Origin of the sequence: Paraburkholderia sp. 22099, from assembly GCF_052045835.1 — a bacterium.
Lineage (GTDB): Bacteria > Pseudomonadota > Gammaproteobacteria > Burkholderiales > Burkholderiaceae > Paraburkholderia > Paraburkholderia terricola.
Window position 1 is genome coordinate 1 of sequence record NZ_JBQEPU010000033.1, and the last position, 57,671, is coordinate 57,671.

The following is a 57,671-nucleotide window of genomic DNA, read 5'->3' on the forward strand; positions in this document are numbered from 1 at the left end:
ACCAGCAGTCAGAGTAAATATCGAAACCCCCGCGTCGCTGCGCTCCGAACGTCCAGCTTCGCGCGAAACCGCTGTCCACCTTCACGCGAAACGCGTGTCCAGCTTCCACGAATTACGCACCCTAGATAGTGCATTTCCTTCAAATGGATCGCAAGTTGGGCAAGCAACTGGCGGCCGATGCCCTGGCGCTTGAAGTCGGGATCGACATAAAGGGACTTGATTTCGCCGCGACCGTCGAATATCGATTCTGAAGGTCGGCCAGCGGCTCCGATGCCAACACTCGACGACGATATCCATTCGTTCTTGATCCCCAGTGCATGTCGACCTTCGTCACGGGCGCCTCGTTGACTCCCTCGAAAATCTTCGAAAAACTCCTGTATCTTGAAGCCTGGTATTCTTTATCGAAAATTACCTTCCCATTTTTCGATACATAGAGTTCACCCGGCGAGACCGAGGACACGACATACGTGTACGGCTCCTTCGAGAACTTCAAATGCAGGCCACGAATACTTCCTTCAGAGACGTCGGTGATCTTGACCGTCCTGGCTGGCGGAACATTCTCGGGCGGAAATACGAAGGCATCGTTCTTGCTGCCGTATCGGTATTGCACGAAGCCCGATTAGGGTTGGGTATTGTCCTTTGCGCAGACGGAAACGGCCTTCCCGTTCGAGCGACAAAAAAGCAACCGTGAAAATCCCTGCCGTAGGTATCACTTCGATTCCCCTATTGTTAATCGAGGCGAAATTATTTCGCCGGTCAACGATGTCGTAATCGACCAGAAAGTCCAGATTCTCTTCGCTGGGCAAGCCACCTGAATTGTGCTGCTGCCATTCGGTGAAGTTTTGGTACTGGGTTCGGCCCGTAATCTGAATCAAGCGCTTCTCCCGCGGCATTTCCATTCATCCCCGCTTGCGGTGCTTCCATTGCCATTTCTATTCGCATAGCCCAGTGCCCGGGGTCAAACTATTGCCGCGACCGTTCAAATGCACGGTGCGGTATTCGATCTCGCTTATCGTCGTTTTGCATTTTGGAAACATATTCGCTGTATTGAGTTCGGGCCGGCGCTTGCTGGCCACTCTCCCACAGCGCGTCGGCGAGATTGAGCTTGGCGACTACTCTGCCCGGGTACATCAACACGATCTTCTGCAGCAACGGTATCGCATCGCTCGCTCTTCCGCGTTGTGCAAGAAAGAAACCTAGATCATTGGCCAATTGCACATCGATCTTTCCAACGTACCCCGCGATTTCCAGCGGCAAATAGAATGGCATTTGTGTCAGATACCTGTCCAGTCGCGCTTTGTCCTTCTCCGCGTCTTTCAATGCGGCTAGCTCTCCGTCGATGTCCTTCTTCACGTCTTCTGTCGATTCGTAACTGTACGATCCATCGCTACCGATCTTTGGACAATTCATTACCCGGGCGACTTCCCGCGAGCCCGCATAGTCACCGGATGGAACGTCGGACTTTTCTCCCGTGATCTGGCGGATGAGACACCAATCCTGAACGCGCGTATTCCATTCATAGACGTGCACGAACACTTCCCCGCCCCGGCTCGGGCACGAGCCGTCTATCGCTACCTGCGCCGTTCCGCGGACGCTATACATGCTCATTGCACTGCACTCGTCGAAGGGTCGCTGACGATAGCGGGAGCGTGTGTGCGTATTCGCATTCTCGAACGTGATGGCGAGCCCATTCTCGTCCGACGCGTATTCGAACGTCCCCGTGTTCTCCACTACGATGGTGCCGGTAGCAGCAAATGCCGACATGGCATACAAAATGGCTGCAGCGCCAAACGCTACTCGCGGCCAGAATATCCTGAACATGCAGATAGTTATGCTTCGGTAGACACCATGTTTTGTGATGAAACCAATCTGGACGGCGGATGGCACCCGCAGATACACAGATCATTACTGAGCGCGGCATGCCGTCCATCAGGTGCGGTCATCATCTGGCGGGGGCCGTCGCATTGGACCTTACCCATCATGTTGCAGATCGGACACATCACACTATCACTTCGCGTGCAACGTCCCGCCCGCTCAGCTGAATTGTGCTTGGCGAAGCCTCGACTGTGCCATTAGCTGTCGTTTTGTCGCCATTCAAAATCAGATATCGTTTCAAGGCTTCTCCTTATCATTTTTATAAAAGGCGATTTGCAGCAACCTGTTCAGGATTGTTGCTCGAATACCCCGCGCGCTCGAAAGTAGCTGAAAGGCTCAGCGTTAGCTAGGAAATCGACTTTCGAATTATGAATATAATGAGCGAAGAAGTTGACAACACTATCGGGCGCATTCTCCATCCAGGCATCGAGCCGCCATTGTTCGGGCTTGAACGCATAAAAAAAGACCCGTTCCTCCGCGGTCCCGCGATTGGTCACGACGATATCGCGATGGGTTTTCAATGCCTCAGCATAAGCCGTTGCCTCGATATCAATCGTCCCCCACATCGCGTGCTTGATGGAACTATCGTTGAACGATTCCTGACCGACGACCGGCTGCTTTCTGCGCGATAGCGTTCCGTTGCTTTCGTAGTATGCCTTCATATGGCACTTCATGTCGGCCTCCACGGATGTTCCCGGCGGACTGGCTGCGCTCATGTAATCTTGATAGTTCTTCTGTGTTTCTGGCTTAACGGTAAAGCGGTCAGCGATGGGAGCGAGGGTACTCTTGATTTCCGCGAGCGACAACAAGCGAACACCGCTCTTTAGAGCTTCCTGGTGCATATCGGTCATAGGAATCCGGGCATAATTTCCATCTAGATTCTGCTCATTCGGCCCATACCCGCCGCCAATATCGGAATGCACACCTGGATAAACCTTTTCAGTCCAACCTGCCTTGTATCGCCCGCCTTCACGAATCAAATCCACCGGAAAAGAGTAGCGGAGTTCATTGGCTGCGACGAAATGAACGCATCGCTCTACACAGGTGGGGATACGCAGGTCACGTTGCTCCAAGGGAAGCGTGAGGTTGTGCGCTGGCAGACCGAACGAAGCAACCGTGTCGAATACACCCAGGAACGTGAAGCGTACCGGGAAACCATTCAATGTCAGCGAACCGTCTCCCTGTTTCTTGCATTGTCCAACCAACAAGTTCACGAACGCACGTGAGAGAGCCGCTCCTCGAGAGAAGCCGATCACCGATATATTGATGACCTTGATAAGGCGATGTGCCCCAAGCGCCTTGTTCAGGTCATTCAGGCTTGCATTTCTGTTCTTCTCGACATACTGCTTGACTTCCCCTCCCATCTTCTTGGCGTTGTTAACCAGAGCCTGGCGTAACGCCTGATTCATGCGATCTTCGCCACCAATCAGTCGGCGATCGCCTCCTGCGCCGAACGCACCGCCCAAGACGGTGTCCTCAAGCCAAACACCAGATTTGTCGACCCAAGACACTTCGCCGTTGAACGGTGTGCCGACGCCGCTGACATAGAAGCTATAAATACCTTTACCCGGGGCATTTATCGACGCGTCGAACAATCTTGCGACATTGCTCCATCGTTGTCCTGCCGCGTCGGCGTCCCGGTTATTTCCAGTACCGTCAAAGAAGAACGCGAGGTGAACCACATCGGAGCAATCTTGTTTCGCCGTTGGCGGAGTTTTTGGAACGTCACGCGTCGCGGCCGCTATGATCTGCATCAACGAAGGCGGCTGGGGAAGCGAACTCATTGCTTCTTTTCCTCCGGTTCCGGCCGTTCGTCGGCATATTCTTTGGATGCCTCGGCAATGGCCGTTGCGTTCGGGTACACATGAAGGGTAAGGACTTTGGAGCCGCCCGGCAATTCCTGCAGAACGGCAGTTGCGTGAATTCTTTCGCCCAATCTTGGAGCGCCTTCCGGGCCTCCCAGTGAATATTCGATTGATATTGGGCCCGGCTTGACCTTCACACAGCAGACAATTTTTCCTCCAGCGTTGCCTGGTTCATACGCCATGAACGCACCGCCTGCATATTGACCGTTGACGGCAACATCGTAAATCGCACGGGGCCAGTAGTTGTAAACCGCGACATCGAGATTCATGGGCCTCTCCGAGCAGGCAGTAAGTGGCAATACGCACAGCAGACCGACGAACAGGCGGCGGACTAGAGTGTTGACTGTCGCTTCAGTTTTGAACTTCATTCTTATTGTCTCTGGTGTTTCGGCCGATTTCAACAATTCGAAGAGTCAACGTCATTCGTTCGCCGTGGCAAGTGAGATCACGAATGCGTCACTTCAACCGTCGGGATGTTCGGCGGAAAATTCTTCATGAGATCATCAAAGGTCAATACCTTGGTCTTGACCTGTTCGAGCAAAACGGCAACTTCCGGAAGGGTGTTGAATGCGTCTCCGTAGGCAAGCGCGACACAGCAATAATTGACGAGATCGCCGGTACCTTCCAGCCCATATTGCCGGGCATTCAGAATCTGCGAGCGTACGAATGCGTATTGCGCCGAATCTGGTATGCGAAGCAACAGGCCCGGCATGTTGAGCCGGATGTAATACAGGATGCCATCCGGCACACTGGCTTCAACCAGTTCGTCAACCTGATTCTGATCGAATTGCATCGGCGGCTGTATTAACGCCGAGGCATCTTCTATTGAATTTGCATCCCAGTCTATGGACTGCAGATGCCCGGCTCGATCCCAGTACCACCATTCGAGAACGGGAGCGAGGAACGCCTGCTTTTGTTCGGCCGTCAACACTGATCCGCGAACATGCTGCGTGCCGTCTCCCCGGGCTCCGCTCAATACGGCGAGAATGCTCGGGTCCCAGAACGCAAGTGCCATGACCGTCCGATCCGGCAGCACGACATCGACGAACGCGCTCAAATGCGCAGCCATCGCCGCTAGCGGCATCGTGGATATGAGCAGCGTTGCACACGGTACATTAGCGGCGTGCTGATCCAGCCACGCACCCGCGTGAAGATAATTCGCCGCATCGATTCGTATCAGATGCGGCGCGACTGCTCTTACATCGGCCCCACCGTCCAGCAGGCACACGGCGTTTGCAGATTCGAAGAGCAGTGCGTTCGGCAGGGATTTGTCCTGGGCCGGATCGGCCAGCACATACGCGTGTGCGTGTTGCGACAGTGCCGCCGCGAGTACGGTTACTGCTGTCATCTCTTCATGATCCTTTCTTGTTCACGAAAGCCGCCCGTGTGGCTGCTCGCTGTCGAAGGCATTCCGCGCAGGTCGATTGCGGTGCCTTTTGCGCACGCGTTTTCCCCTGAGCCTGGTTCACAACGATGTGAACACGCGCGCCTGACGGGAATCCTGCGTTGGGCACAGTTGCTACAAAAGGCACGTCATACTCCCTTCGTGATAAGCGCGGAGCGGGCCGCAGCACGTTTTAACAGGCACTCGACGCAAATGGACTGCGGCAATCCAGGCAACGGATAAGGCAAGTTTGTGGGGCCAGCAAAGAAATGCTGAGCGCCCTTGATATCGATCTTCCCCGGAGCATGAATCTCGATGTTGCCATCCTTGAGGCGGATATAGGCGCCGCCTGAGGTCAACAGTATTCCCTGTTTCGCCGCCGCCTCAATCGTTTCGGTTGCAGAAAGCAATTTCAGCGTTTTCTGTGCGATCAGTTCGATGTTGTCGTTGTGCGCCTGAATCTCCACCTTTCCTTTGGCTGCAAACAGCTTCATTCCGGCGTTCTGGACGAAGAAGCTCAGCTTCTGCGCGACGCTTGCGATCAACGACTTGCCCGTTGCGAGGTGCGTGCTCTGTCCGCTCACGAGGTTGGTCTGTGCATCGCTCGCGATGTGCACGGACTGCTGCGTGGACAGGGCGATGCCCGAAGGGCTGCCGAACAGCATGAGCGGTTCTCCGAACGCATTTGCGCTTCCTGTTCCACCGCCCGCGGTGTTCCCGCCTGACGATGAACCCGACACGCTGTTCCGTGTCGCGTCGGTGAATGCCTTCAGCGAGTCGTAGCCGTCCCTGAGACTTTCCGCCTGGTGCGTGGTGCTGGCGTCGGACATCGATTCCAGCACGCTTTCGGCATTCACCAGTTGCGAGGTGGTTTGCCGTGCATCGAGCGGCTGGCTGGTTGCCGGATAGGTCGTGACATACAGACCCTGACCGGCACGCACTGCACCGTAAGCGTCGGACTTCAGATCGAAGCCGCTGCCGAGGTATGGTCCACGTGAGTTGCCGCTCTGGTCGATCAGGTAACCCAGATGCAAATGCGCATTGGTGCTCGTCGAATAGAGATGAACGCGGTTCTGGCCCGTCGAGTCATCCATCACCATCTGGTTGTAGCCGCTGCCCTGATATTCCTTCGACCTGTAGCCAGAGAGCAGCCCGTTGGAATGCCAGTGCGGTTGTGTCGCGCCGTTATAGACGCGGCCCGTGACCAGCGGCCTGTCGCAATCGCCGTCAACCCAGCTGATCAACACTTCTTCGCCGATACGTGGCACATGCACGCCACCGTATCCGCCACCGGTATCGGACATGGCAACCCGCACCCAGCAGGATGCTGTTTCGTCGCCGTCATTGAGCCGGTCCCAATGAAAGCGGACCTTGATGCGATTGAGCTGGTCGGTATAGACCTCTTCGTTAGCCGGACCGACGACAATTGCCGACTGCAGATGCATCTTCGGCTTGTGATGTTCAAACGGACTACGGTACGGCACGATCTTGCGTTGCGCCTCGATTTCAACGAGGAAGAAGCCTTCGCTGCCATCGGCGTGTCTGACCTTCAATCCCTCTTCAGAGGCGTGACTCGCTCTGACCGTCGCAAGGTCGCCCTTCAGGCTATGCGGGAAATCGGCGGCCCGACTGGACACCGGCAGATTGTTTTCAATAAACCATGCGGCCTCGATAACGGCGAATTGCCGGTTCTGCCCGCTATCCGTGGCGTGACCGGGGTGGTCATCCAGTTCAAACCAGCGACCGGCATCCGTACCTCGCACACCGCCGGAACCGTAAAAACGCTTCGCCCGCGATTCCCACTCTTCCATGCGGATTTTTGAAAGGGTATCGCCCCGGTCCTGGCTACCGTACGTGTAAGCGCCCGTGTACTCATAGACCTCGGCTTGCTGGGGCAGGTTTCCCTGCGTGGGAAGTGTCGGGATGTTTGTGCCTTTCGGGTTGGCTGACGAAGCCGGTGCCTTGTAATCAAACGTGCGCGTCGTAAGTGTTGTGCTTTGAAGTGTTCGTGTGCCCGACCATTGAACCAGTGCATCGGTTTCGCTATTCGTGCCCGCGCGATAGAACCCGACGGTCCGGGGCGAAAGCGGCTCGAATGTATCGAGGTTGTCTGTGACGACAAGGGTATGCGATTTGCCGTCGCCGGCTTGTTCGAAGTAGCCGAACAGGCCTTCGCTTTCCATCAGCCGGTGGACGAAATTCCAGTCGTCCTCGTATTGCATGCAGAACGAACGCGGAGGCAGGGGCCTGCTCAACGCAAACCGGAATGCCCCCTGGGCCTGCGGGTGCATGTTGAATACATCAGTCAGGATTTCATCGGCCGGTTTGTCCTGCCAGATCCGCGCATCCTTGCGAAAGCGCAGAAAGTGCATCCACGATGCAAAGCCGATCTGATAGCTCGTGAGGCCAGTATCCGACCCGAGACGGCGGACGGTGTGAACATAGCCGTGATGAGGCAGATAGAACCTGTCAGTCTGCTGGACCCAGAGCGTGACAGGCTGGGCGATCAGCGTTTTGAGTTCGATCGTTGCAGATGTGGAAACGACGTCAACGGTGAATTCGAAATGGCGGCCGATTCGCGAATGACCGACAACCCGCTCGGGCACGAGAACATTATTTCCCAGCGCAGTATCCAGCTTCAGCAGGCGATCACTCTGGATGAGTCCGCCAGTGATTGCCCCGATCATGTCCTGCGCACCCATACTGCCTCTTCTTTCTTGTTGGCTGACTGAGCGACCGCGCTCTGCGCGATTTTACGAAAGTTCAGATGAATCGGCCAGCTATTCAACTTTGGTAAATGTGAGGCGGCGTGGGCTTTTGAATTGAATATGCGCATGGCATATCTGTAAATTTTGTCAACCGGTCATCGAGGTATCCTTTCGGGTTTGCAAAACGATGCCCGGCGTTGAACGGCGTCAGCCGTATTCACTTCGAAAATAGTTTTCGCCCGCTAAATCCAATGTAATAGGAGTGTCATCGAACATCACAATGCAACCTTGGATGGTCCTTTCGCGAAGCTGGTAAGCGCGGCCAACTACGAGTTTTGAGTTTGTCTGATTGCGAGTCGGGAAGGGCAAAGAACTGCATGCGAAAACCGAGTACTTTTGCGTTTTCACACGTCCACGGCCGGTCGCCGCCCTTCATCGATCGACGGCAAGCGACCCGATGGCCCCGATCGCCTCCGTATCACCTATCAACAAACCGCCGACGACTCAGCCGCGCGTCGAATCAAACCACCAACCACCCTCACCCCCGCACCCACCCCATTCGCAATTGCCCCGCTCCAACAGCACTCCGCGACCTCACCCCCGAGGACCCGTCTCCGCCAATGAACCCATCCCCTCACGCTCGATCCACGATCGAAACAGCACAACCAGTTCATCGCCGGACTTCCCATCCGGAACATAAGTGCAATAGCTTCGGGACGGCAGACGAGGACCGGAGAACGGCGCGACAAGCCGGCCAGCCGCTAGATCGTCGGATACCAGCGCAGTCGGTCCCATTGCAACGCCTATCCCCTCGATGGCGGCCTGCAAGGTCAGATAGAAGTGATCGAAGGTCAGCGTGGCCGCCGGCCGCAGTTCAGGAATCCCCGCCCGCGTTAGCCAGTCCGGCCAGAGTCGCGGCAGACTCGACGTGTGCAGCAACGTATGCTGCCGCATATCGTCCGGCACCCGAAGCGGCAGTCGATGCAAGAGCGCCGGACTACAAACCGGCAGCCTTTCCTCAGCGAGGAAGAGTCGCATCGAGTAGCCATAGAACGTGTCCGGGCCGCCCCGGATGACGATGTCAAAGGTCTCGGCCAGGCTCTCCACCGACTCGTTCGACGTCTCCACTTTGACATCCACGTCGCAATACTCGGCGCGGAATTGCGCCAGTCTCGGCACCAGCCAGCGCAACGTAAATGTCGCAGGCGCATTCACCGACAGTGTCCGCGAGACGGTTTCCGGAAAACCATATCTTGAGGTCGCCTGCGAGAGCTGCTCGAACAGAGGACCGACTTCCGCGAGGTAGGCCTTTGCCGCTGGCGTCAGCAACACGCGCCGGTTGTGCCGTTCGAATAACGATGCGCCGAGCCACGCCTCGAGCAGCCGCACGTGCTGGCTCACCGCACCATGCGTGACGTGCAATTCCGCGGCGGCTTCCTTGAAGCTGCCGAGCCGGCCAGCGGCCTCGAAGGCGCGCAGTGCGTTGAGTGGAGGCAATGCCCGCTTCATTCGAAATAGTTTCTCTAACTCGAAAGCACAATTTATCTGGTTTGCCGGTCGGCAACAAGATAGATATTCTTCTTGCAACACAGTTTCCCCGGGGCTCGCATGCTCAGTTACACCGGCGGTCTCGTCCTTCTCGCCGCCCTGCTCCACGCGAGCTGGAACGCGATGCTGCATGGCAACGAAGACCGGTTCCTGTCCATGACATGGATGAGCATCGCCATCGCAGCGGTCTCCACGCTGGTGATCCTGTTCACGCCATTGCCGGCCAGCGCGGCCTGGCCGTACATCGTCGCATCGGGGATCGTGCATATCGTCTACAACGTGACCCTCGTGCGGTCGTACCGCCGCAACGACCTGGCACAAGCGTATCCGATCGCGCGCGGCTCATCGCCGCTGCTCGTTACGCTCGGCGCGGCGCTCTTCGCGCATGAGGTGATTCGCCCCTCGCAGGTACTTGGCATCTTGATGATATCGGGCGGCATCATCGCGATCGCGCTGGAGCGGTTTCATGTATCGCGAGCAGGTTTGCGGGCCGCGCTGACGACCGGCGCGACGATCGCCGTCTACACCGTGATCGACAGCATCGGCGTACGCTTGTCCGGTGGCGAGGCGCTCGCCTACACCGCATGGATGTTCCTGTTCTATTGGCTGATGCCGCTACTGTTCGTCGCGCTGCGTGGGGTCACGGCGCTGTGGCCGCCGGTACGGTCCGCGCCAGTGGCGATCGGCTCATCGCTCGTCGGCGGCCTGGTGTCCATCGCGGCGTACGGCATCGTGATATGGGCGCTGCAGTCGGGCGCGACGGGAACGGTATCGGCGTTGCGCGAGACCAGCGTGGTATTCGCGGTGCTGATCGGGCGAGTGTTTTTACGTGAAGCGGTAAGTGCAAAGCGCTGGATCGCTTGCATGATCGTCGCGACCGGGGCGGTTTGTCTCGGGCTTTGACATGAGCTCAAGCGCGGCCTCCGTGTCGAGCGCACGAACCATCACGATCGCTCGACACTGACAAGGAATTTGCAAACATGTAGGAGATGAAACGTCGCCCTAACCTGTCGTTCCCGCATACGCGGCTTTCAGCGCCGCAACGTCGAACTTCACCATGGTCAACATGACGTCGGCAACACGCTTGGCCTTGACCGGATCGGCATCAGCCATCATCTGAATAAGATCGTTGGGCACGATCTGCCACGAAACGCCGAAGCGGTCTTTCAGCCAGCCGCACTCCTCGGGCGCACCGCCGCCCTCTAGAAGCGCGTTCCAATAGCGATCGAGTTCCGCCTGATCGTTGCAGTTGACCATAAGCGATATCGCGTGATTGAACGGGTCGAGTCGCCCGGCGCTCATGGCGATGAAAGGCTGCCCAAAGAGAACGAACTCGACAACCTTCGTCGAGCCGGCGCTCGGCACCCCGGTGACTCGAACGACGCGCGAATCCGGAAAGATATTCGCATAGAAAGCAGCGGCCTCCTCGGCTTCGTTGGCGTACCAGAGAAAAGGCGTGATCTTCTGAATTGTCATCGCAAATCTCCTGTCAGTTTCCACTGGATGTGGAGGCGAGCCGCACGCCCGTAACGCATACGACAATCTCCTCCGTTTATGCGGGTTCCTTCAATATCGGCCCCGACGGTGGTCGACGCATCTTCGCCCGCAATTGTCGCGATTGTATTCCCGAACCGCTCCGACGAGGAGCCGCGCTCAACGCCGCAAGAACCACGACCGCGGAGATCGTCAGTTTTCCGACGATACCGTCGTGACGGTTTCACGCGCATCCCAGCCGCCGCCGAGCGACCGGTACAACGCCACGGCCGCGAGCGCATGCTCGCGCCTCGCCTGATTCAACGATTCCGCGTCGCGCAGATACGCCTCTTGCGCCGCGAGCACGTCGAGGAAACTCGATGCCCCGCCCTTGTACAGTTCACTCGACAAACGCAGCGCCTGGTTCGATGCATCGAGCGCGCCGCCAAGACGCTCCACCTGTACCGCGCCGTTCACCAGATCGCTGCGGTTGTCCTCGATCTCCTTGAGCGCTTGCAACATGGTCTGCTGCAAGCCGAGTTGCGATTCGCGCATGCGGCTTTCGCTCGCGTCGATGTTCGCGGTAATGCGGCCCGCGTTGAAGATCGGACTCGTCGCGTTCAATGCGGCGCTAAAAAGATTGTCGGTGAGCGTCGGCAAGCCGAGATAGGACGACGCCAACAAGCCGTCGGCAAGATTGAGCCTGAACTGCGGATAGCGCTGCGCTTTCGACACGCCCACTTCCGCCGCGCGCTGTTCGACCGCGGCATACGCATTGCGAACGTCGGGGCGCTGCAGGAGTGCTTCGGACGGCAACACCTGCGGCACGCCTTGCGAGGGCATCGGAATATCGCGAGCATCGGCGAGCGTCAAACCATCCACGCTCTCGGGCGTGCGCCCCGAATACACCGCGATCAAACTCAATTGATGCTGCACCGTCGATTGCATACGCGGAATCTGCGCCTGCAAATCCTTTAGCTGGTTCTGCGCACGCGCGACGTCGAGTTGCGTCGACAAGCCGTATCGCAGACGCTGCTGCGTGAGCTTCAACGCGCGGGCACGGATCTGCTCATTCTCGCTGAGAATCCGCAGTTGCGATTGTGCCCAACGCAGATCGACATATGCCGCGGCCGTGTTGGCCGCGAGCGCGAGGCGCAACTGGTTCAAGGCGGACTGACGTCCCGACACCTGCGCCTGCGCCGCGAGCACCGCGAGACGTTCGCCGCCGAATACATCCGGCGTCCAGCTCGCCGCCAAACCGAAGCCGGCCTGGCGTACATAACCGAGCGGCGGCGGCGTGTTCTGGCGCGAATCGGAAGCGCTCGCGCTTGCGTTCAACTCCGGCATCAACGCCGCGCGATTCTGCGTCACGAGGTTCTGCGCCTGCTTCACGCGCTCCGCTGCCGCCTGCACGTCGAGGTTGCCGGTCAATACGGATTCGACCAGTTGATGCAGGACGGGGTCGCCGAATTGCGTCCACCATGTGTCGGCGCTCACGCTGTCTTGCGGCGCATCGACGCTCCACGCGGCCGGAGCGACGGTTTCAACCGTTTTCGGCAAATCCGCGTGCGTTTCCGGTTGCACCGCGCACGCCGCGAGCGTCAGCAGCGCGGCGCTCGCCAGTACCTTGATGATGATCGGTTTCATGTTCAATTCCTCAATGGGCATCGGGCGGCGGCGCACTATGGCCGAACGGCCGCGAGAACAGCACGCTCAGCAAACCGACCGCGAAACATAGCGACACGGCGAGAAACGTGTCGGAGAACGTCAGCACGAGCGCCTCGCGCATCAGCAGCGAATGCAACTCGCTGAGCCCCGCGTTGGCCGCATTCAGCACGTTTCCGCCAACCGCCGCGAAATGCGCGCTCTGCTGCCGCAAGATCGATTCGACCAGCGGGCGGCCCGCGTTCAAATGTTCATCGAGCCGCTCGTAATGCAGATTCAAGCGGTCATTGAGCATCGTGCTGCTCACCGCGATGCCGATGGCGCCGCCGAGATTGCGCATCAAATTGAACAGGCCGCTCGCCGAGCGAAGCCGCGACGGCGGCAACGAGCCGAGCGCCATCGTCACGATGGGCGCGATGCTGAACTGCTGACCGATGCCGCGCAGCGCCTGCGGGATCAGCAGTTCCTGCCAGCCCCATTGATTGGTCAACGGCACGTAGAGATAACAGCCGGCGCCGAACAGCACGAGGCCGAACACCATCAGCAGGCGCATGTCGACAACCCGCGCCAGCGCCGAATACACGGCCAGCGCGATCAACTGGAAACAACCGACCGACAGCAACGCCAGGCCGATCTGCAACGAATCGAAGCCACGCACGCGCGACAAGAACAACGGGGTGAGGAACACCGTGCAGAAGATGCCAATGCCCGTGATGAACGACAGCAAACTGCCGATACCGAAGTTGCGCACCGCCAACGCACGCAAATCGACGATCGGCTCTTTCGCGGTGAACGCATGCACGAGGAACAAGAAGCCGCAAATGGCCGACACCCACGTGCATAGAATGATGACGTCGTCGCCGAACCAGTTCTTGCGCGGACCCTCTTCGAGCACATATTCGAGGCAGCCGAGAAAGCCGGACATCAGCAGGATGCCGAGGTAGTCGCCCTTTTTCAGCAGCGACAGATCGACGTTGTCGACGTGAACGTATTTCGGCACCATCAGCGTGACGGCCACGCCCGGCACGAGGTTCAGATAGAACAGCCAATGCCACGACCATTGCGACGTGATCCAGCCGCCTATCACCGGCCCGATGGTCGGCGCGAGCGAGGCCAGCGCACCGATGGTGGTGGCCGCGATCAGCCGCTGTTTGCCGGGGAACAACACGAACGCCGTGGTGAACACGGTCGGGATCATCGCGGCCCCGAGCGCGCCTTGCAAGCCGCGAAACACGATCATCGAGTTGATGTCCCATGCGAGGCCGCACAGCATGCTGGTGATCGTGAAGCCGAGTGCGGAAAAGGCGAACAGCCAGCGCGTCGAGAACACGCGCGTGAGCCAGCCGGACATCGGAATCACGAGAATCTCGGCAATCAGATACGACGTCTGCACCCACGAGAGTTCGTCCTGACTCGCGGACAATCCGCCGCCGATGTCCTTGAGGGACGACGCGACGATCTGGATATCGAGCGTCGCCATGAAAAAGCCGAGACACATGAGCGCGAACGCGAAAACCTTGGTGCGCATCGGCTGGTCGGCGGGATTGGCGAGGGGTTGAGTCATGATCGCTTTATCCGCGTGCCGGCGCGTCGACATGTACTTTCACCGTTGCCGAGAGGCCGGGCCGCAGCACGCCCTGCACGTTGCGGGGCACGTCGAGGCGGATGCGAACCGGCACGCGCTGCACGATCTTCGTGAAGTTGCCGGTGGCGTTTTCGGCGGGCAGCACGCTGAAGGTCGCGCCGGTGGCCGGCGCAAGGCTCTCCACCACGCCGCGGATCCGCTGGCTCGACGCGTCCAGAGCGACGTCGACGCGGTCGCCAACGTGCATCTTCTTCAGTTGGTCTTCCTTGAAGTTGGCGTCGATCCACAGTCCGCTCGCGGGCACGATCGTCAAGAGCGACACGCCCGTGTTCGCCAGCAGGCCGACGCGCGCCGTGCGGTTGCCGACATAACCGTCGATCGGCGAGCGGATCGTCGTGTACTCCACGTTCAATGCCGCGACGCGCTGTGCCGCCTGCGCGGTGGCGATGCGCGCCTCGGCGTCGCCGATCTGCGCGTCGAGCACGGCAATCTGACGCTGCGCCGCGATCAGCGCCGCGCCGCTGCGATCGACCGCGGCATGCGCCTTCGTCAGATCGGCCTCGGCCCGCTCGACCACCTGGCTCGACACCGCGTCGTCCTTCACCAGTTCGCGATAGCGCGTGCGATCGGCGGCGCTGCGCGTCAGTTCGGCGCCCGAGGCTCGAACCTCGGCGGCCTGCTGGTTGATCGTCGCGAGTTGCAAGGATTTCTTCGCCTGCAATTCGGTGACCGCCGCTTGCGCGCCGCGCACTTCCGCGCTGGCTTGCGCGAGGCGGGCGTCGTAATCGCGCGCGTCGAGCCGGATCAGCACCTGGTTTGCGTGGACGAACTGATTGTCACGCACGAGTACATCGGTGACGAATCCGTTCACCTTCGGCGCCATCACGGTGACATCGCCGCCCACATAGGCGTCGTCGGTGGTTTCCACGAAGCGGCCGACGAAGAACCAGTACGACGCGGCCAGTGCCAGCACGGCAAGCACCGAGATGATCGCGAGAAGCATCCAGGGTCTGCGCCGCGCCGATGTGGCCGAAGGCGCCGCACCGGACGGCGCGATAGTCGAAGGGGTAGTGGACATGATGTCGGTGTGTGCGTATGCACTCGTTGCGTTAAAAAAAACGGCGCGTTGGATTGCGCCGACCATGCGTTAGCTGATACGAAGCTTCAGACTGAATCTCGAATGATTGCAAACAGTTCACTGCGCAATGCCGCCGCGCGCTGCACGCCGAAACGGTGCTCGAATTCGGCTTGCGCGGCATGCCAATGCTGACGTCCGGCTTGCAACAGTTCTTCGCCTGCACTGGTGAGCGAAATGGACAGTGTGCGCACATCCGCGCCGAGCGCCTCGCTCGCTATCAGGCCATTGCGCCGCAGCGGCTGAATCGTGCGAACGAGCGTAGTGCGCTGCATGCACATGGTGTCGGCCAATTGCTTCATCGTCATCGGACCGGCGCGCTTCAGGCGCCCCAGCAGCGAAAACTGCGTGATAGTGAGTCCGACATTCGCCAGATGGCGGTCGTAAAGCTGCGATACGTGACGTGCGGCCTGACGGATCGCAAAGCAGTCGTCGTCGAATGGCCCTTCCATTGCGCGCTTCCTTCATTCAAAGTGCGTATGCACAGACACGGACGCAACGATGCTCGTCAAAGCGAACACGCGTGCGTTGTTAACCGGTAATGCCGAACAATTCGGCGCGCAGCACCTTGGCGCGCCCGCGCCCGAACCTGGATTCGAATTCGTCCTGCGCGGCGCGCCATGCAATGGCGGCCTGATCGAAGGTGGCTTCGCCCTTCTCCGTCAAGCTGAACAGGTAAGTGCGGCCGTCATGCTCCGCCGATTCGGCAGCGACGAGGCCGTCGCGCTGCAACGGCTTCATGGCGCGGACCAGCGTGGTGCGCTCCATCACCATCGAGTCCGCCAGATCCGCGATGGGCAGGTTCGGCTTGCGCGCGAGCTTGGCGAGAATCGTGAACTGCGCGGCCGTCAGCCCGATCGGGCGAAGATGGCGCTCATACATTTGCGTGACGCGCCGGGCCGCCTGGCGCAGCGCGAAACAGTTGCATTCGTCGTAAGAGAGGGGGCGGTTCATGATCGGCAGTGTAGGTGTGCATACGCACAGCGTCAAGTTCAATTGCAGCACTGCAGTGTTGCAAAAACGGCAAGCGGCGCTTTTTTGGCGAACATGCGCGGGCACGCGAGCGAATCCGCAGCGGCGGACAAGCGGCTTGCCGAACCGAAATGAAGTATGGCGAGGGGCTAAAGCGCGAGAACGGTCACGCCCACTTCCACCCGATGCGCGCCGCCGCCGAGAATCATCCCGCGCAGCAAGGACACGTCGCTGTAGTCGCGGCCGATCGCGAGCGTCACGTGATCTCTATCCGCGAGCACGTCGTTGGTGGGGTCGAGATCGATCCAGCCGCTCTCGGGACAATGCACCGACACCCACGCATGCGACGCATCCGCGCCGATCAAACGCGGCTGCCCCGGCGGCGGATCGTTGCGCAGATAACCGCTCACATAGCGCGCCGGCAAACCGAGCGAACGCAGGCAGCCGATCATCACCTGCGCGAAATCCTGGCACACGCCGCTCTTCAATTCGAAGGCGCGCTCGGCCGGCGTGTCGAACATCGTCGCCGAAGGTTTGTATGCGAAGTCTTCGTGAATCCGGTGCATCAGATCGATCGCCCCCGCGGCGATCGGCGTGCCAGGCGCAAAGCTCGGCAACGCATACGCGCGCAGCGACGGCCGCGGCACGATATTCGGCGACGCGAAGCAGAACTCGACCTCGGGCCGGAACTGCCCGCCCACGCGAAAGCGCAGCGCGTCGGCCACGTCTTCCCAAGGCGGCGTCGCATCGGGATCGAGATCGGTCCAGCGCGGCATGAGCGCCACCGTCGTTTCGCTGACGAGTTGCAGCCGCTCGTGCGGCGCATCGAGCGCGAAGTACAGCACGTCGTTGCCGAACGCGTCGATCCGGCTATGCAGATACGACGGTTCCGGCTCGATGCGTTCCTCGTGCGAGACCACGCGTTGCCAGGCGCACGCGATCGGCCGGATGGTCGCGAGATGCTGTGCCGTTTCCACATACGTGGAGTAATGGTAGGTCGTGCGATGCGAGACGGACAGCACGGTCGGCGTGTGCTTCATGACCACACCTGCGACGCCACCGTACTCGCGTGACTGAAATAGCGCGCGCTGATCTCATGCGCGGCGGCGCCGACAAAACCGCCGATCTGATCGCACATCGCAATCAGCTCGACGTAGGCGCCGTTTTCATCGGTTGCGCACAGCGCTTCGAGCGTCGGCAGCGACGCGGCGTGCGGCATCAGTTCCGCGAACGGACGATGCCGCACGCTGCCCGCCGCCACCGCGATCTCATCGAGCTTCTTGCGCAAACGCTCATAGACGCCGTAGATACCGCGCGGATTGGTCGGCTCGATCACCAGCAGATCCAGCAGGGCCGGCACTTCGAAACGGCCTGGATAAAGCGAGCGATACGTCAGCGTGCAGTCGAAGAATTGCAGCAGCAGATCGAAACCGGCGGGCGTCGCGAGCTGCCCCTTATCGGCGACCACGCGGAGAAACGACGTCATCGCCGACACGCGTTCGATATGCCGCCCGACGAACAGCAAACGCCAGGCTTCGTCGCGCGTCATGCGGTCGCCTTGCGCGCCGCTGATCGCCGACAACTGCACCGAGAGATGTTCGAGCGCGTTCATCAGCGTCACGCGGTCGTAACGATCGTAGCGTTCGCCGCGGCCATTCAGGCCGCCGTTGCCCTGTCCGTTGCCGGAGCCGTTGCTAGACCCATTGCCATTGCCCTGCGACGCGCCGCCGCTGAAACCAGGCGCCGGCATCAGCATGTGCAACGCATCGCGAAAGTCGTTGCGCGCCGCGAGAATCGTGCGCCAATGATCGTTCGACAAGCGCCCGCGCACTTCACCATTCGAGCGCGCCTGGCACTGCAGGTTCTGCCCGATGCTCGACGCGCCGGTGCTCTCGCTCAGATTCGCGACCAGCGCGCGCTCGAAAGCTTGCGGCGAATGCGGCGAAAACATGTCGCCGGACTGCACGAGCCCGCAGTAATTCGCGAGCTCGACGAGCGTGGGGAACATCGCGTCGGCGTCGTTGCCTTCCAGCGAGCCGAGAATCAGCCGCAACAGCCGCACGTTGTTTTCGGCGCGCTCGCCATAACGCCCGGCCCAGTAGAGGTTTTCCGCCGCGCGGCTCGACACGGTGCGATGCTTGCGCGCGAGATCGGCGGGCTGCATCGGCGAAGGCAGCAGCGTGAAGGTCGAGGTCGGCTGGCTCGAGAGCACCCACGTATCGACACTGCTGCCGCCGTATTGCATCGAGACCGTCGGCTGGCGCTCGGCGGCCATGCGCGTGAAGCCGCCCGGCATCACATGCCAGCCGCCGTTCACATCGGCGATCGCATAGACGCGCAACACCGACGGACGGCGGCCAATGGTGCCTTCCTCGTAACGCGGCGTGCAGGAGAAACGTTGCGACTGCTGGATCGTGTAGTTGTCGGGCATGGCTTCGATACGTTCGCGCCACGTCGAAAGCCGTTGCCTGCCGTGCTCGATGCCGGGCGGCGCGTCGCGCGCGGCGAGCGGCCACGTCGGCACGATCAACGCTTCGTCCAGGCGCGCGAACGCGTGTTCGCGCGCCGCCTCTTCGCCGCACCACCAGGTCGCCACGCTCGGAAGCAGTAGATCCTCATCGAGCAGCACTTCGGCGATGCCCGGCAGAAACCCGTGCAAGGCCGGCGATTCGACAAAGCCCGAGCCCGGCACGTTGGAGACGATCACGTTGCCCGCGCGCATCACCTGCAACAAGCCGGGCACGCCGATGCTCGAATCGGCGCGCAGTTCGACCGGGTCGCAGAACGCATCGTCCAGACGGCGCAGCACGACGTGCACGCGTTCGAGACCGGCGAGCGTCTTCAGATAAAGCATGTCGTCGCGTACCGTGAGGTCCTTGCCCTCGACCAGCGTGACGCCCAGATAACGCGCGAGAAACACGTGCTCGAAGTAAGTTTCGCTGAACGGCCCCGGCGTGAGCAAGGCGATATGCGCCGACGTCTCGGCGCCGTCATGATCGTGCCGCATCGTGGCCTGGGCCGCCTGCGCGAGCGTCGCGATCAGTTGCGAATAGGTCGGCGCGAGGCGGCTCACGCGCATCGCGCGAAACGGATCGGCGAACAACGCCGACACGATCAGCCGGTTTTCGAGCGCGTAGCCGAGCCCGGAGGGCGCTTCGGTGCGATGCGCCATCACGGTCCAGTCGCCGCCGGGCATGCGCGCGAGATCGACCGCCACCACTTGCAGGAATTGCCCGCCGGGCGGCGCATAGCCCTTCACCGAGCGCAGATAGCCAGGATGACCGAACACCAGCGCGGGCGGCAACTGCCCGCGCTCGAGCAAGGTCTGTGGCCCATAGATATCGGCGACGATCGCATTGAGCAGATGCGCGCGCTGCGTCACGCCGCGCTCGATATGCGCCCACTCGGCCTCGCTGATCAGGAACGGCAGCAGATCGAGCGCCCACGGCCGCGGCTCGCCGTTGTCCGCGTAGACGTTGTAGCTGATGTCGTTATCGCGGATCTGCTGCGCGATGGACGCGCAGTGATCGTCGAGCCGCGCGATGCCGTCTTCGCCCAGCCGCTCGAAGAACTGCCGCCACGGTTCGCGCAAGGCGCCCGACGCGTCGCGCAACTCGTCCCAGTGTCCTTCGTGGGCCGGCAACAGCCGCAGCAAGGACGAAGCGTCCGCGCGCGCCGCGGACGTTTCGAAGGGAAAAGTCGATTGAAAGGCCAAGGTCGTGTCGTTCTTTAGTGTGCCGCGGCGTGCTGGATATGCCGCGGCGTGTCAGTCTACCAGGTTACCAATAGCGCAGGTCCAGCGTGAACGGAAACTCGAGGCTGCGCTGCGGCGTATCGACCGCGAGCGGCCCCGGCGTATGCCCCGATGCGAAGAACCGCGCACGCCGCCGGCTTTCCGCCTCGTAAGCGTTGACCGGGAAGGTCTGGTAGTTGCGCCCGCCCGGATGAGCGACATGATACTGGCATCCGCCGACCGAGCGGCCGCTCCATGTATCGACCAGGTCGAACGTGAGCGGCGCATCCACGCCGATGGTCGGATGCAGCGCCGATGGCTGCGACCACGCGCGAAAGCGCACCCCGGCCACATATTCGCTGACGCGCCCAGTGGGTTGCAACGGAACCGGCACGCCGTTGACCGTCAGCACATGGCGGTTATCGTTCAAACCGAGCGCGCGCACCTCGAGCCGCTCAACGGACGAATCCACGTAACGCACCGTGCCGCCCGGCGAACCCTCCTCGCCCATCACGTGCCAGGGTTCGAGCGCGTTGCGGATCGTCAGCGAGACGCCGTTTACCGTCGCCTCGCCCACCAGCGGGAAGCGGAATTCGAAGTGCGGCGCGAACCAGCCGCTGTCGAACGCGAAGCCCGCGCGGTTCAGTTCGTCGAGCACGTCGTCGAAATCCATCTTCACGAAGGTGCCGAGCATGAAGCGGTCGTGCAGTTCGGTGCCCCAGCGCGTGAGCCGCTGCGTGTACGGCGTGTGCCAGAAGCGCGCCACCAGCGCGCGCAGCAGCAACTGCTGCACGAGACTCATGCGCGCGTGCGGCGGCATTTCGAAGCCGCGCAATTCGAGCAGGCCGAGGCGCCCGGTCGGGCCATCGGGCGAATAGAGCTTGTCGATGCAGAACTCGCTGCGGTGCGTGTTGCCCGTCACGTCGATCAGAATGTTGCGCAACGAGCGGTCGATCATCCACGCCGGCAGGTTCGCGCTGTCGCGGCCGCCGAGCAGATCGATCTGCCGCTGCAATTCGCGGAACGCGACTTCCAGTTCATACACCTGGTCGTTGCGGGCTTCGTCGATACGCGGCGCCTGGCTGGTCGGCCCGATGAAGAGCCCCGAGAACAGATACGACAGCGAAGGATGGTTGTGCCAGTACGCGATCAGGCTCGCGAGCAGATCGGGACGGCGCAGGAACGGACTGTCCGCGGGCGTCGCGCCGCCGAGCACGAAGTGATTGCCGCCGCCGGTTCCGGTATGGCGGCCGTCGGTCATGAACTTCTCGCTGCTCAGATAGCTCTCGGCGGCGGATTGGTACAGGTACTCGGTGTGATCGACCAGTTGCTCCCAGTTCGAAGCCGGATGAATGTTCACCTCGATCACGCCGGGGTCCGGCGTCACCTGCAGCACCTTCAGACGCGCATCGCGCGGCGGCGGATAGCCTTCGATCACCACCTGCATCCGCAACTCGGCCGCCGTGGCCTCGATCGCGGCGAGCAGTTCGAGGTAATCGTCCAGTTCGGTGAGCGGCGGCATGAACACATGCAGGAGCGTGCGGCCGCTGCCGAACGTCTCGGCTTCGGCCTTCGGTCCGGCGGCACGTTTGGGATCGCGCGCCTCGACGCAGATCGCCGTGCGAACCGTGTCCTTCGACGATTCGCCGCGCGCGGGCGGCTGCGGGATTGCCGCGTCGGCGTCGGCTGCATGGCCCAGCGCGCCGCTGCCCGCCATGCCGCTCAACAACTCCGCCGCCGATGACGACAACCCCGCCACGCGCCGCGCGTCGGCGGTGGTCATCTTGCGGGAGTCGCCGTCGAACTGCATGCGCAGCTGCGCGGCCGAACGCAACGGCACCGGCGGCGCAAACGGATCGTGCGCGTGCTGATACGGATAGTCGGTTTTCGACACCCACGGCAGCGAGTCGAGCGGCAGCCGATAACCCATCGGCGAGTCGCCGGGAATCAGGAACATGTGCTCGTCGCGCAGAAACCAGCGGCCGGTGACCCATCGGGGCGGCTCGTGCGGCACATCGCGCTCGCGCGCGAGCGGCAGGACATAACCGGTCGCGCCGCCCAGGCCCGCATCGAACACGCGCCGCAGACGCACGCGCTCCAGTTCGTCGTCGAGTCGCGCGTCGAGCGGATCGACGTTGACCGGCAAGCGGCGCTCGCGCCACAGGTAGTACCAGACGTCCTCGAAACCGGCGTGGATGCAGTCCTTGTCGAGCTCCAGCTTCGCGGCCAGGTGCGCGAGGAAGCGTTTCGCGTCGTCGGCGGTGTAGGTGCCGGGCTCGCGTTCGTCGGCGAACAGCGTGGCGTCTTGCCAGCACGGCTCGCCGTCGGCGCGCCAGTACAGCGACATCGCCCAGCGCGGCAACTGCTCGCCCGGATACCACTTGCCCTGGCCGGTATGCAGAAAGCCGTTCGCGCCGTAGCGCGAGCGCAGCTTCTCCATCAGCGTGACCGCGTAGCTGCGCTTGGTCGGGCCGAGCGCGTCGGTGTTCCATTCGGCGGCGTCGCGGTCGCGCACCGAGACGAAGGTCGGCTCGCCGCCCATCGTCAGGCGCACGTCCATTTCGGCGAGGCGTTCGTCGACCTGCGCGCCCATCTTCAGCACGTCGCTCCACACGTCCTCGCTGAACGGTTTGGTGACGCGCGGCGTCTCCAGCACGCGTTCGATCGACATGGTGTGCTCGAACTCGACCTCGGACTCGTCGACCGCGCCGGAGATCGGCGCGGCGCTGCCGGGCTCGGGCGTGCAGGCGACGGGAATGTGCCCTTCGCCGGCGAGCAGGCCGGAAGTGGGATCGAGCCCGATCCAGCCCGCGCCCGGCAGATATACCTCGCACCACGCGTGCAGGTCGGTGAAGTCGACTTCGGTGCCGCTCGGGCCGTCGATGGATTTGACGTCCGGCGCGAGTTGCAGCAAATAGCCGGACACGAAGCGCGCCGCCAGCCCCAGTTGCCTGAGCGTCTCGACCAGCAGCCAGCCGGAATCGCGGCACGACCCCGCCGCGCTCACCAGCGTCTCCTCGGGCGTCTGCACGCCGGGCTCCATGCGGATCAGGTAGCGAATCTCGCGTTGCAGCCGCTGGTTCAGCGCGACGAGGAAGTCGGCGGTGCCTGCCGGCGTGCGGTCGATGCTCGCGACGAATTCCCTGAAGCGCGGCGTCATCGCGCGCTTGACGCGGTACGGCGCGAGTTCGAGCGCGAGGTCGGGCGAATAGTCGAAGGGAAACTGCTCGGCCGATGGTTCCAGAAAGAAATCGAACGGGTTATAGACGGCCATCTCGGCGACCAGGTCCACGGTCACCTTGAATTCGCGCGTTTTCTCGGGAAAGACGAGCCGCGCCTGATAGTTGGCGAACGCGTCCTGCTGCCAGTTGATAAAGTGCTCGGCCGGCTCGACCCGCATCGAATAAGACAGAATGGGGGTCCGGCAATGCGGCGCAGGCCTCAGACGCACGACCTGGGGCGACAGCGAAACCAGCCTGTCGTAGCGGTAATGTGTGACATGATTCAACGCGACGCGTATGGACACACGGACTCCTGGACGAAGGATGGCAGCCCGCCAAAAAGCAAGCTTCATGCCGTTTGTGGAACAAGCGCGAAAAACCGCGCGAACCGTCTGCTTTGCTCCGGATGACAGCCTGCTGCAAAGTTTGCTGCGTGCGCCGATCGTCCGGTCGATCGAACAGCGCGTCTTTCCACTGCCTTTTACAAGGCGGCGCACCAAAGCGGCGCAGCGCCGATGCACGATCATGCACGTAATGTGCGTTAAAGCAGTGACCTGTGGCAAATGCGGTACGACGATTGCGACGCTCGAGAAGCGCCGCGGCCGCCGCGCGCCGCCCGCGGCCGAAGCACGCCATGCTCACCATGACCGCCACTCACTACTCGGGCTCGACCCATGAAAACCTTCCACTGCAACCGCTGCTCGCATCTCGTCTTCTACGAAAACGTTCGCTGCGAACGTTGCGAGGCGTTGCTGGGCTACGTGCCTGAACTGGCCGAGATCAGCGCGTTCGAGGACGCCAGCGAGGGACGCTGGCGCAGCCTGCATCCGGGCGCCGAAGGTGCGTTGTTCCGCCAGTGCCACAACTACGCCGTCGAAAACGTCTGCAACTGGATGATCCCCGCCGACTCGCCGGACACGCTGTGCCGCGCCTGTCAGCTAACCCGCACGATTCCGAATCTGAGCGCGCCGGAAAACCGGCTGTACTGGTATCGCCTGGAGGTGGCCAAGCGGCGTCTGCTTTACACGCTGGCCGCGCTCGGCCTCGACGTCAAATCGCGCGAGACCGATCCCGAACGCGGGCTCGCCTTCGAATTCCTCGAGGACAGCGACGACGGTTCGCGCGTGATGACCGGCCACGACAACGGCCTGATCACGCTGAACATCGCCGAAGCCGACGATGCCTACCGCGAGAAAATCCGCAGCGCGATGGGCGAGCCTTACCGGACGCTGCTCGGCCACTTCCGTCACGAGACGGGCCATTACTACTTCAGCCAGCTCGTGGAGAACAACCCGCGCTGGATCGAGCCGTATCGCAAGCTGTTCGGCGACGAGCGCGCCGATTACGGCGAGTCGCTCACCGCCTACTATCGCGACGGCGCGCCGGCCGAATGGCAGGCGTCGTACATCAGCGCGTATGCCACGATGCATCCCTGGGAAGACTGGGCGGAGACGTGGGCGCATTACATGCTGATCGTCGACGTGCTCGACACCGCGACGTCATACGGTGTCGCGTTGCTGCCCGACGACCCGAGCGAACCGACCCTGACCGACCGCACGCCGGTGGAAGACGCGAGCTTCGATAATCTGATGAAGCGCTGGTTTCCGCTCACGTATGCGTTGAACAGCCTAAACCGCAGCCTCGGCATGCCGGATGGCTACCCGTTCACGCTGGCCGCGCCGGTGGTGGGAAAGCTGCGCTTCGTGCATCGGGTGATCGCGGAGGCCGGCGACAAGTCGCAGCCGCGCGAAGCGGCGGCCCCGCCGACGAAGGCCACGCCGCCGTCAGCGCCGCGGCGCGTCGCGCGGACCGGCGCGGGACGCAAGGCGGCTGCGCCGTCCGCGACGCAAACTGCTGCGCAGCCGGTGGCGCAGGCTGTGGTGCGGACGGATGTGCAGACGGTCGCGCCGCATGCGCCGTTGCCGTTGCCATTGCCTTCGGCAAAGCAGCCGGCAACGCCGCTGTCGAACGCGGAACCGGTCGCGCCGACGATCGTGGTGCAGGCAGCGGACCGAGCGGTAGTGTCGGAAGCCTCCGCAATGGCGGCACCGCCGTTGCAATCGGAAGACGCAGCCGCCGTCAAGGGAACACGGCCCAAGCGGACAGCGCGGCGCAGCTAGGCTAAAGGGACGCCTTCATGCGAAGCCTTTCATGCGAAACGAAAGCGCCGACATGAATCGTTTCGCCCAATAAAAATGCCGCGGACAACTCGGAGTTATCCGCGGCATCGGCTTACCTTCTTCGTGATGTCGACGCGATCGAACGCGCGGGCGCCGGCTACTTTTTCTGCTGATCGAGGAGCGACTTGAGCTCCGCAACATTTTCCTCGACGCGCTTCGCGATCACCGCATACGACTCGGCTTGCGTCTGATAGGCGGCTTGCGCGAGTTGCTGCATGTCGGCGAGCGACTTGTGCAGACTCTGCTGGATCAACTCCGCCGCTTTCGGCGACGGCGCGCCGCCGGCGGACAACTGCCCCGTCAGCGACTGCAATTCGCTCAGCGTGGTGCGCAACATGTCGGCCTGTTTCTGCGCGAGCGACTGCATGCCCTGGAAGGCCGTCTGATTCGCCTGAACCAGTGCTTCCACGTCCTTGCGTCGCGCTTCCATGATGGCGGGTACGTCGAAGCCGGGGAGCTTGAACTGCTCCAGCATTTTGGTGAAATCGCCAAACGGATTGGCGGCGTCAGGTCGGTCCATGCGAAATCCTCCTTCACGGTTGAGTACTCGCCCGCGGTGCATCGCCGCGATGTGCTTCTCTCACGCATGCACCGATGGCCTCGTGTGCGCCGCGCGGCCCGTCAACGCTCGAACGTTGTGGGGTCGGACGGCACATTGCTTCAATCATGCGCCATCCAGGATGATTGCGCCAGCGGGCGCACCCTGGCCTCGATGCCGCGCGCTTCACGGCATGCGCGGTTGCGGTTGCGGTTGCGGTTGCGGTTGCGGTTGCGGTTGCGGTTGCGGTTGCGGTTGCGGTTGCGGTTGCGGTTGCGGTTGCGCGCATGCAAGGTTCGGTAAGCGATCGGCGCCGCTTTGGTAACCCGGCAAACCGGCACGTCGCTTATCGTTGCTCCCATGCCGACGCACTGTTGCGTCGACGCTGTCCAGAGGGAGCGACATCATGAACAAGAGATTTGCGAGCGCGGCACTGGCCGCCCTGTTGACCGTGTCGGCGACGGCCGCGCTTGCCGAGGAAGCCTCACCGCCGCCAGCCATGTTCACCCCTGCGCATGGCAAGACGGAGCGCGGCGACGGCCCGCCGCATGGACCGATGGGTTCGATGATGGGACCGATCGGTCCTGGCTTCGCGGTGATCAACGACCTGGAGCAGTTGCGCCGCCTGTATGCCATGACCGGCCGCGAAGCCGACATCATCGCGGTGTATCACGAGGTGTTGAACAAGACGCAAGATCCGATGCTGCGTCACTTCGTGTACGACTCGCTGGCTCGCGAGCAGTTGAAGCCCGCCAATCCTGACCAGGCGATCGCGACGCTGCGCACCAGTCTCGCGGAAGATCTCGCCGCGGCGAACAAGCTGCCGCGCGGCATGCCGCCAGCGATGCAGCCGCCGGCTCAATCGCAGTGAGAAAACATGCGCGATGAGTTCGCGCCGGAACCGTGCCGCAGCCTGTTTGCGTCGGCGCGCGTCCACGGCAACGCCTTGAAACGAGCCAGGCGCAAACTGGAAGCGCTCCCGCCAACACGCTGCGCAGCCCGTTCGGCGCGCAGCGTTAGCTGTCCCACATAGCCGCTTCACTGCCCACTTTTCATCTTCCGTCAGGTGATTGACGATGAAAGCACTTTAACGTTAGTGCCTGGGTGAAGAAGAATGCGCTACCCACTGAACATGGCCGTTGCCGCCGCCCTACTCATCTTCGTTCTTGGCTGCATCATCAAGCTCGCCCTGAAGTGATGCCCGGAGCCGCTTGCGCGATGACATCGCGCGAAATAATTGTTGAATGGAGTTCGACGAGCGGCTCACTCATACTTCGTTTCCCTGCCGGCGCGTGCAAAACAGAACGCATGAGATCAAGGGTGTTTCACGTGCGAATGAACTCGCCGACGATCAACGATCCCACGGTTGCCCGATCATCGAAAGCGTCATTCGAAGGCCTTCGACGGAGCATCGTGAGCGGTTGTGAAGCGCGGTGGGTTGAGTGATGGGTTTCAGCGGTGGGTTTCAGCGGTGGGTTTGGGCGGTGGGTCTAAGCGGCTGGTCCCCAGCGATAGTTTTAAGCGGTAAAAGCGCGCGGCGCAGTGAAGCGAACCTCACTGCGCCGCGCGCTTTTTTGCGCTCTCGTATCCTCGGGGCGAACCTATATCGCGCTCCGCTTATTAGCGAACGACAGCGCCGGAGCCATGAACGGGCATCCCATCCGGCCGCGTGCAGTCACGCCCCGGCAAGCGATTTGCGCTCCGGCTTACGCCACCGCGTATCGTTCGAGCCAATGCGCGTACGGCGCCGGCAGTGTCCACGAAGGCCGTTCGATGCCGAGCTTGCGCGCCGCGTGATACGGCCAGTGCGGGTCGGCCAGATGCGCGCGGCCGACCATCACCAGATCCAGTTGCCCGTTCTTCACCGAGCGGTCCGCGAGTTCCGGCGTATCGATACCCCACGCCGACGACACCGGAATCCCGGCCTCGCGGCGCACGCGCTCGGCGATCGGCGCGAGGAACGCCGGCGCCCACGGAATCGCCGCGCCCGGCGTGGAGAAGCCGACGCTCACGCTCAACATGTCCAGCCCTTCGCGCCGGAAATTCCTCGCCAGTTCGATCGACTCCGCCAGCGTTTCCTCATCGCGTCCGTCGTACTCGATCACGCCGAAGCGCGCGGTCAGCGGCAGATGTTCCGGCCACACCTTGCGCACCGCCGCCAGCGTTTCCAGCAGAAAGCGGCTGCGGTTTTCGAGGCTGCCGCCGTAGGCGTCGTCGCGTTGATTCGAGTGCGTCGAGAAGAAGCTCTGGCCCAGATAGCCGTGCGCGAAGTGCAGTTCGAGCCATTCGAAGCCCGCGTCGCGCGCGCGCCGTGCGGCGGCGACGAAGTCTTCGCGAACCCGGGCGACGTCGTCGAGCGTCATCGCCTTCGGCACCTTGGGCAGATTGCCGCCGAACGCGATCGCCGACGGCGCGATGGTCTGCCAGCCGCGGCTGTCGCCCTCGGCGATATGGTCGTCGCCCTCCCACGGACGATTGGCGCTGGCTTTGCGGCCCGCGTGACCGATCTGGATGCCCGGCACCGCGCCCGCCGCCTTGATGGACGCGACCACGGGCGCGAAGGCCTGCGCCTGCTCGTCCGTCCAGATGCCGGCGCAGCCCGGCGTGATGCGGCCTTCGGGCGACACCGCCGTCGCCTCGACGATCACGAGGCCGGCGCCGCCGCGCGCGAGACCGGCGAGGTGCACGCGGTGCCAGTCGTTGATCAGGCCGTCTTCGGCGGTGTACTGGCACATCGGCGGAATGGCGATGCGGTTGCGCAAGGAGACGTCCTTGAGCTTGTAGGGCTGAAACAATGCGGACATCGGGCTAAACTCCTGTGTATAAGCTCGTACGGTAGTTCGATAAACATCGAACTATGAGTATCGCAGAAACCTTTACCATCTGCACAATGCGCACCTATAACCATCCCGCTGCCGAGGACTTGACGCTCGGACGGCTGTTTCATGCTCTCAGCGACCCCGCCCGGCTCGATATCGTCCGGCGGCTCGCCTTGGTCGAGGAAGCCACTTGCGGCGAACTCGATGGCGGGCGCCCCAAGTCGAGCGTGTCCCATCACTTTCGGATCCTGCGTGAATCGGGGCTGGTACGCACGCGCGTCGCCGGCACCGTGCATCAGAATTCGCTGCGGCGCGCGGAACTGGACGCCCGCTTTCCGGGCTTGATGCAGGCGATTCTCGAACAGATCGTCAGGGAGCCGGCGTTGAGTGAGTCGGCTTGAGATGTCGCGGTTTGAACTAGCTGAAGGGTTCGAACTAGTCGAAGGGGTTGAACTAGCTGAAGGGTTCGAACTAGCCGAAGGGTCGAACGGGTCGAAGAGGCCGAACTAGCCGAAGCGATCGGGCGAGCACCGAGCCTTGCGCTCAGCCTCGTCCCATCACGCGCATGAACGCGAAGAACGCGCTCGCCGCAAGCGCGAAGCGGAAGCCAAAGCCAAAGCCAAAGCCAAAGCCGCCGGTCACGCCCGCGGCGAATTTCGTCACCAACCCGCGCTCGATGAAATCAGCCCTGCGGCCCACAGCGCGCACAGCGACCGCCGGCCCGACATAACCGAGATCGAACAGCAAAGCGCTCCCAAACACCGACGCGATACAAACGTGGGAAGCGCGTCGAACAGACAAGGCGCCGCCTTACCCCCCACCTACCGCGCCGCCGTCGACCCGCGAACCACCAACTCGCCGGGCAGAACCAGCGAACGCGTCGACATCGACGGGTCCGCGAGCCGCTGTGTCAGCAACTGCATGGCGATCTTGCCGATCTCGTACACCGGCTGCGCGATGACGGTAATGCCCGGCGTCACGAGATCGGTCCACGAGTCGTTGTCGAAACCGGCGAGCGCGATGTCCGCGCCGGGCGTCGCGCCGCGCGCCCGCATTTCACGGTAAGCGCCGAGCAGCAGCAAGCCGTTGCTCGCGACGATCGCATCCGGCCGCGACGCCGGATCGTCGGCGAGCCACGCGCCGACATGCCGCAGCGCGCTCTCCGGGTTCGGCTCGACGAACTCCGCCCGCACCGGCAAGCCATGCCGACCCAGCGCCTGCGCAAAACCGTCGTGACGTTCGCGGCCCGTGGTACTGGCGTTGCCGAACAGCCCGGCGATGCGCCGATAGCCCCGCTCCACCAGGTGCTCGACGAGACGCGCCGCCGCGTCGCGGTTATCGAGCACCACCGCATCCGCGCTGCCCGCGGGACCGGCGCGGTCGATCATCACGACCGGGAAATCGTAGGCCTGCGCCTTGAAGCGCTGCGCGGCGTCGTGAGTCGGCGAATAGATGCAGCCCGTGACCCGCTCCTCTTCCATGAGCCGCAGATACATCGCCTCCTTCTCGCTGCTTTCGTCCGTGTTGCAGAGAATCACGCGCAGCCCTTGCTGATACGCGGCGTCTTCCACCGCGCGGCTGACCTCGGTGAAGAACGGGTTGCGCACGTCCGATACGATCAGGCCGATGGTGGCCGTGTCGCCCGAACGCAGGCGGCGCGCGGCGGCGTTCGGGCGATAACCCAATTGCTCGATGGCGCCGAGCACCCGCTGACGCACCGCATCGCGCACCGGCCCGTTGTTCGACAGCACACGCGAGACGGTCGTGACCGACACTCCTGCCGCTTCGGCAACATCCTTGATTCGTAGATTCATGAAGTGGTATCGATTCCTTGAACCGCTCGGTATTTTCCCTGGATTGCCTTCATGCCAGCGAATTCGCCGCGTCGCGGCGAGTACCGGCCAATTGGCGTTTTCCGGCCATTCTACTTGGCTTTCCGCGATTTTCACTGAAACCCGTAACACCGGTTCAGGCTTGACGCGCAAAGTGGTATCGATTCCAATAGGCACACTTCAACGATTCGATTTCAGGAGACGCGATGCCGTCGCTGCTTACCGCAGAGCTGGTTCGACTGAACGCACGTGCAAGTTCGAAACACGAGGCGATCGTCCAGGCCGGCCAGTTGCTGGCCGCCGCCGGTTATATCGAGCCCGCTTACGTCGACAGTCTTCAGGGCCGCGAAAAAGTCTCGAACACGTATCTGGGCAACGGCGTCGCGATTCCGCACGGCATGCAGGAAGACCGCCATCTGATCCGGCGCACCGGCGTGGCCGTGCTGCAATTGCCCGAAGGCGTCGAATGGCACGACGGCGAGCGCGCCAATCTGGTGGTCGCGATCGCCGCGCAATCCGACGAACATATCGCGCTGCTGCAACGTCTCACGCGTCTGATCGGCGATCCGCGGCAATTGCAGGCGCTGGTCGAAGCGCGCGATCCACAGGTGCTGGTCGACGCGCTGAACGGCGCCGCCGCCAACGCCGCCGCCGCGGTGATCGACGCGACGCCCGCGGATTTCGAGCAGCGCGTCGAACTGGTGCTGGACTATCCGCACGGCTTGCACGCTCGTCCGGCCAGCGCCTGGGTGGCGACCGCCAAGCGCTATCAGGCCGCCTTGCGCGTGCGCAACGGCAAGCTCGCCGCTGATCCGAAGAATCTCGTCAGCCTGCTGCAACTGGGCGCGACCGCGAATGCGCACCTGGTGTTGTCCGCGCAAGGCGTCGATGCGGCGGACGCGCTGGCCGCGTTGAAACGCACCATCGAAGCGTTGTCGGCGGAAGAACACGAGCGCGCCGCGGCGGCTCGCGCGCGCCGTCAAAAAGCACAGCCTGTATCGTGGACGCCGCTCGACCCGGCGACGGTGTTCGAAGGCGTCAGCGCCGGTCCCGGCTTTTCGATCGGACCGGTACGCGTGCTGCGCACCGCGCGCCTGGAAATTCAGGACCGCCCCGGCGAGACCGTCGAAGCCACGCATCGGCTCGACGAAGCGCTGCGCAAAACCGCCGACGAACTCGACGCCCTCACCCGCGACACCGCCGCGCGCCTCGGCGCGGCGGAAGCCGAAATCTTCGCGGCGCATCGCGAACTGCTGAACGACACGGACCTGTTCACCGAAGCCGCGCGTCTGCTGCTCGACGGCCACGGCGTGGCCTGGTCCTGGCATCAGGCGGCCGAGCAACAGGCCGCGCGCCTCGCCGCCCTGCCCGATCCGCTGCTCGCCTCGCGCGCCACCGATTTGCGCGACGTCGCGCGGCGAGTGCTGAAGCACCTCGGCGAAAACGTGGCGACCGACACGCGGCTCGACACGCCCGCCATCCTGATCGCCGAAGACCTCACGCCCTCCGACACCGCGATGCTCGACCCGGCCGTCACGCTCGGCTTCTGCACGGTGTCGGGCGGACCCACGTCGCACACCGCGATTCTCGCGCGCACGCTCGGCGTGCCCGCGGCGGTCGCGTGCGGCGCGGCGTTGATGGAGATCGCCGACGGCAGCGACGCGGTGCTCGACGGCAGCGGCGGTCGTCTCTATGTCGGCGTGTCGGCGCGGGACCGCGAGCGCGCGCGGCAAACGCAATTGCAACTGGCTGAGGAAGCGCAGCGCGCGGCGGCCAATCGCGCGCTGCCCGCCGCGACGCTCGACGGCCACGTGCTGGAGATCGGCGCGAACATCACGCGACCCGACCAGGTGCGCGACGCGCTCGCCAACGGCGCGGACGGCGTCGGACTCATGCGCACCGAGTTCCTGTTTCTGGAGCGCCACGACGCGCCGAGCGAAGACGAACAATACGATTGCTATCGGCGCATGGTCGAAGCGAGCGGCGGGCGTCAGTTGATCATTCGCACGCTCGACATCGGCGGCGACAAGCAGGTGCCGTATCTGAACCTGCCGCACGAATCGAATCCGTTCCTCGGCGTGCGCGGCGTGCGCCTGTGCCTGCGCCGCCCGGACCTGTTCGTGCCGCAATTGCGCGCGCTCTACCGCGCCGCCAAGGATGGCCCGCTGTGGATCATGTTCCCGATGGTCTCCACGCTCGACGAGGCGCGCCAGGCCATCGCGCTCGCCGAAACCGTGCGCGCCGAACTCGACGCGCCGAAAGTGCCGCTCGGCATCATGGTCGAAACGCCGTCGGCGGCGGCGTTCGCGGATCACTTCGCCGCGCTGGTCGATTTCTTCTCGATCGGCACCAACGATCTGACGCAATACGTGCTGGCCGTGGACCGCGAGCATCCCGAACTCGCGCGCATGGCCGAGAGCCTGCACCCCGCCGTGCTGCGCATGATCAAGCAGACCGTCGACGGCGCGCGCCGCCATCGCAAATGGGTCGGCGTATGCGGCGGTCTCGCGGGCGATCCGCTCGGCGCGTCGATTCTCGCGGGTCTCGGCGTCGACGAACTGTCGATGAGCTCGCGCGATATTCCCGCCGTCAAATCGCGGCTGCGCGCGTCGCGGCTCGACGCGATGCAGGCGCTCGCGCGCCGCGCGCTGGATTGCGAGGACGTCGACGCGGTCCGCGCGCTGGATAACACCGAGATCAAGGCGGCGGCATGAAAACCGTCGTCACCGTCACACCGAATCCGGCGCTCGATCAAACCGTGCGCGTCGCCAACCTCGCGCTCGGCGAGGTGAATCTCGCGGCGTCGCTCGAATTCAACGCGGGCGGCAAGGGCGTGAACGTCGCGGGCTGTCTCGCCGACTACGGCATGACGACGATCGCCACGGGCCTGCTCGGCGCCGAGGACGCCGCCGCATTCGACGCGATGTTCGCCGACAAGCACATCGTCGACCGCTTCGTGCGAATCGCGGGACGTCCGCGCATCAACGTGAAGCTCGTCGATACCGCGCGCAACGAAACCACCGACATCAATCTCGCGACCTCGCTGCCGAGCGCGGCCGATGTCGACGCGTTGGAGCGGCGCGTGGTCGAACTCGCGGAGCCTGGGCGCTGGTTCGTGCTGGCGGGCAGTCTGCCGCCGGGTGTCGACGTGTCGTTCTATCGACGCATCACGCGTGCGTTGCATGCGGCGGGCGCGCGCGTCGCGCTGGATACGAGCGGCGCGCCGCTCGCCGACGCATTGCGCGCCGACGAGCCGGACAGTCTGCCGGATCTGGTGAAGCCGAATCGCGCGGAACTGGAAGCGGCGCTCGGCCGCTCGCTCGCCGACGACGACGCGCTGATTCACGCGGCCTGCGAACTCGTGGAACGCGGCATCGCGTATGGGGTGGTTTCGCTGGGCGAGCGTGGCGCGCTGGGCGTGACACGCGCATCGGGCGACAAGGCATCCGCCTACGAAGGCTGGCGCGCCGCGCCTTTACGCGTGCCGGTGTCCAGCACGGTCGGCGCGGGCGACGCGCTGGTGGCGGGCCTCGTCGCGAGTCTCATCGAAGCGCGCCCGTGGCCCTCGGTCGGCCAACGGGCCACCGCGTTCGCGGCGGGGAAGCTCGCGCGTGTCGGCCCGCACTTGCCCGATCACGCGAGCCTCGACGCCCTCGCCGCGCAAGTCGAACTCGTCACCTTCAGCGTCGCCGCGAATCCGCCGCGCGTCACCCAACATCAAGCCGTGTAAGCCGGAGAGAGCAATGGACAAGCTGATTGGACTGGTATCGTCCCCGCAACAAAGCGCGTCGCCGATGGTCGCGGCGCAAGCCTTGAACCGCGCGGCGCAAAAACGCGGCGCCTCGCTCGCGGTGGAAACGCGCAGCGCGCTCGGCGTTCACGAGCCGTTGAACGCCGCGCAGATCGACGCGGCGCACGCCGTGCTGATCGCCGCCGACGCGGGCGAGCGCGTCGACGAAACGCCGTTCGCGGGCAAGACGATTCATCGCATTTCGCTCGACGATGCGATCCGCGAAGCCGATGCGGTGCTGGCGCGCGTGGCGGCGAGCGTCGGCGCGGATGCGTCGAGGAACGCCGCGGCCGCGCAAACATCGCCGCGCGCGCTCAAGATCGTCGCGATTACCTCGTGCCCGACCGGCATCGCGCACACCTTCATGGCCGCCGAGGGACTCGCGCAAGGCGCGAAGTCGCTGGGACACGACATTCACGTCGAAACGCAAGGCTCGGTCGGCGCGCAGAACACGCTGAGCGACGAGCAGATCGCGGCGGCGGACCTCGTGGTGATCGCCGCCGATACGCAGGTCGACAAGAGCCGCTTTCGCGGCAAGCGGCTCTATGAAACGGGCACTAAAGGCGCAATCGGCAAAGGCGCGGCGCTGATCGAAAGGGCGATCGCCGAGGCGACCGTCGACGGAGCCGCTCAGAGCGCGGGCGTGGGCGGTGGCGCCCTCGCGGACCAGGTCGCGGCGGCCAAGAAACAACGCTCGGCGAAGTCGTCCGGCCCCTATCGTCACTTGATGACGGGCGTGTCGTTCATGCTGCCGTTCGTGGTCGCGGGCGGTTTGCTGATCGCGATCTCGTTCGCCCTAGGCGGCATTTACGCATTCGACGACGCTCATAAAGGCACGCTCGCATGGGCGCTGTTCCAGATCGGCGCGAAGTCGGCCTTCGCGTTGATGGTGCCGGTGCTGTCGGGCTACATCGCGTATTCGATCGCCGACCGGCCGGGCATCACGCCGGGCATGGTGGGCGGCATGCTCGCCGCGAGCCTCGGGGCAGGTTTTCTGGGCGGCATCATCTCCGGCTTTCTCGCCGGGTATACGGCCTTGCTGATCAGCCGCAAGCTGAAACTGCACCGCAATCTCGAAGGACTGAAACCCGTGCTGATCATCCCGCTGGTGTCGACGCTCGTGGTCGGCCTGCTGATGATCTACGTGGTCGGCACGCCGGTCGCCACCGCGCTGCACGGCCTCGAAAACTGGCTGCGCTCGATGCAGACCGGCAGCGCGGTCACGCTCGGCCTGCTGCTCGGCGCGATGATGGCGTTCGACATGGGTGGTCCCGTGAACAAGGCGGCCTACGCGTTCAGCACCGGCCTGATCGCGAGTCAGGTGTACACGCCGATGGCGGCCGCAATGGCCGCCGGCATGACGCCGCCGCTCGGCATCGCGCTCGCCACGTGGATCTTCCGCAACCGTTTCGTCACCGACGAACGCGAAGCCGGCAACGCCGCCGCGGTGCTCGGCATGGCCTTCATCACGGAAGGCGCGATTCCGTTCGCCGCGCGCGACCCGATGCGGATCATCCCGGCGTGCGTGATCGGCTCGGCGATCACGGGCGCGATTTCGATGGCGTCGAGCGTCGAACTGAAGGTGCCGCACGGCGGGATTTTCGTGCTGCCGATTCCGAACGCGGTCACGCATCTGGCCATGTACGTCGCGGCGATCGCGGCGGGCACCATCGTGACGGCGCTCGCGGTGGGGCTGCTCAAGCGGCCCGTCGAGGCGGCGGCTGCCGTCTGACGCTCACTCTTCCTGACGACGGCTCGAACATGGCGCAACAACTCAGCGAAACCTATCGCGGATTTCATGTACTGATCGAAGCCGTGCCGCACGACGGCCACGGCCACGGCGTGCGCTTGCGCCGCACGATCACGCGGCAGTTGGGCGGTCGCCTGATGGCCGTGCGGGAGCGCGGCGGGACCGGTTTTTCCCACGTCGCGCCGAGCAGCGAGTCTCTGGCCGACGCGTTGCGCGACGCTCGGGAGGCGATCGACCGATTGCTCGGCGGCTGGCATCCGGCTTATGCGCAAGAGCCGGCCCATACGAACAACGCTCCGCGAGTGAACGGACCGGCTGCCGAAACCCGCATCGGCCTGTAAGGCCGGTTCGCGCCTGCCGGCGCGCTCTCGCGCCGCCCGCGCGCATACGTTGAACACGGTTCGAGGATGGCGATTCGCGGGCTCAAGGGTCTGCGGGACGCCCCACCAAATATCGCATCCCATGCGATCTCCTCTTGCCGCCTCTTTCTGCTACGCTGACCGCCAACTTTCAGACCGCCGCGCATGCATGCCGGCTGCGTAATCCGTTATTCCATCGCTCGTAAGGGGTATCGACCACAAATGTTTCGCATTTGTATGGTTAACCCCGATTTATACGTAAACGAACAAAAAGGAACATCTTATTTGTTGTTTTGATTTCCATTCTGAACATAAGTACCCGCCTCGCATACAGAGCAGCGGCATAAAAAAGCCGGAGACAAATGGATGAGCAACACCACCTCAAGCAAGGTTCCAGCCCGCAACTTTTCGCCTCACGGCGCGCTGAAAGTTCGTTTCGCCCGCCGGGCGCGCAGGCGAATGCCGCCCGCTTGAACGGGCCATGAACGCGCACGCCGCCAGCGCGGCTATCTGACGTCCAGCAGCAACCGCGGCACCGAAAAGCGACACAAAAAAGGAGAGCAATTTGGTCTTGGAACTGGAGCGGGTCACCGTCGTTTCGGGCGGGCAGACGCATCTGTACGGCGTCGATCTGAGGCTCGTCCCCGGTGCCATCAACGTGCTGCTCGGGCCGACCCAGGCGGGCAAGACCACGCTGATGCGCGTCATGGCAGGACTCGACAAGCCGGCCACGGGCCGCGTGCTGGCCGACGGCCGGGACGTGACCGGCGTGAGCGTGCGGCAACGCAACCTCGCGATGGTCTATCAGCAGTTCATCAACTATCCGGCGATGACGGTGTTCGACAACATCGCATCGCCGCTCAAACTGCAAAAGACCGCCGCCGACGAAGTGACGCGGCGCGTCAATGAAGTCGCGGCGAGGCTGCATATCGAACATCTGCTGCAACGGCGTCCGGCCGAACTGTCCGGCGGCCAGCAGCAGCGCTGCGCGCTCGCGCGCGCGCTCGTCAAGCGCGCTTCGCTGGTGCTGCTCGATGAACCCCTCGTGAATCTCGACTACAAGCTGCGCGAGGAATTGCGCGTGGAACTCGCCACGCTCTTCGCCGACGGCAAGACGACCGTGGTCTACGCGACCACCGAGCCGCTGGAGGCACTGCTGCTCGGCGGCTATACGGCGATCGTCGACAAGGGGCGCGTGTTGCAGCACGGCCCGACGCTCGACGTCTACAACGCGCCCGCCAGCGTCGAAGTGGCCGCCGTTTTCAACGATCCGCCGATGAACATGCTCGTCAGCGATCTGACCGCCCAGGGCACCGCGCGTCTGCCGATCGGCATCGAGGTGCCGGTCAGGCAGGCGGCGAACGGCGCCGGCACCTGCCGCATCGGCATTCGCCCGGGCCACTTGCGGCTCGCGCCGCGCACGGCGCAATCGGTCGCCGTGCCGTGCCGGCTCGAACTCGCCGAACTGAGCGGTTCCGAAACCTTCCTGCACCTGCATACGCACACCGGCGGCATCGACCTGATCGCGCAGTTGCAGGGCGTGCATCAGATCGAACTCGGCACGCAGCTCGACGTGTTCATCGACCCCGACGAACTGTTCATATTCGGCGCGGACACCAAACTGCTGTCCGGCCCGGAGGCGACTCATGGCGCGCATTGAGTTTCAGAATCTCGCGCACGCTTATGGTGTGAAACCCGGTGTGAAACCCGGCGCGCACCACGGCCCCGCTCCCGCGTCGCTCGAGGATTACGCGTTGCAGCCGATGAGCATGGTCTGGGAAGACGGCGGCGCGTATGCGCTGCTGGGGCCCTCCGGTTGCGGCAAGTCCACGCTGCTGAACATCGTCTCGGGACTCGTCACGCCGTCGGAAGGCAAGGTGCTGTTCGACGGACGCGACGTCACCGCGATGAGCCCGCGCGAGCGCAACATCGCGCAGGTGTTCCAGTTCCCGGTGATCTACGACACGATGAGCGTGTTCGACAACCTCGCGTTTCCGCTGCGCAACCGCAAGATCGCCGCCGCCGAAGTGCGCAAGCGCGTGCATGAAGTCGCGGAAATTCTCGACATGACGCGCGAATTGCCGCGCAAGGCGAGCAATCTCTCGGCGGACGCGAAGCAGAAAATTTCACTCGGGCGCGGACTCGTGCGCAAGGACGTCGCGGCGATCCTGTTCGACGAACCGCTCACCGTGATCGATCCGCACATGAAGTGGATCCTGCGCCGTCAGCTCAAGAAGATCCATCAGCAACTCAAGCTCACGCTCATCTACGTCACGCACGATCAGGTCGAAGCGCTCACGTTCGCCGACGAAGTGGTCGTGATGACCAATGGCCGCGTCGTGCAGAAAGGCGGACCGGAAGCGCTGTTCCTGCGGCCCGATCATTCGTTCGTGGGCTATTTCATCGGCAGTCCGGGGATGAATCTGTGCCCGGTCGATCTCGATGCCGATGGTGTGAAAGTCGGCTCGCAGCGCCTGCAACTCGACGCGAACACGCTCGCCACGCTCAAGCATGCGAACGGCACGCTGACGCTCGGCATCCGCCCCGAGTTCGTGCGCCTCGCCGACAGCGGCGAGGCCGGCGCGGTGAAGGCGCAACTGCTGCGCACGCAACAACTCGGCAACTACCAGTTGGTCACCGCGCAATGCGACGGCAATGTGTTCAAGGCGAAGGTGGATCCTCATGTGCAACTGAATGAAGGCTCGCTCTGGCTGCGTCTCGCCGCGCCCGAAACCGTGTTCTTCGCCAACGACGAAAGGATCGCACGATGAACAAGCCCATCAATCAGAAGGCGTGGCTGCTGGTCGTGCCGGTGTTCATCTGCGTCGCGTTCTCCGCGATCCTGCCGCTGATGACCGTGGTCAACTATTCGGTGCAGGACATCATCAGCCCGACGCAGCATGTGTTCGTCGGCACCGAGTGGTTCCGCGCGATCATGAACGACGGCGACCTGCGCGGCGCGCTCGGCCGGCAGATCATCTTTTCCGCGTGCGTGCTGCTGTTCGAGATTCCGCTCGGCGTCGGCCTTGCACTGGCGATGCCGGCCTCGGGCTGGCGCGCGTCGGCGGCGCTCGTCGTGCTTGCCATGCCCCTGCTGATTCCCTGGAACGTGGTCGGCACCATCTGGCAGATTTTCGGCCGCCCGGATATCGGCCTGCTCGGTTACGTGCTCAACGTCTCGGGCATCGAATACAACTACACTGCGAGCCCCACCGCCGCGTGGGTCACCGTGCTGGTGATGGACATCTGGCACTGGACGCCGCTCGTCGCCCTGCTCTGCTACGCCGGATTGCGCGCGATTCCCGACGCGTTCTACCAGGCCGCCGAAATCGACGGCGCGAGCCGCTTCGCCGTGTTCCGCTACATCGAGTTGCCGAAGATGCGCGGCGTGCTGATGATCGCGGTGCTGCTGCGCTTCATGGACAGCTTCATGATCTACACCGAGCCCTTCGTGCTGACCGGCGGCGGCCCCGGCGATTCCACCACGTTCCTGAGCCAGTATCTGACGCAAAAAGCGGTCGGCCAATTCGACCTCGGCCCGGCCGCGGCCTTTTCGCTGATCTATTTCCTGATCATCCTGCTGCTGTGTTTCATCCTTTACAACTGGATGGAGCGCGTCGGCAAGGGCGGCCCCGCCACCACGGGCACCGCGGCCGCCACCGGAGACGACCATGCGCAATGACCGCCGCTGGACGCGCACGCTGGTGCTGCTCGTCTACATTCTGTTCGCGCTGATTCCGCTCTACTGGATGCTGTCGATCTCGTTGCGCACCAACGAGGAAACGATGTCGACGTTCGCCATCTGGCCGCATCACGTGACCTTCGAGAACTACAAGGTGATCTTCACCGATCCGTCGTGGTACTGGGGCTACATCAACTCGATCATCTACGTGCTGATGAACACGGTGATGTCGGTGCTGGTCGCGCTGCCCGCCGCGTATGCGTTCTCGCGCTACCGCTTTCTCGGCGACAAGCACATGTTCTTCTGGCTGCTCACCAACCGCATGACGCCGCCCGCCGTGTTCCTGCTGCCGTTCTTCCAGCTCTATTCGAGCGTCGGTTTGATGGACACGTATATCGCCGTCGCGCTCGCTCACATGCTGTTCAACGTGCCGCTCGCGGTGTGGATTCTCGAAGGCTTCATGTCCGGCGTATCGCGTGAAATCGACGAGACCGCTTATATCGACGGCTATACGTTCCCCGCCTTCTTCGTGAAGATTTTCCTGCCGCTGATCAAATCGGGTGTGGGCGTGACGGCGTTTTTCTGCTTCATGTTCAGTTGGGTCGAACTGCTGCTCGCGCGCACGCTGACCACCGTCAACGCGAAACCGATCGCCGCCGTGATGACGCGCACGGTGTCGGCGGCGGGCATGGACTGGGGCGTGCTGTCGGCGGCGGGTGTGCTCACCATCGTGCCGGGCGCGCTGGTGATCTACTTCGTGCGCAACTACATCGCCAAGGGCTTCGCAATGGGGAGAGTGTGATGCTGACGTGGATGTACTGGACGCCCGAGGTGGCGATCTTCTTCGGCTGCGTCGTGCTGATGCTGGCCGGCATGACCGTGTGGGAACTCCGTTCGCCCACCATCGAGCGCAAGGGTTTTCTGCCGATCGCCACCACGCGCGGCGACCGGCTGTTCATTGGCCTTCTCACCGCCGCGTACATCAACCTCGCGTGGATCGGCATCGGCGCCGAAGGCGCGAACGCGTGGCCCGGCTTCGCGGCCTCGATGCTCGTGCTTCTGGCGATCATGTGGAAAGGCTGACGCCGCGGCGCAACTGAAAAAATACCGGCTCCCGTTGATGCCCCGGGCGGGCGCAGGAAGATGATCCAAGGGGTGTGGAGACACAGGAGAAGACCATGCAACAGAGGAGACGGATCGTCGCGCTCGCGGTCGCGGGCATTGTCGCGGGGGCCTTTGCGAACCACGCGGCGCTGGCCGGCATGCCCGAGGCGCAGAAATGGGTCGACAGCGAATTTCAGCCGAGCACGCTGTCGAAGCAGCAGCAGATGGACGAAATGAAGTGGTTCGTCGACACGGCCGCGAAACTGAAATCGCAGGGCGTGAAGGAGATTCACGTGGTGTCGGAAACGATCGACACGCACATGTACGAATCGAAAACGCTGGCCAAGGCGTTCACTGAAATCACCGGCATTCAGGTGAAGCACGACATCATCCAGGAAGGCGACGTCGTCGAAAAACTGCAGACGTCGATGCAATCCGGTCAAAGCATTTACGACGGCTGGATCTCGGATTCGGATCTGATCGGCACGCACTATCGCTATGGCGTGATCGTGCCGCTGTCCGACTACATGGCGGGCGAAGGCAAGCCGTACACGAATCCCGGTCTCGATCTGAAGGATTTCATCGGCACGAGCTTCACGACGGCGCCCGACAAGAAGCTCTATCAGTTGCCCGACCAGCAGTTCGCGAACCTCTACTGGTTCCGCGCCGACTGGTTCGCGCGCAAGGACTTGCAGGACAAGTTCAAGGCGAAATACGGCTACGAACTCGGCGTGCCGGTGAACTGGTCCGCGTATGAGGACATCGCCGATTTCTTCACGAACGAGGTCAAGACGATCGACGGCGAGAAGGTCTACGGGCACATGGATTACGGCAAGAAAGATCCGTCGCTCGGCTGGCGGTTCACCGATGCGTGGCTCTCGATGGCGGGCGAAGCCGATAAAGGCATTCCGAACGGCATGCCGGTCGACGAATGGGGCATTCGCGTGACGCCGGATGGCTGTCATCCGGTCGGGGCATCGGTCTCGCGCGGCGGCGGCACCAACAGCCCGGCCGCCGTCTTCGCGACGACGAAGTACATCGACTGGCTGAAGAAATACGCGCCGCCCGAAGCCTCGGGCATGACGTTCAGCGAAGCGGGCCCGGTGCCGGCGCAAGGCAAGATCGCGCAGCAGATCTTCTGGTACAGCGCGTTCACGGCGTCGATGCTCAAGCCCGGCAACGTGACCAATGCCGACGGCACGCCGAAGTGGCGCATGGCGCCGTCGCCGCACGGTCCGTACTGGAAGGACGGCATGCAGAACGGCTACCAGGACGTCGGCTCGTGGACGTTCTTCAAGTCCACGCCGCCGAACCAGCGCGCCGCCGCGTGGCTGTATGCGCAGTTCGTGACGTCCAAGAGCGTGTCGCTGAAAAAGTCGATCACCGGTCTCACGTTCATTCGCGATTCCGACATTCATAGCGATTACTTCACCAAGAACGCGGACAAGTACGGCGGTTTGATCGAGTTCTACCGCAGCCCGGCGCGGGTCGCGTGGACGCCGACCGGCAACAACGTGCCGGACTATCCGAAGATGGCGCAATTGTGGTGGAAGAACGTCGCGACCGCGGTGGCGGGCGAAAAGACGCCGCAAGCCGCGATGGATAATCTCGCGAAGGAAATGGACCAGGTCATGAGCCGGCTGCAGCGCGCGGGCATGAAGGTGTGCGCGCCGCAGTTGAATGCGGAAAGCGATCCGTCGAAGTGGCTGTCCGATCAGCACGCGCCGTGGAAGAAGCTCGCTAACGAAAAGCCGAAGGGCGAAACGGTGAAGTACGAGCAGTTGCTGTCCGCGTGGAAGGCGGGCAAGGTGCGGTAACCGCGGCGGTATGGCGGGAAGGTTTGAGGGGGCGGCACTTTTGGGTGCCGCCTTTTTTATTGGCTGAGACGCACGGGGCTTATGCTGCACCGCGCGCATTCCCCGCTCGGGCAAACCAGCGTTGTGACGCAACATGTTCCATTCGTTTACTTCGCCTCGTTTCCCATAGCATCTCGCGCGCTCGCGCTGCCCATGCATTTTCATTGTGTGGACACGGGCCGCCAGCGTTGCGCGCCGCAGCGCCGCGCGGCATGTTACAAAAAATCGCTGGCGGCGCGGTTCGTACGACCTAAATTCTTTTCAATCCCTGATGGTTGTCGTTAGCGCAAATGGACGCCAAGGCGGACGCACGTCCATAGGCCAGCAACGCAGACCGTGTTCGTAACGAAGTCCGTAGCCGACGCGCTGACGGTATCCAGCGCTTGCGGCCCGTAGCATTGAAGCGGCAGTAGAACCGACGAAAAAAATGGCGAACCAGGCGGGCGCTTTCGAGACGTTTCATCGCGGGCGTATCAGCCGAGCCGAGCAATGCGAATCTCTCCTTTTCAGGCTGCGTGGAAGCTGCCGCTCCAACTGTTATGGGTCGCATATAAAAAGGAGTCTTTCATGCGACGCAACAAGTCTGTTCAGTATCTGGCCGGAATTCCGTTCGCCGTCATGCTGGCGGCCAGCACCACGAGCTGGGCTGCGCCCACGCTTGTTTCGGGCGCCAGTCCGTTTGCAAGCTGCAACATTGGCGGGCCCGGCACGCTCTACGTGAACGCCGAGGTCGAACCGTGGCTGGCCGTGAATCCCACCAATCCTTCCAATCTCATCGGAGTCTGGCAACAGGACCGATGGTCGAACGGCGGCGCGCATGGACTCGTGGCAGGCTTCTCGTTCGATGGCGGCCTGACGTGGAGACAGACGCCGCTGCCCTTCAGCGCTTGCGCCAACGGTCTTGGATATGAGCGCGCTTCCGACCCGTGGGTGTCCATCGGTCCCGACGGCACCGCCTACTCCGTGTCCATTTCATTTAACCAGTCCAACAACAGCAATGCGGTGGGCGCGGCCGTTTCCCGGGACGGCGGTCAGAGCTGGGGGAATCTGAGTGTTCTCATCGCCGACAATGAGCCGACACTGCAATTCTTCAACGACAAGGAATCGGTGACCGCGAATCCCATCAAGGCCGGGGTGGCCTATGCGGTCTGGGACCGGCTCGAACTGCCGAACGGCAACCCCTACGCCAACCTGCATACCGCCGCCTTCCGGGGCCCGGCGATGTTCGCGAGGACCGTCGACGGCGGCGTGACCTGGAGTTCACCGTCAGTCATCGTGGACACCCCCGCGCGCCAGCAGACGATCGGCAATCAGATCGTGGTCAACTCGCAGGACGGCACGCTGTACAACTTCTTCGATCTGATCAGCCCGCCGTTCAGCAAGGCGGCCGGCAAGGTCGCGTTCGTCAGGTCGACCGACGACGGCGCCACATGGAGCAAGCCGCAGATCATCTCGGGTCTGCAAACCGTATCGGTCACGGACCCCAACACGGGACAGCCGGTACGCACCGGCGACATCATCCCCGAACCGGCGATCGATCCGACGACAGGGCAACTCTATGTCGTCTGGCAGGACTCGCGTTTCAACGGCGGCCAGTACGACGAGATCGCACTGTCGACGTCGACGGATGGCGGGCGGACGTGGAGCGCACCGATTCGCGTGAACACGCCCTCCGGAAAACCCGCGTTCAATCCGTCGGTTCGCGTCAATTCGGCCGGAACAGTCGCCGTCACGTATTACGATTTCCGCGACCTCGCGGCGGGCAACACGACGACGCTGCCGACCAACTACTGGCAGACCACCTCGACCAACGGCGGCGCCAGTTTCGGCAGTGAGTTGAAGCTGTCCGGTCCGTTCGACATGATGACCGCGCCCGTTGCCGGCGGATTCTTCCTCGGTGACTATTCGGGCCTGGATGCAAGAGGCACGTCGTTCCTCTCGTTCTTCGTTCAAACCAACTCGGGCAACACGTCCAATCGCACGGATGTCTTTTTCGTGGCGCCCTAGTTCCTGTCAGTCTGACGAATCGCCGACCGCCCCCATGCAACTGGGCGGCCGGTGCCTTGCATGAGCGCCGATGGGAAGGAAAGCCACGCCGCCGTCTATGCCATGATCCCGTATATCAAACCGAATAACGGAGATCAGGATGAACGGCAAATGGTTTTCGAGGTTCTCCAGCTACCTTTCGACAATGACTGGACGGCCCACCACTTTTGTCGTCGCCGTTGGGCTGGTGGTCGCCTGGGGATTGACCGGCCCGCTGTTTCACTTCAGCGACACATGGCAACTGGTGATCAACACATCGACCACGATCGTCACGTTTCTGATGGTGTTCCTCATTCAGAACACGCAGAACCGCGATACGGCCGCCATGCAGATCAAGCTCGACGAACTGATCCGCGCAATGGAAGGCGCGCACAACGCGCTGCTCGATCTCGAGGAACTCGACGAAAAAGATCTACGCCGTTTCCGCAAGCAGTATGAAAAACTGGCCGAGGCCGCGCGCACGGCGCTGAGCGAAGGCGGCACCGACACCGATTCGCCGTTCATCGACAACAGGGATGCCGATGAGCATAAGGATGGCGATGAGCGCCGCGACAACGAGGGCCGAGATCGCAAGCCGGGCGCCCCGCCGCCACGCCGCTAGGCGACGCGCCGCGCGTCGCCCGTGCTTCTATGGACAAGCGACATGGTCGCTCTTCGAGCCGACATAGATGCTGTCCACCTTGCATCGGGAAGTGGACTTCGCGCCGTTGACCGTGAAGTGCGCGTCGCCGGGTTGATGACAGCCTTTCGTCACTTCCAGCACGCAGGCCTGTGGACCGTCGATGATCTTCTGAAGCGCCGTGCTCTTGTTCCGCAAATACTCCGTCGCCTCCGACTTCGTGTATTGCGCGACGTTGCTGTTCTCCTGACTGTCCCAACCGTCCTCGAATTGAATCGCCGCGTAGCCGGGCGTGCCGGCGAAAAGCAGTGCAGCGCAAAGAAAGATAAATCTGAGCATGTCGTTCTCCTGGTGGTTGACGCGTCTTTATTGTCTTTTGCGTCGCGGCGCGTTTCCATGGAGCAAACGACATGGGGCGACTACCCATGCCGGGCGACATACTCCGTCGATGAAAGGAGAAGATCATGCAAGGGAAGCGGACAAACCCGGCGCAGACCTGGAAGCCGCAGCGCTTGAGCAATGCTCCGGGCAAAAAAAACCAAACGACTCGTGACCGTTACAACCGCGCATAAGGCTGCGATAACGCCTTGGCGGAGCGAATGAGATCTTCCAGCATCGTCGCGCGCTTTTCCGGCGCGGTGTCGCGGCTCGTCATGAAGCAAAGCGCGGCCACGGCCAGGCCCGAGCGGTCGCGAATGGGCGCTGCCATGCAGTAGCGAAACGTGTGCGAGAGCCCTTCGGTGCAGCAGTACCCCAGTTCGGCCGCGCGTTCGACGTCGCTGAGAAACACCTCGAATTCAACGCGCCGGCCATTGTCGAGCACGAAGTCTTCGTCTGGAATCAACGCGCGAATCTCGTTCGCGCGCAGGTGCGCGAGCAATAGGCGGCCCGTTGCGGTCCACGGAATCGGCACCTTCACGCCGATGTCGGAACTGATATTGAACGGCCGCGAGCTGTTCTCCGACAACACCACCGTGTACTTGTTGCCTTCGAGCATGCACAGTTGCGCGGTCTCGTCGTGATTGCGGACCAGCGCGAGAATCGCCTGATGCGCGCGGCTGATCAGATCGTTGTGCACCGCATAGTCGGACCCGTAGTAATGCATCTCGCGGCCGAAAAACACGCTGCCGTCCGCGGCGGTTTCGAGCCATCCCGCTTCCGTGAGAATCGTGACCAGTTCGTAGATGCTCGAACGCGGCGCACCGGTCGCTTCGATCAACTCGCGCATCGTCAGCGGACGCCGCGCGATATGCAACTGCTTGAGTATGCCGACAACGCGGTCGACTCCCCTCGCCCTCGATGATTCAGGTGCAGGCATGCATTCAACTCCGTCGGCGACAGGTTTTCGTTAGTGGTCGAGTACGCGATGCAGGAACTGGCGCGTGCGCTCGTTCTGCGGATTCACGAAAATCTGTTCGGGAGCGCCCTGCTCCGCGATCACACCCTTGTCCATGAACACGACGCGATCAGCGGTCTTGCGTGCGAAGCCCATCTCGTGCGTGACGACAACCATCGTCATGCCGTCGCGCGCCAAGCCGCGCATGACCTCGGTGACTTCGCCGACCAGTTCGGGGTCGAGCGCGGACGTGGCTTCGTCGAAGAACATGATGCCCGGCTCGACGGCCAACGCCCTCGCGATCGCCACGCGCTGCTGCTGGCCGCCCGAAAGCTGGCTCGGGTAATGCTCGGCGCGATCGGCGAGACCCACGCGATCGAGCGCGTCGAGCCCACGCTTGCGCGCGTCCGCCGCGCTCATCTTGCGCGCCTTGATGAGCGCGAGCGTCACGTTGCCGAGCGCGGTCTTGTGCGGAAACAGGTTGAACTGCTGAAACACCATGCCCACGTGGCCGCGAATGTCGCGCGCGCGGCGCGCGTCGTGCAGCGGTACTTCATTGACCCAGACCTCGCCCGCATCGGCGGTTTCGAGACCGCTCATGATGCGCAGCACCGTGCTTTTTCCGGAACCGGACGCGCCGATCAGCACGAGGACTTCTCCTGGGCTAACGTCGAGGTCGATGCTCTTCAGAACCTGCGTGGCGCCGAACGACTTGCTGACGCCGGCAAGATTGATGATCGGCTTCGACGTAATGACGCTGGTCATGACAACACGCTCCTTCTTCGATCATGGTGGCGCACCCACTGCGATAGCGGAAAGCACACGATGAAATACAGCACGGCGACCAGTCCATAGATTTCGACCGGCTTTCCGACCCGGTCGACGATGGCCTGGCCGCCGTGCATCAACTCCGACATGCCGATCATGCTGACGATCGACGTATCCTTGATGAGCGACAGATACTGGCCGATGAGCGGCGGCATGACGATCTTCCCGGTTTGCGGCAGCGCCACCGAAAAGAACGTTTGCGTCTTGCTGAGGCCGAGAATCTGCGAGACTTCCCATTGGCCCTTGGGGACCGCCTCGATACCCGAGCGGAACACCTCGGCGATATAGGCGCCTTGATAAATGCTCAAACCCAACGCTCCCGCCGCGAACACGTCGATTGCATAGCCGAAATACGACACGCCGAAATAGATCAACATCAGCGTGATCAGCACGGGCGTGCCGCGAAACAGTTCCGTGTAGAGCCGCGCGATGCGTGGCGTGCCCCACGGCCCGAATGAGCGCAATACCGCCGCGAGCAGTCCGATCAGCGTGCCGCCGACGATCGATGCCGCTGAAAGCAGCAACGTCATCAATAATCCTTGCAGCAGGATCGACAGGCTGGTCAACAGCAAGTCGCTAGACATGTTCGATCTCCGGTTGAGGCGCTTACGTGCGGTCGGCTTGCCGCGCGGCGAAGAACAGCCGGCGCGCGCGCTTCTTCATGACGAGCGGCGGATGAAAGATCCGCGCGCCGAGCTGGCCCGCCGCCCATGACAGCACGTTGCTCAGCACCAGATACGCGGCGAGCGTGATCGCGAACGTTTGAATGTAGAGCAGCGTGCGCGCATTGATGACGGTCGCGGTTCCGCTCAACTCCGGCAACGCGATTGCGGACAGCAGCGAGGTGCCGAGCAAAAGCTGGATCAGGTTATTCACGATCGCCGGATAAACGGCGCGGGCCGCCTGCGGCAGCACGACCTCCATGAAAATCTGCGAGCGTTCCAACCCGAGAATCGACGCGGCCTCCAACTGGCCGCGCGGCACCGACTGGATGCCCGCGCGAAACACTTCAGCCAGATAAGCGCCGACGTTGACGCCCAGCGCGATCACACCGGCCGTATAGGCGTTAAGCGTGACGCCGAGCGAAGGAAGACCGAAGAACACGATGAAGATTTGCAGCAGCACCGGCGTGTTGCGAATCGCCTCGATATAGACACGCGCGACCACTCGCAACAACCTGATGCGCGCTGCGCTTGCGAGCGCCGTCAGCAAGCCGAGCAGCATGGCGATGGCGAAGGCGAGCAACGTGACCTGGAGCGTCAGCCACGCGGCGCGAACGAAATCGTTCGAATAACCCGCGAGGGTCACCCATTCATAGCTCATGATTCCTCCGTCTCTCGCGCGGCATTCGGCCCACCGCCGATCAGTATTGCGGATTCAGCGGAAAGCGCGGCTCTGCGCCGAACCACTTCTTGTAGAGTTGCGCGTTCATCTTCGACGCGTTGATCTGGAACAGGAACAGGTTCAGGTAGTTGAGCCAGATCTGATCGCCCGCCTTGACGCCGAATGCGTTGTATTCGAGCGGAACCAGCGCTTCGTCGGTCACGGTCAGGTTCGGATCGAGCGATGCCTGATACGCGAGAAAGTTGTTGTCCTCGATCATCGCGTCGGCCTGGCCCTGCTTCACCGCGAGGATCGCGGCTTGCGAGCTGTCGAATTCCTGGATCTTCACCTTCATGTTCAGCGAGCGCACTTCGTCGCCATTGGTCGAACCCTTGACGGTGGCAATCGTGCGATCCGCCATGTCGTTGACGGACTTGATGCCGCTGCTCTTCTTCACGAGCAGCGCTTCGCTCGCCACCACATACGGATTGGTGAACGCGATTTCCTTCGCCCGTTCCAGATTGCGAGTGAAGTTGCAGAACACCACGTCGACCTTGCTGGTTTGCAGATTCGGAATACGGTTCGCGCTCGTCGTATTCACGACTTCGAGCTTCACGCCCATCTGCTTCGCCAGTTCTTTCGCGAGATCGACGTCGTAGCCATCGGGCTGGCCATCCTTGTCATAAAAGCCGAACGGCGCAAACGTCAGGCAATCGCCGACTCGCAACGTCCCGCGCTGAAGCACCTGTTTCAGCGTCGAATCGGCCGCGGCCCCAGGCTGATCCGACGGCGCGACCTTCGTGCAACCGGCGAACACGAGCAGACCGGTCACAGCGAACAAACAAGCGAATCTGGCGCTTTCTCTGACAAATCTCATTTTGGGTTCCGCTCGGAAAGAAAGAAGGTCGGCGCGATTGAATCGACGCTGAGGCGCTCATGCGCGGCTGTCCGATATACCGGAATGCAATCCGGCACAGCAGATGGAGCGCAGTGTTTCACGGAAAAAAAACCGTTGCAATGGGGTGGACAACGGGTACGCGATGCACCCGCAACGCGTGCGAAGCGCGATGCGCTAACGCGTGCTGTCGGCCTCGGCTTCCGCGAAACGGCCGCGCAGAAACTCCAGAAACAGTTGCACGACCTTCGGCAGCGTGCGGCCGACGAGCGTCTGCAATTCGATGCAGCGCGCGTCCATGCCGAGGTCATGAATCGGAATCACCGCCAGTTCGCCGCGCAGTTGCCGGTGTCGAACCGTGACTTCGCCCGCGATCGAAATGGCGTCCGACGCCAGCGCGAAATTATGGAGCGACACGATGTAGTTGCTCACCACGACGGGCTCGATCACGAGGCGCAACTGGCTCGCGACGATATCGAACACTTGCCGGATCGTCGTGCCGGTGTCGGGCAGTGCGAGCGGATAAGCGCTCACTTGCGACAGCGATACCTGTTCGAAGCGCGCGAGCGGATGGCCGCGGCGCATCACCGCCATGACGGGCGCCGCCTGCCGGTGCTCGACCTTGATTTCGCTCTGCGGCGTCCGGCTGAACGTCACGCCGATGTCCGCTTCGCCCTTGCGCACGCGCCGCGTCACCTCGGCCGGCGCGCTCACCAACAGTTGGAAGATCATGCCCGGATACTTTTCGCGGAAGTCAGAGATCACCTGCGGCAAAAACTCGATCGCGAAGCCCTCAGAGGTCGCGACCCGCACCAGGCCGCGCCGCAAGCCTTGCAGCGCATCGACGTCCTGCACCAGCCGGTCCGCTTCGAGCGCCATGCGAAACGCGTAAGCGGCGAGCATTTCGCCCGCCGCGCTCGCGACCATGCCGCGCGGCCGGCGCTCGAACAGCGGCGTGCCGAGCGCCTGTTCGAGGTTGGCGATCTGGCGGCTGATCGCCGAGCCGGCAACATTCAACCGCGTCGACGCTTCACTGATCGAGCCGCATCGCACGACCTCGAGAAAATAGCGCAGCGAGGTTTCCTGAAGATGGTGATGTTTCATGCCGGTCGTCCCATGCTGCGTGTGCGATGCCGCGTGTGCGATGCCATTTCGGCAACGGAGATTTATTGTTTCGATAATAGTCGCAACAAAATTCCCCGATTAGTCTTCTCCTGTGATCGCATGACGTGAATCGTCGCGTCGTGGCGGCAACCTCTTCATGGGAGCTTGCAATGAATCGTCGTGCCGAACCCTTGCGCCTCGCGCTGCTCGCTGTTTGCCTGTCGGTTTCGCTGCATGCCCATGCGGGCAAGTCGAACGACACGCTCATTTACGCGTCCGACAGCGAGCCCGAGAACATCTCGCCTTATCACAACAATTTGCGCGAAGGCGTGATCGTCGCGCACATGGTGTGGGACACGCTGGTCTACCGCGACCCCGCCACCGGCAGCTACAAGCCGGAACTGGCCACCGCGTGGAAATGGGAATCGCCGACCGCGCTGCTGGTCGATCTGCGCCGCGACGTGTCGTTCCAGAACGGCGACAAGTTCACCGCCGACGACGTCGTCTTCACGCTCAACTACGTGGTCTCGCCCGACTCGAAGGTCGTCACGCGGCAGAACACCGACTGGATCAGGAGCGCCGAGAAAGTTGGCGACTACCAGGTTCGCATCAACCTGAAGGCGCCGTTCCCGGCGGCGCTCGAATATCTCGCCGGCCCCACGCCCATCTATCCCGCGGCCTACTTCAAGAAGGTCGGCCTCGAAGGCTTCAGCAAGGCGCCGATCGGCACCGGTCCGTACAAGATCACCGCCGTCACGCCGGGCGTCGGCGTGACGATGGTGAAGAACCCCGCTTACTTCAAGGGCAGCCCGCTCGGCACGCCGAAGATCGGCACCGTCAAGTTCGTCGTGATTCCCGATCCCGAAACGCGCTCGGCGCAATTGATGACCGGCGCGGTGGACTGGATCTGGCGCGTGCCCGCCGACCAGGCCGATTCGCTCAAGGCGTCGCCGGATCTGACGGTGATCGGCGGCGAGACCATGCGGGTCGGCTATCTGTCGATGGACGCCGCCGGCACCTCCGCGCCGAACTCGCCGTTCAAGGACGCCCGCGTGCGCCAGGCGGTCAACTATGCGATCAACCGCGCCTCGCTCTCGAAGGATCTGGTGCGCGGCGGCAGCCAGCCGGTCTACGCGGCGTGCTTTCGCACGCAGTTCGGCTGCGATACGTCGGGCGTCGTCAAGTACGAATACAACCCCGCGAAAGCCCGCGAGTTGCTGAAGGCCGCCGGTTATCCGAACGGCTTCGAAACGGATCTCTATGCGTATCGCGAGCGCGAATACGCGGAGGCGTTGATCGGCGACTTGCGCAAGGTCGGCATCAACGCACGGCTGCATTATTTGCAGTACGCCGCGCTGCGCACCGCGCAGCGCTCCGGCAAGACGCCGCTGACGTTCCAGGCGTGGGGTTCGTTCTCGGTCAACGATGCGTCCGCCTTCGTGAGCGTCTATTTCAAGGGCGGCCCCGACGACAGCGCGAAAGACGCGACCGTGGCGAAGTGGCTCGATACCGCCGATACGTCGAACGATCCCGCGGTCCGCAAGGCGGATTACGCGCAGGCGCTCAACCGCATCAGCAAGGAAGCGTACTGGGCGCCGCTCTTTTCCTATTCGACGAACTATGCCTTTACGTCGTCGCTGAACTTCAAGGCGTATCCCGACGAGTTGCCGCGCTTTTACGAGGCGAGCTGGAAATAAGCCGCGCGCGCGTTTTGCCGACGCGCTGTTTCGTTACCTCACTTTGCTGGAGCGCTCATGCTTGCCTACGTGCTTCGCCGGCTCGGTCTCGCAATCGCGGTCGCGCTGACCGTGTCGATCGTCAGCTTCGCGCTGCTGCACTTCTCCGGTGACCTGGCGACCGCGATCGCGGGACCGGAAGCGACCGCTGCGCAGGTCGACGCGCTGCGGGTGCAATACGGCCTCGACCGTCCCGTGACCGCGCAGTATGTCGACTGGTTGTGGCACGCGGTTCATCTGGACTTCGGCCGCTCGTTCTTCTTCCAGTCGTCGGTAATGGAACTGATCGCCGAGCGCCTGCCGATCACGCTGAAGCTTGGCGGCATTGCGCTGCTGATCGCGGTGCTGGTCGCGATTCCGCTAGGCGTGATCGCGGCGCTCTACCGCGACAGTTGGGTCGACCGCCTCGCGCTGCTGATCGCGGTGATCGGCCAGGCCATGCCGAGCTTCTGGTTCGGCCTCACGCTGATCCTGGTCTTCGCGGTCGGCCTCAAATGGCTGCCGGTGGCGGGCAACGCCAGTTGGCAGCATTTCGTGTTGCCGGCCATCGCGCTCGGCTACTACGCGACGCCCGCGATGATGCGGCTCACGCGCGCCGGCATGCTCGACGTGCTCGGCGCGGACTACATTCGCACCGCGCGCGCCAAGGGTCTGAGTCCGGCTCGCGTCGTGTTCAAGCATGCGCTGCGCAATGCGCTGATTCCGGTGGTCGCGCTCGCCGCCGTGGAACTGGGCTTCATGCTCGGCGGTTCGGTGGTGATCGAATCGGTGTTCTCGCTGCAAGGTCTCGGCCAGCTCGCATGGGACGCCATCGCCCGCAACGACTTTCCGGTCGTGCAGGCCGTCGTGCTGATCATCGCCATGTTCTATATCGCGCTGACCTTTCTCGCCGACGTCGCCAATGCGGCGCTCGACCCTCGCATCCGCACTCGCTAGGAACGGCTCATGGCATCGCACTCCCCCACCTTGCCCGCGCTGCGCGTCGACACCGCGCCGGTGCCGCCGTGGCGCCGCGCGCTGCGCCGTGTGCTCGGCCAGCACGGTCTGACGATCGGCGCGACGCTCCTCGCGATCATCGTCATGGCCGCGCTGTTCGCACCGCTGCTCGCGCCGCACGATCCCTACGGCCAGGATCTGTCGCGCCGTCTGCTGCCGCCGGTGTGGCACGCCAAGGGCAGTTGGCTGCATGCGCTCGGCACCGACAAACTCGGCCGCGATTATCTGAGCCGGCTGCTGTACGGCGCGCGCGTCTCGCTGATGATCGGCGCGGCCGCGGCAGCCATCTCGGGGCTGATCGGCACGACGCTCGGCGTACTCGCCGGCTATTTCGGCGGCCGCGTCGACGGCCTGATCAGCTACGTCATCACGACGCGGCTCGCGATGCCGGTCGTGCTGGTCGCGCTCGCCATGTCGTCGCTGATCGGCGGTTCGCTCAAGACTGTGATCCTGCTGCTCGGCCTGCTGCTGTGGGACCGCTTCGCGGTCGTATCGCGCTCCGTCACGCAGCAGTTGCGCGACGCCGAATTCATCGCCGCGGCCAAGGCCGTGGGCGCATCCACGTTCTACATCCTGTTGCGCGAACTGCTGCCGAACATCATGAGCGCGCTGATCGTCGTGGCGACGCTCGAAATGGCGCACGCGATCCTGCTCGAAGCCACGCTGTCGTTTCTCGGTCTCGGCGTGCCGCCGCCGATGCCGTCATGGGGGCTGATGATTTCCGAAGGCAAGGCGTACATGTTCTTCCAGCCGTGGGTGATCCTGATTCCGGGCAGCGCGCTCGCGGTGCTGGTCCTCGCCATCAATCTGGTGGGCGACGGCATGCGCGATCTGACCACCCCCGACGGCCGCTAACGAGGAGACAGACGATGGACGTATTGCTCGACGTCAACAACCTGCAAGTCGATCTGCCCACGCCAAACGGCATGCTGCACGCGGTGCGCGGGATCGACTTCCAGATCGAGCGCGGCGAGATGCTGTGTCTCGTCGGCGAATCCGGCTGCGGCAAATCGATGACCTCGCTCGCGCTGATGGGCCTGCTGCCGCGTCGCGCGACGCGGCGCGCGAACCGGCTCGCGTTCGACGGCATCGACTTGCAGACGCTCGACAACCGCGCGATGAGCAAGCTGCGCGGCAACCGCATCGCGATGATCTTCCAGGAGCCGATGACGTCGCTAAATCCGTCGTACACGCTCGGCAACCAGCTTTGCGAAGGACTGCGGCAACATCGCAACGTATCGGGCCGCGAGGCGCGCGACCGCGCTGTCTATCTGCTCGAACGCACGGGCATCGCCAACGCCGCCGAGCGGCTCGGCCAATATCCGCATCAGCTCTCGGGCGGCCTGCGCCAACGGGTCATGATCGCGATGGCGCTCATGTGCGAACCCGATCTGATCGTCGCCGACGAACCGACCACCGCGCTCGACGTGACGATCCAGGCGCAAATCCTGCGCATGCTGCGCGATTTACAGCGTGAATTCGGCACCGCCGTGCTGTTCATCACACACGACCTGGGCGTGGTCGCGCGAATCGCCGATCGCGTCGCCGTGATGTACGCGGGACAGGTGGTGGAAACCGCGCCCGTCGCGCAACTTTTCGCGCGGCCGGATCATCCGTACACGCGCGGCCTGCTCAACAGCATTCCCGTGCGCGGCAAGACGGCGCCGGGAAGTCATCTCGATGCGATTCCCGGCGTCGTGCCCTCGCTCGTCGGCGAGATCGACGGCTGCGCGTTTCGCAACCGCTGTTCGCTTGCTCGCGAGGCTTGCGCGCAAACGCAGCCGTTCGTCGAAACAGAGGCCGGTCATCACGCCCGCTGCATGTTGGCCGAAGCGTGCGCCGAGGAGGTGTTGCGATGAATGCCGTCATGCCCTCTCCCGCTGCATCAGCGGGAAACGCTGCGCGAAACGACATCGCGCTCGAGTTGTGCGCGCTTGGCCGCACCTTTGAACTGGGCCGCGGACTGTTTCGCGCGCCGCGCCTGTTCAAGGCCGTGGACGATGTGTCGCTGCGGCTCTATCGCGGCGAGACGCTCGGTCTGGTCGGCGAATCGGGATGCGGCAAGAGCACGCTCGCGAAGATGCTGCTCGGCCTGCTCGCGCCCACCACCGGCAGCGTGCTGATCGACGGCCAGCAGATCGACCCGCGCGCGTCGCTGCAAATGGCGCAAAAGATCCAGCCGATCTTTCAGGACCCGTATTCGTCGCTCAATCCGCGCAAGACCGTCGCGCAGATCGTCGGCCTGCCCTTGCTGCTGCACCGTCGCGGCACACGCGCGAGCCAGGCCGCCGAAGTGAAACGGATGCTCGACCTCGTGGGCATGCCGGAACGCACGCACCGGCAGTACCCGAATCAGTTGTCCGGCGGACAGCGGCAGCGCGTCGCCATTGCCCGCGCGTTGATTTTGCGGCCCGGCATTCTGATTTGCGACGAACCGACTTCCGCGCTCGACGTCTCCGTGCAGGCGCAAATTCTCAACCTGCTGCTCGACCTGAAGGCCGAGTTCGGCTTGAGCTATTTGTTCATCAGCCACGACCTGGGCGTGGTCGAACATCTCGCGGACCGCGTCGCCGTGATGTATCGCGGCAGCATCGTCGAACAGGCGAGCCGCGAAGACATTTTCGCCAATCCGCGCAATCCGTACACGCGGACCCTGCTGTCCTCCGTGCTGACGCCGGAGCCGGGCCTCGGCCTGCCCGAACTGAACCGCGACGCGGCCTGAACACCTACTTTTTACTGGAGATCGACACGATGAACCGCAGCCACGCCATCGACATGGCTACCTCCTATTTCGACGACGGCCGCTTCATGCACGTACTGGCCGAACGCGTCGCGCTGCATACGGAAAGCCAACTGGCGTCGAGCCGGCCTGCACTCTACGCGTACCTGCATGAGCAGATGGTGCCGGAACTCGAGGCGCTCGGTTTCACCTGGCAGATCGTCGACAACCCGATTCCGGACAAGAGCCCGTTTCTGATCGCCGAAAGAATCGAGGACCCGTCGGCGCTGACCGTGCTGACTTATGGACACGGCGACGTGGTCCCCGGTTACGACGCGCAGTGGCGCGCGGGGCTCGACCCGTGGCGTATCGTCGTGGACGGCGACCGCTGGTATGGACGCGGCACGGCCGACAACAAGGGGCAGCACACGATCAACCTCGCCGCGCTCGCGCAGGTGATCGACGCGCGCGGCGGCCGGCTCGGCTACAACGTCAAGGCGATCATCGAAATGGGCGAGGAAACCGGCTCGCCCGGCCTCGCGAGCGTGTGCGCCGACCATCGCGAGGCGCTTGCGGCGGACCTGTTCATCGCGTCGGATGGTCCGCGCGTGGCGGCGTCGCGGCCGACGATCTTCCTCGGCTCGCGCGGCAATTTCAACTTCACGATGCGGCTGGAATTGCGCGAGGGCGCGCATCATTCGGGCAATTGGGGCGGCCTCCTGCGCAGCCCCGGCATCCGCCTCGCCAACGCGCTCGCCACGATGGTCGACGCGCAGGGGCGGATTCTCGTCAAGACGCTGCTGCCGGAATCGCTGCCGCAAAGCGTGCGCGACGCGCTGCGCTCGATCGAGGTCGGCGGCGGTCCGAACGATCCCGAGATCGATCCGAACTGGGGCGAGCCGGGACTCTCGCCCGTCGAGCGGCTGATCGGTTGGAACGCGCTCGAAGTGCTGGCGTTCAAGACCGGCAATCCCGAGTCGCCGGTCAATGCGATT

General features: G+C 63.0%; 51 protein-coding genes and 1 pseudogene (1 of these 52 running past the window's edge). 23 read left to right on the forward strand and 29 right to left on the reverse strand.

The genetic code is table 11. The features are described from left to right. Nucleotides 1–8: 8 nt before the first annotated feature. The 8 genes from ACTJLC_RS25690 to gcvA form a co-directional block, all read right to left on the reverse strand. Entirely contained in the window at nt 9–395 is a 387-nt protein-coding gene (locus ACTJLC_RS25690) for a GNAT family N-acetyltransferase (protein ID WP_440845637.1), read from the reverse strand. A 120-nt stretch (nt 396–515) separates the two neighbouring features. Continuing rightward, nucleotides 516–875: a hypothetical protein gene (locus tag ACTJLC_RS25695; protein ID WP_310129501.1), complete on the reverse strand. Its 360-nt coding sequence runs from the start codon at nt 873–875 to the stop codon at nt 516–518. Nucleotides 876–963: 88 nt separating this feature from the next. Further along, nucleotides 964–1,821: a tetratricopeptide repeat protein gene (locus tag ACTJLC_RS25700; RefSeq protein ID WP_310129503.1), complete on the reverse strand. Its 858-nt coding sequence runs from the start codon at nt 1,819–1,821 to the stop codon at nt 964–966. Between the two features lie 341 nt (nt 1,822–2,162). Beyond that, nucleotides 2,163–3,659, reverse strand: coding sequence for a T6SS phospholipase effector Tle1-like catalytic domain-containing protein (locus tag ACTJLC_RS25705; RefSeq protein WP_310129505.1), 1,497 nt, complete (start codon nt 3,657–3,659; stop codon nt 2,163–2,165). Beyond that, nucleotides 3,656–4,009, reverse strand: coding sequence for a hypothetical protein (locus ACTJLC_RS25710; RefSeq protein ID WP_186813995.1), 354 nt, complete (start codon nt 4,007–4,009; stop codon nt 3,656–3,658). The genes ACTJLC_RS25705 and ACTJLC_RS25710 overlap by 4 nt, the downstream gene beginning before the upstream one ends. 176 nt (nt 4,010–4,185) lie before the next feature. After that, on the reverse strand, nt 4,186–5,088 hold the full coding sequence (locus ACTJLC_RS25715) for a DUF4123 domain-containing protein (RefSeq protein WP_440845603.1): 903 nt from the start codon (nt 5,086–5,088) through the stop codon (nt 4,186–4,188). Nucleotides 5,089–5,273: 185 nt separating this feature from the next. Next, entirely contained in the window at nt 5,274–7,826 is a 2,553-nt protein-coding gene (locus tag ACTJLC_RS25720) for a type VI secretion system Vgr family protein (protein WP_440845605.1), read from the reverse strand. A gap of 600 nt (nt 7,827–8,426) precedes the next feature. After that, nucleotides 8,427–9,341: a transcriptional regulator GcvA gene (gene gcvA / locus ACTJLC_RS25725; RefSeq protein ID WP_310129511.1), complete on the reverse strand. Its 915-nt coding sequence runs from the start codon at nt 9,339–9,341 to the stop codon at nt 8,427–8,429. Between the two features lie 99 nt (nt 9,342–9,440). Here gcvA and ACTJLC_RS25730 point away from each other — a divergent pair, with 99 nt between their 5' ends. Then, a complete protein-coding gene (locus ACTJLC_RS25730) occupies nt 9,441–10,283 on the forward strand; it encodes a DMT family transporter (protein ID WP_083082617.1) in 843 nt (280 codons plus the stop codon). Between the two features lie 99 nt (nt 10,284–10,382). On the opposite strand, the gene ACTJLC_RS25735 is transcribed toward ACTJLC_RS25730, so the two are convergent. The 9 genes from ACTJLC_RS25735 to ACTJLC_RS25775 all read right to left on the reverse strand — a co-directional run bounded on the left by ACTJLC_RS25735 (nt 10,383) and on the right by ACTJLC_RS25775 (nt 23,469). Then, nucleotides 10,383–10,856 carry a VOC family protein gene (locus ACTJLC_RS25735; protein WP_244746106.1) on the reverse strand — a complete coding sequence of 158 codons (474 nt, stop codon included), beginning with the start codon at nt 10,854–10,856 and terminating at the stop codon, nt 10,383–10,385. A 210-nt stretch (nt 10,857–11,066) separates the two neighbouring features. Then, on the reverse strand, nt 11,067–12,500 hold the full coding sequence (locus ACTJLC_RS25740) for an efflux transporter outer membrane subunit (RefSeq protein ID WP_310129516.1): 1,434 nt from the start codon (nt 12,498–12,500) through the stop codon (nt 11,067–11,069). Nucleotides 12,501–12,510: 10 nt separating this feature from the next. Next, nucleotides 12,511–14,082: a DHA2 family efflux MFS transporter permease subunit gene (locus ACTJLC_RS25745; RefSeq protein ID WP_310129518.1), complete on the reverse strand. Its 1,572-nt coding sequence runs from the start codon at nt 14,080–14,082 to the stop codon at nt 12,511–12,513. A 7-nt stretch (nt 14,083–14,089) separates the two neighbouring features. Further along, a complete protein-coding gene (locus ACTJLC_RS25750; protein ID WP_440845609.1) occupies nt 14,090–15,181 on the reverse strand; it encodes an HlyD family secretion protein in 1,092 nt (363 codons plus the stop codon). Nucleotides 15,182–15,267: 86 nt separating this feature from the next. After that, nucleotides 15,268–15,690: a MarR family winged helix-turn-helix transcriptional regulator gene (locus tag ACTJLC_RS25755; protein ID WP_310129523.1), complete on the reverse strand. Its 423-nt coding sequence runs from the start codon at nt 15,688–15,690 to the stop codon at nt 15,268–15,270. Between the two features lie 79 nt (nt 15,691–15,769). Beyond that, nucleotides 15,770–16,192, reverse strand: coding sequence for a MarR family winged helix-turn-helix transcriptional regulator (locus tag ACTJLC_RS25760; protein ID WP_310129524.1), 423 nt, complete (start codon nt 16,190–16,192; stop codon nt 15,770–15,772). A gap of 167 nt (nt 16,193–16,359) precedes the next feature. Then, the gene (locus ACTJLC_RS25765; protein WP_073430846.1) at nt 16,360–17,250 is read right to left on the reverse strand and encodes a transglutaminase family protein; all 891 of its coding nucleotides are present in this window, start codon (nt 17,248–17,250) and stop codon (nt 16,360–16,362) included. Continuing rightward, complete coding sequence (locus ACTJLC_RS25770) at nt 17,247–19,925, reverse strand: circularly permuted type 2 ATP-grasp protein (RefSeq protein WP_310125411.1); 2,679 nt, start codon at nt 19,923–19,925, stop codon at nt 17,247–17,249. The genes ACTJLC_RS25765 and ACTJLC_RS25770 overlap by 4 nt, the downstream gene beginning before the upstream one ends. 64 nt (nt 19,926–19,989) lie before the next feature. Further along, nucleotides 19,990–23,469: a transglutaminase family protein gene (locus ACTJLC_RS25775; protein ID WP_310129528.1), complete on the reverse strand. Its 3,480-nt coding sequence runs from the start codon at nt 23,467–23,469 to the stop codon at nt 19,990–19,992. Between the two features lie 19 nt (nt 23,470–23,488). On the opposite strand from ACTJLC_RS25775, the gene ACTJLC_RS25780 reads away from it, so the two are divergent. Both ACTJLC_RS25780 and ACTJLC_RS25785 read left to right on the forward strand, forming a co-directional pair. After that, the gene (locus tag ACTJLC_RS25780) at nt 23,489–23,842 is read left to right on the forward strand and encodes a hypothetical protein (protein ID WP_310129529.1); all 354 of its coding nucleotides are present in this window, start codon (nt 23,489–23,491) and stop codon (nt 23,840–23,842) included. Continuing rightward, nucleotides 23,839–24,903: pseudogene (locus ACTJLC_RS25785) on the forward strand (zinc-binding metallopeptidase family protein); the annotation flags it as partial. The gene ACTJLC_RS25780 and the pseudogene ACTJLC_RS25785, both read left to right, overlap by 4 nt. A gap of 538 nt (nt 24,904–25,441) precedes the next feature. Here the strand turns inward: ACTJLC_RS25785 and ACTJLC_RS25790 are convergent. Together ACTJLC_RS25790 and ACTJLC_RS25795 are read right to left on the reverse strand one after the other, a co-directional pair. Continuing rightward, nucleotides 25,442–25,864: a phasin family protein gene (locus ACTJLC_RS25790; protein WP_114163856.1), complete on the reverse strand. Its 423-nt coding sequence runs from the start codon at nt 25,862–25,864 to the stop codon at nt 25,442–25,444. Between the two features lie 140 nt (nt 25,865–26,004). Further along, on the reverse strand, nt 26,005–26,223 hold the full coding sequence (locus tag ACTJLC_RS25795) for a hypothetical protein (RefSeq protein ID WP_440845613.1): 219 nt from the start codon (nt 26,221–26,223) through the stop codon (nt 26,005–26,007). A 65-nt stretch (nt 26,224–26,288) separates the two neighbouring features. Here ACTJLC_RS25795 and ACTJLC_RS25800 point away from each other — a divergent pair, with 65 nt between their 5' ends. Then, nucleotides 26,289–26,753 (forward strand): hypothetical protein, encoded by a 465-nt coding sequence (locus tag ACTJLC_RS25800; RefSeq protein ID WP_310129533.1) that lies wholly within the window; start codon nt 26,289–26,291, stop codon nt 26,751–26,753. 835 nt (nt 26,754–27,588) lie between these two features. Here ACTJLC_RS25800 and ACTJLC_RS25805 read toward each other — a convergent pair. Beyond that, entirely contained in the window at nt 27,589–28,686 is a 1,098-nt protein-coding gene (locus tag ACTJLC_RS25805; protein ID WP_114163858.1) for an NADH:flavin oxidoreductase/NADH oxidase, read from the reverse strand. An 86-nt stretch (nt 28,687–28,772) separates the two neighbouring features. Between ACTJLC_RS25805 and ACTJLC_RS25810 the strand changes: the two genes are divergently transcribed. Next, nucleotides 28,773–29,102 carry an ArsR/SmtB family transcription factor gene (locus tag ACTJLC_RS25810; RefSeq protein WP_310129536.1) on the forward strand — a complete coding sequence of 110 codons (330 nt, stop codon included), beginning with the start codon at nt 28,773–28,775 and terminating at the stop codon, nt 29,100–29,102. 142 nt (nt 29,103–29,244) lie between these two features. Here ACTJLC_RS25810 and ACTJLC_RS25815 read toward each other — a convergent pair whose 3' ends face one another. After that, entirely contained in the window at nt 29,245–29,448 is a 204-nt protein-coding gene (locus ACTJLC_RS25815) for a hypothetical protein (protein ID WP_310129538.1), read from the reverse strand. Between the two features lie 74 nt (nt 29,449–29,522). Continuing rightward, nucleotides 29,523–30,515, reverse strand: a complete 993-nt coding sequence (locus tag ACTJLC_RS25820) for a LacI family DNA-binding transcriptional regulator (protein WP_310129540.1) — start codon at nt 30,513–30,515, stop codon at nt 29,523–29,525. Nucleotides 30,516–30,739: 224 nt separating this feature from the next. Here ACTJLC_RS25820 and ptsP point away from each other — a divergent pair, with 224 nt between their 5' ends. From ptsP to ACTJLC_RS25880, 12 genes are all read left to right on the forward strand, one after another. Then, nucleotides 30,740–33,247 carry a phosphoenolpyruvate--protein phosphotransferase gene (gene ptsP / locus ACTJLC_RS25825; protein ID WP_083082638.1) on the forward strand — a complete coding sequence of 836 codons (2,508 nt, stop codon included), beginning with the start codon at nt 30,740–30,742 and terminating at the stop codon, nt 33,245–33,247. Then, a complete protein-coding gene (locus ACTJLC_RS25830; protein WP_310129543.1) occupies nt 33,244–34,263 on the forward strand; it encodes a 1-phosphofructokinase family hexose kinase in 1,020 nt (339 codons plus the stop codon). Before ptsP ends, ACTJLC_RS25830 begins: the two co-directional genes overlap by 4 nt. A gap of 13 nt (nt 34,264–34,276) precedes the next feature. Next, nucleotides 34,277–36,055 (forward strand): PTS fructose-like transporter subunit IIB, encoded by a 1,779-nt coding sequence (locus ACTJLC_RS25835; protein ID WP_310129546.1) that lies wholly within the window; start codon nt 34,277–34,279, stop codon nt 36,053–36,055. A gap of 29 nt (nt 36,056–36,084) precedes the next feature. Further along, nucleotides 36,085–36,414: a DNA-binding protein gene (locus ACTJLC_RS25840; protein ID WP_154872140.1), complete on the forward strand. Its 330-nt coding sequence runs from the start codon at nt 36,085–36,087 to the stop codon at nt 36,412–36,414. A 583-nt stretch (nt 36,415–36,997) separates the two neighbouring features. Then, a complete protein-coding gene (locus ACTJLC_RS25845) occupies nt 36,998–38,092 on the forward strand; it encodes an ABC transporter ATP-binding protein (protein WP_083082644.1) in 1,095 nt (364 codons plus the stop codon). Beyond that, entirely contained in the window at nt 38,079–39,203 is a 1,125-nt protein-coding gene (locus ACTJLC_RS25850) for an ABC transporter ATP-binding protein (RefSeq protein WP_073430831.1), read from the forward strand. Before ACTJLC_RS25845 ends, ACTJLC_RS25850 begins: the two co-directional genes overlap by 14 nt. Continuing rightward, entirely contained in the window at nt 39,200–40,114 is a 915-nt protein-coding gene (locus tag ACTJLC_RS25855; RefSeq protein ID WP_083082646.1) for a carbohydrate ABC transporter permease, read from the forward strand. The genes ACTJLC_RS25850 and ACTJLC_RS25855 overlap by 4 nt, the downstream gene beginning before the upstream one ends. Then, nucleotides 40,104–40,916 carry a carbohydrate ABC transporter permease gene (locus tag ACTJLC_RS25860; protein ID WP_073430829.1) on the forward strand — a complete coding sequence of 271 codons (813 nt, stop codon included), beginning with the start codon at nt 40,104–40,106 and terminating at the stop codon, nt 40,914–40,916. The genes ACTJLC_RS25855 and ACTJLC_RS25860 overlap by 11 nt, the downstream gene beginning before the upstream one ends. Next, on the forward strand, nt 40,916–41,197 hold the full coding sequence (locus tag ACTJLC_RS25865; protein WP_073430828.1) for a DUF2160 domain-containing protein: 282 nt from the start codon (nt 40,916–40,918) through the stop codon (nt 41,195–41,197). The genes ACTJLC_RS25860 and ACTJLC_RS25865 overlap by 1 nt, the downstream gene beginning before the upstream one ends. A 95-nt stretch (nt 41,198–41,292) precedes the next feature. Further along, nucleotides 41,293–43,035, forward strand: coding sequence for an ABC transporter substrate-binding protein (locus ACTJLC_RS25870; RefSeq protein ID WP_083082654.1), 1,743 nt, complete (start codon nt 41,293–41,295; stop codon nt 43,033–43,035). 606 nt (nt 43,036–43,641) lie between these two features. Beyond that, entirely contained in the window at nt 43,642–45,081 is a 1,440-nt protein-coding gene (locus ACTJLC_RS25875) for a sialidase family protein (protein WP_310129553.1), read from the forward strand. A gap of 139 nt (nt 45,082–45,220) precedes the next feature. Beyond that, complete coding sequence (locus ACTJLC_RS25880) at nt 45,221–45,721, forward strand: low affinity iron permease family protein (protein ID WP_310129555.1); 501 nt, start codon at nt 45,221–45,223, stop codon at nt 45,719–45,721. A gap of 27 nt (nt 45,722–45,748) precedes the next feature. Here ACTJLC_RS25880 and ACTJLC_RS25885 read toward each other — a convergent pair whose 3' ends face one another. The 7 genes from ACTJLC_RS25885 to ACTJLC_RS25915 form a co-directional block, all read right to left on the reverse strand. Then, nucleotides 45,749–46,078, reverse strand: a complete 330-nt coding sequence (locus tag ACTJLC_RS25885) for a hypothetical protein (RefSeq protein ID WP_440845621.1) — start codon at nt 46,076–46,078, stop codon at nt 45,749–45,751. A gap of 217 nt (nt 46,079–46,295) precedes the next feature. Beyond that, the gene (locus ACTJLC_RS25890) at nt 46,296–47,057 is read right to left on the reverse strand and encodes an IclR family transcriptional regulator (protein WP_083082661.1); all 762 of its coding nucleotides are present in this window, start codon (nt 47,055–47,057) and stop codon (nt 46,296–46,298) included. Nucleotides 47,058–47,087: 30 nt separating this feature from the next. Further along, nucleotides 47,088–47,840, reverse strand: coding sequence for an amino acid ABC transporter ATP-binding protein (locus tag ACTJLC_RS25895; protein WP_310125363.1), 753 nt, complete (start codon nt 47,838–47,840; stop codon nt 47,088–47,090). After that, nucleotides 47,837–48,487 (reverse strand): amino acid ABC transporter permease, encoded by a 651-nt coding sequence (locus tag ACTJLC_RS25900; RefSeq protein ID WP_083082665.1) that lies wholly within the window; start codon nt 48,485–48,487, stop codon nt 47,837–47,839. Before ACTJLC_RS25900 ends, ACTJLC_RS25895 begins: the two co-directional genes overlap by 4 nt. 22 nt (nt 48,488–48,509) lie before the next feature. After that, complete coding sequence (locus tag ACTJLC_RS25905; protein ID WP_083082666.1) at nt 48,510–49,226, reverse strand: amino acid ABC transporter permease; 717 nt, start codon at nt 49,224–49,226, stop codon at nt 48,510–48,512. Nucleotides 49,227–49,266: 40 nt separating this feature from the next. Next, nucleotides 49,267–50,103, reverse strand: coding sequence for an ABC transporter substrate-binding protein (locus ACTJLC_RS25910; RefSeq protein ID WP_073430819.1), 837 nt, complete (start codon nt 50,101–50,103; stop codon nt 49,267–49,269). 195 nt (nt 50,104–50,298) lie between these two features. Then, nucleotides 50,299–51,225: a LysR family transcriptional regulator gene (locus ACTJLC_RS25915; protein WP_073430818.1), complete on the reverse strand. Its 927-nt coding sequence runs from the start codon at nt 51,223–51,225 to the stop codon at nt 50,299–50,301. Between the two features lie 170 nt (nt 51,226–51,395). Here ACTJLC_RS25915 and ACTJLC_RS25920 point away from each other — a divergent pair, with 170 nt between their 5' ends. The 6 genes in view from ACTJLC_RS25920 to ACTJLC_RS25945 are tightly spaced (at most 57 nt apart) and all read left to right on the forward strand, a layout consistent with a single transcriptional unit that may run on beyond the window. Further along, entirely contained in the window at nt 51,396–52,922 is a 1,527-nt protein-coding gene (locus ACTJLC_RS25920; RefSeq protein WP_083082669.1) for an ABC transporter substrate-binding protein, read from the forward strand. A gap of 57 nt (nt 52,923–52,979) precedes the next feature. Next, entirely contained in the window at nt 52,980–53,897 is a 918-nt protein-coding gene (locus tag ACTJLC_RS25925; protein WP_073430816.1) for an ABC transporter permease, read from the forward strand. A gap of 9 nt (nt 53,898–53,906) precedes the next feature. Next, a complete protein-coding gene (locus tag ACTJLC_RS25930) occupies nt 53,907–54,812 on the forward strand; it encodes an ABC transporter permease (protein ID WP_073430815.1) in 906 nt (301 codons plus the stop codon). 14 nt (nt 54,813–54,826) lie between these two features. Further along, nucleotides 54,827–55,816: an ABC transporter ATP-binding protein gene (locus ACTJLC_RS25935; RefSeq protein WP_310129563.1), complete on the forward strand. Its 990-nt coding sequence runs from the start codon at nt 54,827–54,829 to the stop codon at nt 55,814–55,816. Nucleotides 55,817–55,824: 8 nt separating this feature from the next. Next, nucleotides 55,825–56,679 carry an ATP-binding cassette domain-containing protein gene (locus ACTJLC_RS25940; protein WP_440845627.1) on the forward strand — a complete coding sequence of 285 codons (855 nt, stop codon included), beginning with the start codon at nt 55,825–55,827 and terminating at the stop codon, nt 56,677–56,679. A gap of 29 nt (nt 56,680–56,708) precedes the next feature. After that, nucleotides 56,709–57,671 carry the 5' portion of a M20 family metallopeptidase gene (locus ACTJLC_RS25945; protein ID WP_154872152.1) on the forward strand. It continues 459 nt past the right edge of the window, so the window shows 963 of its 1,422 coding nt (coding positions 1–963); its start codon is at nt 56,709–56,711; its stop codon lies beyond the right edge, outside the window.

Coding starts and splice junctions, on each gene's coding strand:
- ACTJLC_RS25700 (WP_310129503.1), bottom strand. CDS start 1,821: ATGTTCAGGATATTCTGGCCGCGAGTAGCGTTTGGCGCTGCAGCCATT.
- ACTJLC_RS25705 (WP_310129505.1), bottom strand. CDS start 3,659: ATGAGTTCGCTTCCCCAGCCGCCTTCGTTGATGCAGATCATAGCGGCC.
- ACTJLC_RS25710 (WP_186813995.1), bottom strand. CDS start 4,009: ATGAATCTCGATGTCGCGGTTTACAACTACTGGCCCCGTGCGATTTAC.
- ACTJLC_RS25715 (WP_440845603.1), bottom strand. CDS start 5,088: ATGACAGCAGTAACCGTACTCGCGGCGGCACTGTCGCAACACGCACAC.
- ACTJLC_RS25720 (WP_440845605.1), bottom strand. CDS start 7,826: ATGGGTGCGCAGGACATGATCGGGGCAATCACTGGCGGACTCATCCAG.
- gcvA (WP_310129511.1), bottom strand. CDS start 9,341: ATGAAGCGGGCATTGCCTCCACTCAACGCACTGCGCGCCTTCGAGGCC.
- ACTJLC_RS25730 (WP_083082617.1), top strand. CDS start 9,441: ATGCTCAGTTACACCGGCGGTCTCGTCCTTCTCGCCGCCCTGCTCCAC.
- ACTJLC_RS25735 (WP_244746106.1), bottom strand. CDS start 10,856: ATGACAATTCAGAAGATCACGCCTTTTCTCTGGTACGCCAACGAAGCC.
- ACTJLC_RS25740 (WP_310129516.1), bottom strand. CDS start 12,500: ATGAAACCGATCATCATCAAGGTACTGGCGAGCGCCGCGCTGCTGACG.
- ACTJLC_RS25745 (WP_310129518.1), bottom strand. CDS start 14,082: ATGACTCAACCCCTCGCCAATCCCGCCGACCAGCCGATGCGCACCAAG.
- ACTJLC_RS25750 (WP_440845609.1), bottom strand. CDS start 15,181: ATGTCCACTACCCCTTCGACTATCGCGCCGTCCGGTGCGGCGCCTTCG.
- ACTJLC_RS25755 (WP_310129523.1), bottom strand. CDS start 15,690: ATGGAAGGGCCATTCGACGACGACTGCTTTGCGATCCGTCAGGCCGCA.
- ACTJLC_RS25760 (WP_310129524.1), bottom strand. CDS start 16,192: ATGAACCGCCCCCTCTCTTACGACGAATGCAACTGTTTCGCGCTGCGC.
- ACTJLC_RS25765 (WP_073430846.1), bottom strand. CDS start 17,250: ATGAAGCACACGCCGACCGTGCTGTCCGTCTCGCATCGCACGACCTAC.
- ACTJLC_RS25780 (WP_310129529.1), top strand. CDS start 23,489: ATGGCAGCCCGCCAAAAAGCAAGCTTCATGCCGTTTGTGGAACAAGCG.
- ACTJLC_RS25790 (WP_114163856.1), bottom strand. CDS start 25,864: ATGGACCGACCTGACGCCGCCAATCCGTTTGGCGATTTCACCAAAATG.
- ACTJLC_RS25800 (WP_310129533.1), top strand. CDS start 26,289: ATGAACAAGAGATTTGCGAGCGCGGCACTGGCCGCCCTGTTGACCGTG.
- ACTJLC_RS25805 (WP_114163858.1), bottom strand. CDS start 28,686: ATGTCCGCATTGTTTCAGCCCTACAAGCTCAAGGACGTCTCCTTGCGC.
- ACTJLC_RS25810 (WP_310129536.1), top strand. CDS start 28,773: ATGCGCACCTATAACCATCCCGCTGCCGAGGACTTGACGCTCGGACGG.
- ACTJLC_RS25820 (WP_310129540.1), bottom strand. CDS start 30,515: ATGAATCTACGAATCAAGGATGTTGCCGAAGCGGCAGGAGTGTCGGTC.
- ptsP (WP_083082638.1), top strand. CDS start 30,740: ATGCCGTCGCTGCTTACCGCAGAGCTGGTTCGACTGAACGCACGTGCA.
- ACTJLC_RS25830 (WP_310129543.1), top strand. CDS start 33,244: ATGAAAACCGTCGTCACCGTCACACCGAATCCGGCGCTCGATCAAACC.
- ACTJLC_RS25835 (WP_310129546.1), top strand. CDS start 34,277: ATGGACAAGCTGATTGGACTGGTATCGTCCCCGCAACAAAGCGCGTCG.
- ACTJLC_RS25840 (WP_154872140.1), top strand. CDS start 36,085: ATGGCGCAACAACTCAGCGAAACCTATCGCGGATTTCATGTACTGATC.
- ACTJLC_RS25850 (WP_073430831.1), top strand. CDS start 38,079: ATGGCGCGCATTGAGTTTCAGAATCTCGCGCACGCTTATGGTGTGAAA.
- ACTJLC_RS25855 (WP_083082646.1), top strand. CDS start 39,200: ATGAACAAGCCCATCAATCAGAAGGCGTGGCTGCTGGTCGTGCCGGTG.
- ACTJLC_RS25860 (WP_073430829.1), top strand. CDS start 40,104: ATGCGCAATGACCGCCGCTGGACGCGCACGCTGGTGCTGCTCGTCTAC.
- ACTJLC_RS25865 (WP_073430828.1), top strand. CDS start 40,916: ATGCTGACGTGGATGTACTGGACGCCCGAGGTGGCGATCTTCTTCGGC.
- ACTJLC_RS25870 (WP_083082654.1), top strand. CDS start 41,293: ATGCAACAGAGGAGACGGATCGTCGCGCTCGCGGTCGCGGGCATTGTC.
- ACTJLC_RS25875 (WP_310129553.1), top strand. CDS start 43,642: ATGCGACGCAACAAGTCTGTTCAGTATCTGGCCGGAATTCCGTTCGCC.
- ACTJLC_RS25880 (WP_310129555.1), top strand. CDS start 45,221: ATGAACGGCAAATGGTTTTCGAGGTTCTCCAGCTACCTTTCGACAATG.
- ACTJLC_RS25885 (WP_440845621.1), bottom strand. CDS start 46,078: ATGCTCAGATTTATCTTTCTTTGCGCTGCACTGCTTTTCGCCGGCACG.
- ACTJLC_RS25890 (WP_083082661.1), bottom strand. CDS start 47,057: ATGCCTGCACCTGAATCATCGAGGGCGAGGGGAGTCGACCGCGTTGTC.
- ACTJLC_RS25895 (WP_310125363.1), bottom strand. CDS start 47,840: ATGACCAGCGTCATTACGTCGAAGCCGATCATCAATCTTGCCGGCGTC.
- ACTJLC_RS25900 (WP_083082665.1), bottom strand. CDS start 48,487: ATGTCTAGCGACTTGCTGTTGACCAGCCTGTCGATCCTGCTGCAAGGA.
- ACTJLC_RS25905 (WP_083082666.1), bottom strand. CDS start 49,226: ATGAGCTATGAATGGGTGACCCTCGCGGGTTATTCGAACGATTTCGTT.
- ACTJLC_RS25910 (WP_073430819.1), bottom strand. CDS start 50,103: ATGAGATTTGTCAGAGAAAGCGCCAGATTCGCTTGTTTGTTCGCTGTG.
- ACTJLC_RS25915 (WP_073430818.1), bottom strand. CDS start 51,225: ATGAAACATCACCATCTTCAGGAAACCTCGCTGCGCTATTTTCTCGAG.
- ACTJLC_RS25920 (WP_083082669.1), top strand. CDS start 51,396: ATGAATCGTCGTGCCGAACCCTTGCGCCTCGCGCTGCTCGCTGTTTGC.
- ACTJLC_RS25925 (WP_073430816.1), top strand. CDS start 52,980: ATGCTTGCCTACGTGCTTCGCCGGCTCGGTCTCGCAATCGCGGTCGCG.
- ACTJLC_RS25930 (WP_073430815.1), top strand. CDS start 53,907: ATGGCATCGCACTCCCCCACCTTGCCCGCGCTGCGCGTCGACACCGCG.
- ACTJLC_RS25935 (WP_310129563.1), top strand. CDS start 54,827: ATGGACGTATTGCTCGACGTCAACAACCTGCAAGTCGATCTGCCCACG.
- ACTJLC_RS25940 (WP_440845627.1), top strand. CDS start 55,825: ATGCCCTCTCCCGCTGCATCAGCGGGAAACGCTGCGCGAAACGACATC.